General features: G+C 53.6%; 62 protein-coding genes and 1 pseudogene (1 of these 63 cut by a window edge). 22 read left to right on the plus strand and 41 right to left on the minus strand.

What is annotated here, in order from left to right; translation table 11 throughout:
- A pseudogene (locus tag MVO87_RS09420) lies at nt 1-131 on the plus strand (proteasome assembly chaperone family protein); the annotation flags it as partial.
- Between the two features lie 92 nt (nt 132-223).
- On the opposite strand, the gene MVO87_RS09425 reads toward MVO87_RS09420, so the two are convergent.
- From MVO87_RS09425 to MVO87_RS09490, 14 genes are all read right to left on the minus strand, one after another.
- A complete protein-coding gene (locus MVO87_RS09425; protein WP_297512855.1) occupies nt 224-901 on the minus strand; it encodes an ABC transporter ATP-binding protein in 678 nt (225 codons plus the stop codon).
- Nucleotides 898-1,341: a hypothetical protein gene (locus MVO87_RS09430; protein WP_297512853.1), complete on the minus strand. Its 444-nt coding sequence runs from the start codon at nt 1,339-1,341 to the stop codon at nt 898-900. The genes MVO87_RS09425 and MVO87_RS09430 overlap by 4 nt, the downstream gene beginning before the upstream one ends.
- Nucleotides 1,338-2,111 (minus strand): hypothetical protein, encoded by a 774-nt coding sequence (locus MVO87_RS09435; protein WP_297512851.1) that lies wholly within the window; start codon nt 2,109-2,111, stop codon nt 1,338-1,340. The genes MVO87_RS09430 and MVO87_RS09435 overlap by 4 nt, the downstream gene beginning before the upstream one ends.
- A gap of 5 nt (nt 2,112-2,116) precedes the next feature.
- A complete protein-coding gene (locus MVO87_RS09440; RefSeq protein WP_297512849.1) occupies nt 2,117-3,139 on the minus strand; it encodes a hypothetical protein in 1,023 nt (340 codons plus the stop codon).
- Nucleotides 3,140-3,154: 15 nt separating this feature from the next.
- Complete coding sequence (locus tag MVO87_RS09445; protein ID WP_297512847.1) at nt 3,155-3,556, minus strand: hypothetical protein; 402 nt, start codon at nt 3,554-3,556, stop codon at nt 3,155-3,157.
- 123 nt (nt 3,557-3,679) lie between these two features.
- Nucleotides 3,680-5,050, minus strand: coding sequence for a phosphoglucosamine mutase (gene glmM / locus MVO87_RS09450; protein ID WP_297552972.1), 1,371 nt, complete (start codon nt 5,048-5,050; stop codon nt 3,680-3,682).
- A gap of 11 nt (nt 5,051-5,061) precedes the next feature.
- Nucleotides 5,062-7,425: a hypothetical protein gene (locus MVO87_RS09455; RefSeq protein ID WP_297512845.1), complete on the minus strand. Its 2,364-nt coding sequence runs from the start codon at nt 7,423-7,425 to the stop codon at nt 5,062-5,064.
- A gap of 3 nt (nt 7,426-7,428) precedes the next feature.
- Nucleotides 7,429-8,313 (minus strand): EamA family transporter, encoded by an 885-nt coding sequence (locus MVO87_RS09460; RefSeq protein WP_297512843.1) that lies wholly within the window; start codon nt 8,311-8,313, stop codon nt 7,429-7,431.
- Nucleotides 8,314-8,315: 2 nt separating this feature from the next.
- On the minus strand, nt 8,316-9,731 hold the full coding sequence (locus tag MVO87_RS09465; RefSeq protein WP_297512871.1) for a mannose-1-phosphate guanylyltransferase/mannose-6-phosphate isomerase: 1,416 nt from the start codon (nt 9,729-9,731) through the stop codon (nt 8,316-8,318).
- Nucleotides 9,732-9,764: 33 nt separating this feature from the next.
- The gene (locus tag MVO87_RS09470; RefSeq protein WP_297552974.1) at nt 9,765-11,129 is read right to left on the minus strand and encodes an ADP-specific glucokinase; all 1,365 of its coding nucleotides are present in this window, start codon (nt 11,127-11,129) and stop codon (nt 9,765-9,767) included.
- A gap of 49 nt (nt 11,130-11,178) precedes the next feature.
- Nucleotides 11,179-11,742, minus strand: coding sequence for a glucose-6-phosphate isomerase (gene pgiA, locus MVO87_RS09475; RefSeq protein WP_167728977.1), 564 nt, complete (start codon nt 11,740-11,742; stop codon nt 11,179-11,181).
- Nucleotides 11,743-11,811: 69 nt separating this feature from the next.
- Nucleotides 11,812-11,994 (minus strand): KH domain-containing protein, encoded by a 183-nt coding sequence (locus MVO87_RS09480; RefSeq protein ID WP_042688913.1) that lies wholly within the window; start codon nt 11,992-11,994, stop codon nt 11,812-11,814.
- 22 nt (nt 11,995-12,016) lie between these two features.
- A complete protein-coding gene (locus tag MVO87_RS09485; protein WP_297512228.1) occupies nt 12,017-12,691 on the minus strand; it encodes a TraB domain-containing protein in 675 nt (224 codons plus the stop codon).
- Nucleotides 12,688-13,632: a ribonuclease Z gene (locus MVO87_RS09490; protein WP_297552995.1), complete on the minus strand. Its 945-nt coding sequence runs from the start codon at nt 13,630-13,632 to the stop codon at nt 12,688-12,690. Before MVO87_RS09490 ends, MVO87_RS09485 begins: the two co-directional genes overlap by 4 nt.
- A gap of 80 nt (nt 13,633-13,712) precedes the next feature.
- Between MVO87_RS09490 and MVO87_RS09495 the strand changes: the two genes are divergently transcribed.
- A complete protein-coding gene (locus MVO87_RS09495) occupies nt 13,713-14,672 on the plus strand; it encodes a tetratricopeptide repeat protein (protein WP_297516452.1) in 960 nt (319 codons plus the stop codon).
- Here the strand turns inward: MVO87_RS09495 and MVO87_RS09500 are convergent.
- From MVO87_RS09500 to MVO87_RS09515, 4 genes are all read right to left on the minus strand, one after another.
- Nucleotides 14,669-15,409, minus strand: coding sequence for an ABC transporter ATP-binding protein (locus MVO87_RS09500; RefSeq protein ID WP_297516450.1), 741 nt, complete (start codon nt 15,407-15,409; stop codon nt 14,669-14,671). The two genes, MVO87_RS09495 and MVO87_RS09500, sit on opposite strands and share 4 nt — an antisense overlap.
- Nucleotides 15,406-16,440: a FecCD family ABC transporter permease gene (locus tag MVO87_RS09505; protein WP_297552976.1), complete on the minus strand. Its 1,035-nt coding sequence runs from the start codon at nt 16,438-16,440 to the stop codon at nt 15,406-15,408. Before MVO87_RS09505 ends, MVO87_RS09500 begins: the two co-directional genes overlap by 4 nt.
- A 6-nt stretch (nt 16,441-16,446) precedes the next feature.
- Nucleotides 16,447-17,607 (minus strand): iron ABC transporter substrate-binding protein, encoded by a 1,161-nt coding sequence (locus MVO87_RS09510; protein ID WP_297516454.1) that lies wholly within the window; start codon nt 17,605-17,607, stop codon nt 16,447-16,449.
- 79 nt (nt 17,608-17,686) lie between these two features.
- On the minus strand, nt 17,687-18,592 hold the full coding sequence (locus tag MVO87_RS09515) for an ATP-binding protein (protein ID WP_297552997.1): 906 nt from the start codon (nt 18,590-18,592) through the stop codon (nt 17,687-17,689).
- A 327-nt stretch (nt 18,593-18,919) separates the two neighbouring features.
- Between MVO87_RS09515 and MVO87_RS09520 the strand changes: the two genes are divergently transcribed.
- From MVO87_RS09520 to MVO87_RS09545, 6 genes are all read left to right on the plus strand, one after another.
- Complete coding sequence (locus MVO87_RS09520; protein WP_297552978.1) at nt 18,920-19,534, plus strand: 4Fe-4S dicluster domain-containing protein; 615 nt, start codon at nt 18,920-18,922, stop codon at nt 19,532-19,534.
- Nucleotides 19,531-21,501, plus strand: coding sequence for an anaerobic carbon-monoxide dehydrogenase catalytic subunit (gene cooS / locus MVO87_RS09525; RefSeq protein ID WP_297512707.1), 1,971 nt, complete (start codon nt 19,531-19,533; stop codon nt 21,499-21,501). The genes MVO87_RS09520 and cooS overlap by 4 nt, the downstream gene beginning before the upstream one ends.
- Before the next feature lie 34 nt (nt 21,502-21,535).
- The gene (locus MVO87_RS09530; RefSeq protein ID WP_297552979.1) at nt 21,536-22,015 is read left to right on the plus strand and encodes a 4Fe-4S dicluster domain-containing protein; all 480 of its coding nucleotides are present in this window, start codon (nt 21,536-21,538) and stop codon (nt 22,013-22,015) included.
- On the plus strand, nt 22,012-23,064 hold the full coding sequence (locus tag MVO87_RS09535; RefSeq protein ID WP_297513480.1) for an FAD-dependent oxidoreductase: 1,053 nt from the start codon (nt 22,012-22,014) through the stop codon (nt 23,062-23,064). Before MVO87_RS09530 ends, MVO87_RS09535 begins: the two co-directional genes overlap by 4 nt.
- Nucleotides 23,064-23,588, plus strand: a complete 525-nt coding sequence (locus MVO87_RS09540; RefSeq protein ID WP_015858446.1) for a 4Fe-4S dicluster domain-containing protein — start codon at nt 23,064-23,066, stop codon at nt 23,586-23,588. Before MVO87_RS09535 ends, MVO87_RS09540 begins: the two co-directional genes overlap by 1 nt.
- 145 nt (nt 23,589-23,733) lie before the next feature.
- Nucleotides 23,734-24,087 carry a hydrogenase maturation protease gene (locus MVO87_RS09545; RefSeq protein ID WP_297513477.1) on the plus strand — a complete coding sequence of 118 codons (354 nt, stop codon included), beginning with the start codon at nt 23,734-23,736 and terminating at the stop codon, nt 24,085-24,087.
- A gap of 128 nt (nt 24,088-24,215) precedes the next feature.
- Here MVO87_RS09545 and MVO87_RS09550 read toward each other — a convergent pair whose 3' ends face one another.
- Together MVO87_RS09550 and MVO87_RS09555 are read right to left on the minus strand one after the other, a co-directional pair.
- A complete protein-coding gene (locus MVO87_RS09550) occupies nt 24,216-24,755 on the minus strand; it encodes a TATA-box-binding protein (protein ID WP_297513475.1) in 540 nt (179 codons plus the stop codon).
- 156 nt (nt 24,756-24,911) lie between these two features.
- Entirely contained in the window at nt 24,912-25,811 is a 900-nt protein-coding gene (locus tag MVO87_RS09555) for a cation diffusion facilitator family transporter (protein WP_297513473.1), read from the minus strand.
- Nucleotides 25,812-25,922: 111 nt separating this feature from the next.
- Here MVO87_RS09555 and MVO87_RS09560 point away from each other — a divergent pair, with 111 nt between their 5' ends.
- Nucleotides 25,923-26,336 (plus strand): OsmC family protein, encoded by a 414-nt coding sequence (locus MVO87_RS09560; RefSeq protein WP_297513471.1) that lies wholly within the window; start codon nt 25,923-25,925, stop codon nt 26,334-26,336.
- Here the strand turns inward: MVO87_RS09560 and MVO87_RS09565 are convergent.
- The 5 genes from MVO87_RS09565 to MVO87_RS09585 form a co-directional block, all read right to left on the minus strand.
- Complete coding sequence (locus tag MVO87_RS09565; protein WP_297513469.1) at nt 26,329-27,069, minus strand: ABC transporter permease; 741 nt, start codon at nt 27,067-27,069, stop codon at nt 26,329-26,331. The two genes, MVO87_RS09560 and MVO87_RS09565, sit on opposite strands and share 8 nt — an antisense overlap.
- Nucleotides 27,062-27,991: an efflux ABC transporter ATPase subunit, DrrA-related gene (locus MVO87_RS09570; protein WP_297513467.1), complete on the minus strand. Its 930-nt coding sequence runs from the start codon at nt 27,989-27,991 to the stop codon at nt 27,062-27,064. The genes MVO87_RS09565 and MVO87_RS09570 overlap by 8 nt, the downstream gene beginning before the upstream one ends.
- A gap of 178 nt (nt 27,992-28,169) precedes the next feature.
- Complete coding sequence (locus tag MVO87_RS09575) at nt 28,170-29,204, minus strand: arsenic resistance protein (protein WP_297513465.1); 1,035 nt, start codon at nt 29,202-29,204, stop codon at nt 28,170-28,172.
- A 145-nt stretch (nt 29,205-29,349) separates the two neighbouring features.
- Nucleotides 29,350-29,664, minus strand: a complete 315-nt coding sequence (locus tag MVO87_RS09580) for a hypothetical protein (RefSeq protein ID WP_297513463.1) — start codon at nt 29,662-29,664, stop codon at nt 29,350-29,352.
- 39 nt (nt 29,665-29,703) lie between these two features.
- Nucleotides 29,704-30,543, minus strand: coding sequence for a sulfite exporter TauE/SafE family protein (locus MVO87_RS09585; RefSeq protein WP_297513461.1), 840 nt, complete (start codon nt 30,541-30,543; stop codon nt 29,704-29,706).
- Between the two features lie 126 nt (nt 30,544-30,669).
- On the opposite strand from MVO87_RS09585, the gene MVO87_RS09590 reads away from it, so the two are divergent.
- The 3 genes from MVO87_RS09590 to MVO87_RS09600 all read left to right on the plus strand — a co-directional run bounded on the left by MVO87_RS09590 (nt 30,670) and on the right by MVO87_RS09600 (nt 32,566).
- Nucleotides 30,670-31,008, plus strand: coding sequence for a helix-turn-helix domain-containing protein (locus MVO87_RS09590; protein WP_015858460.1), 339 nt, complete (start codon nt 30,670-30,672; stop codon nt 31,006-31,008).
- Between the two features lie 87 nt (nt 31,009-31,095).
- A complete protein-coding gene (locus tag MVO87_RS09595) occupies nt 31,096-31,491 on the plus strand; it encodes a NifB/NifX family molybdenum-iron cluster-binding protein (RefSeq protein WP_297513456.1) in 396 nt (131 codons plus the stop codon).
- Between the two features lie 70 nt (nt 31,492-31,561).
- Nucleotides 31,562-32,566 (plus strand): TDT family transporter, encoded by a 1,005-nt coding sequence (locus MVO87_RS09600; protein ID WP_297513484.1) that lies wholly within the window; start codon nt 31,562-31,564, stop codon nt 32,564-32,566.
- Between the two features lie 15 nt (nt 32,567-32,581).
- Here the strand turns inward: MVO87_RS09600 and MVO87_RS09605 are convergent, their stop codons facing one another.
- Together MVO87_RS09605 and MVO87_RS09610 are read right to left on the minus strand one after the other, a co-directional pair.
- On the minus strand, nt 32,582-33,535 hold the full coding sequence (locus MVO87_RS09605; RefSeq protein ID WP_297552980.1) for a SufB/SufD family protein: 954 nt from the start codon (nt 33,533-33,535) through the stop codon (nt 32,582-32,584).
- Nucleotides 33,536-33,538: 3 nt separating this feature from the next.
- Nucleotides 33,539-34,243, minus strand: a complete 705-nt coding sequence (locus tag MVO87_RS09610) for an ATP-binding cassette domain-containing protein (RefSeq protein WP_297514994.1) — start codon at nt 34,241-34,243, stop codon at nt 33,539-33,541.
- Nucleotides 34,244-34,377: 134 nt separating this feature from the next.
- Between MVO87_RS09610 and MVO87_RS09615 the strand changes: the two genes are divergently transcribed.
- Entirely contained in the window at nt 34,378-34,794 is a 417-nt protein-coding gene (locus tag MVO87_RS09615) for a 4Fe-4S dicluster domain-containing protein (RefSeq protein WP_297514991.1), read from the plus strand.
- Here the strand turns inward: MVO87_RS09615 and MVO87_RS09620 are convergent.
- A complete protein-coding gene (locus MVO87_RS09620) occupies nt 34,784-35,521 on the minus strand; it encodes a sulfite exporter TauE/SafE family protein (protein ID WP_297514988.1) in 738 nt (245 codons plus the stop codon). The two genes, MVO87_RS09615 and MVO87_RS09620, sit on opposite strands and share 11 nt — an antisense overlap.
- A 183-nt stretch (nt 35,522-35,704) precedes the next feature.
- Between MVO87_RS09620 and hypA the strand changes: the two genes are divergently transcribed.
- The 6 genes from hypA (at nt 35,705) to MVO87_RS09650 (ending at nt 39,189) form a co-directional block, all read left to right on the plus strand.
- Nucleotides 35,705-36,124, plus strand: coding sequence for a hydrogenase nickel incorporation protein HypA (gene hypA / locus MVO87_RS09625; RefSeq protein WP_297514985.1), 420 nt, complete (start codon nt 35,705-35,707; stop codon nt 36,122-36,124).
- Nucleotides 36,121-36,846: an Mrp/NBP35 family ATP-binding protein gene (locus tag MVO87_RS09630; protein WP_297514981.1), complete on the plus strand. Its 726-nt coding sequence runs from the start codon at nt 36,121-36,123 to the stop codon at nt 36,844-36,846. The genes hypA and MVO87_RS09630 overlap by 4 nt, the downstream gene beginning before the upstream one ends.
- Before the next feature lie 93 nt (nt 36,847-36,939).
- The gene (locus tag MVO87_RS09635; protein WP_297514978.1) at nt 36,940-37,860 is read left to right on the plus strand and encodes an AF_0692 family protein; all 921 of its coding nucleotides are present in this window, start codon (nt 36,940-36,942) and stop codon (nt 37,858-37,860) included.
- 210 nt (nt 37,861-38,070) lie between these two features.
- Nucleotides 38,071-38,556 carry a hydrogenase maturation protease gene (locus MVO87_RS09640; protein WP_297514975.1) on the plus strand — a complete coding sequence of 162 codons (486 nt, stop codon included), beginning with the start codon at nt 38,071-38,073 and terminating at the stop codon, nt 38,554-38,556.
- Nucleotides 38,557-38,576: 20 nt separating this feature from the next.
- Nucleotides 38,577-38,786: a hypothetical protein gene (locus tag MVO87_RS09645; protein ID WP_297552982.1), complete on the plus strand. Its 210-nt coding sequence runs from the start codon at nt 38,577-38,579 to the stop codon at nt 38,784-38,786.
- On the plus strand, nt 38,764-39,189 hold the full coding sequence (locus MVO87_RS09650; RefSeq protein WP_297514968.1) for a PIN domain-containing protein: 426 nt from the start codon (nt 38,764-38,766) through the stop codon (nt 39,187-39,189). The genes MVO87_RS09645 and MVO87_RS09650 overlap by 23 nt, the downstream gene beginning before the upstream one ends.
- On the opposite strand, the gene mobA is transcribed toward MVO87_RS09650, so the two are convergent.
- The 13 genes from mobA to MVO87_RS09715 all read right to left on the minus strand — a co-directional run bounded on the left by mobA (nt 39,161) and on the right by MVO87_RS09715 (nt 51,941).
- Nucleotides 39,161-39,751: a molybdenum cofactor guanylyltransferase MobA gene (gene mobA / locus MVO87_RS09655; protein ID WP_297552983.1), complete on the minus strand. Its 591-nt coding sequence runs from the start codon at nt 39,749-39,751 to the stop codon at nt 39,161-39,163. The two genes, MVO87_RS09650 and mobA, sit on opposite strands and share 29 nt — an antisense overlap.
- Complete coding sequence (locus MVO87_RS09660; RefSeq protein ID WP_297552985.1) at nt 39,748-40,194, minus strand: nucleotidyltransferase; 447 nt, start codon at nt 40,192-40,194, stop codon at nt 39,748-39,750. The genes mobA and MVO87_RS09660 overlap by 4 nt, the downstream gene beginning before the upstream one ends.
- Before the next feature lie 39 nt (nt 40,195-40,233).
- A complete protein-coding gene (locus MVO87_RS09665; RefSeq protein ID WP_297552987.1) occupies nt 40,234-40,551 on the minus strand; it encodes a hypothetical protein in 318 nt (105 codons plus the stop codon).
- 1 nt (nt 40,552) lies between these two features.
- Entirely contained in the window at nt 40,553-41,389 is an 837-nt protein-coding gene (locus tag MVO87_RS09670; protein ID WP_297512112.1) for an NADH-quinone oxidoreductase subunit B family protein, read from the minus strand.
- Complete coding sequence (locus tag MVO87_RS09675) at nt 41,389-41,994, minus strand: 4Fe-4S dicluster domain-containing protein (protein WP_297512110.1); 606 nt, start codon at nt 41,992-41,994, stop codon at nt 41,389-41,391. The genes MVO87_RS09670 and MVO87_RS09675 overlap by 1 nt, the downstream gene beginning before the upstream one ends.
- On the minus strand, nt 41,994-43,793 hold the full coding sequence (locus MVO87_RS09680; protein WP_297512117.1) for a hydrogenase large subunit: 1,800 nt from the start codon (nt 43,791-43,793) through the stop codon (nt 41,994-41,996). Before MVO87_RS09680 ends, MVO87_RS09675 begins: the two co-directional genes overlap by 1 nt.
- Nucleotides 43,794-43,795: 2 nt before the next feature.
- On the minus strand, nt 43,796-44,719 hold the full coding sequence (locus tag MVO87_RS09685) for a respiratory chain complex I subunit 1 family protein (protein WP_297516247.1): 924 nt from the start codon (nt 44,717-44,719) through the stop codon (nt 43,796-43,798).
- Between the two features lie 4 nt (nt 44,720-44,723).
- Nucleotides 44,724-46,718, minus strand: coding sequence for a proton-conducting transporter transmembrane domain-containing protein (locus MVO87_RS09690; protein ID WP_297516250.1), 1,995 nt, complete (start codon nt 46,716-46,718; stop codon nt 44,724-44,726).
- Nucleotides 46,719-46,724: 6 nt separating this feature from the next.
- Nucleotides 46,725-48,110, minus strand: coding sequence for a proton-conducting transporter transmembrane domain-containing protein (locus MVO87_RS09695; protein WP_297516253.1), 1,386 nt, complete (start codon nt 48,108-48,110; stop codon nt 46,725-46,727).
- A 46-nt stretch (nt 48,111-48,156) separates the two neighbouring features.
- Nucleotides 48,157-48,654, minus strand: coding sequence for a 4Fe-4S dicluster domain-containing protein (locus MVO87_RS09700; protein WP_297516256.1), 498 nt, complete (start codon nt 48,652-48,654; stop codon nt 48,157-48,159).
- 10 nt (nt 48,655-48,664) lie between these two features.
- Nucleotides 48,665-50,722 carry a molybdopterin oxidoreductase family protein gene (locus MVO87_RS09705; RefSeq protein WP_297516762.1) on the minus strand — a complete coding sequence of 686 codons (2,058 nt, stop codon included), beginning with the start codon at nt 50,720-50,722 and terminating at the stop codon, nt 48,665-48,667.
- Between the two features lie 127 nt (nt 50,723-50,849).
- Nucleotides 50,850-51,443, minus strand: a complete 594-nt coding sequence (locus tag MVO87_RS09710; protein ID WP_297516770.1) for a TetR/AcrR family transcriptional regulator — start codon at nt 51,441-51,443, stop codon at nt 50,850-50,852.
- A 114-nt stretch (nt 51,444-51,557) separates the two neighbouring features.
- A complete protein-coding gene (locus MVO87_RS09715) occupies nt 51,558-51,941 on the minus strand; it encodes a DUF302 domain-containing protein (protein WP_297516768.1) in 384 nt (127 codons plus the stop codon).
- A gap of 69 nt (nt 51,942-52,010) precedes the next feature.
- On the opposite strand from MVO87_RS09715, the gene MVO87_RS09720 reads away from it, so the two are divergent.
- The 3 genes in view from MVO87_RS09720 to hypD are tightly spaced (at most 45 nt apart) and all read left to right on the plus strand, a layout consistent with a single transcriptional unit that may run on beyond the window.
- Entirely contained in the window at nt 52,011-52,265 is a 255-nt protein-coding gene (locus MVO87_RS09720; protein WP_297516766.1) for a HypC/HybG/HupF family hydrogenase formation chaperone, read from the plus strand.
- Nucleotides 52,266-52,310: 45 nt separating this feature from the next.
- Nucleotides 52,311-52,571 carry a HypC/HybG/HupF family hydrogenase formation chaperone gene (locus MVO87_RS09725; protein WP_297516764.1) on the plus strand — a complete coding sequence of 87 codons (261 nt, stop codon included), beginning with the start codon at nt 52,311-52,313 and terminating at the stop codon, nt 52,569-52,571.
- A gap of 1 nt (nt 52,572) precedes the next feature.
- Nucleotides 52,573-53,608: the 5' portion of a hydrogenase formation protein HypD gene (gene hypD / locus MVO87_RS09730; protein ID WP_297552999.1), read on the plus strand. Its footprint extends 89 nt past the window's final position; the window shows 1,036 of its 1,125 coding nt (coding positions 1-1,036); its start codon is at nt 52,573-52,575; the stop codon falls past the right edge of the window.

Below are 53,608 nucleotides of genomic sequence, written 5' to 3' on the forward strand. Positions count from 1 at the left end.
ACATGACCGCCCTCGAGGAGCGCGCCAAAGAAACCGAAGAGATACTGCAGAAGGTTCAGGAGATGCAGAGGGCGATGCTCGAGCAGACAATGCCCCCAGCTCCGGAGGAAGAGGACAGAGGTTATCTTTGATTCTCCCTTTGGAAAGGGCGCTCTTTTAACCCTTTAATTTTGAATGATTCTCAGTGGCTTTGAGGATATAGCTGAGGTTAAAAAGAAAGTGACTAGACGTCCAGCCTTAACTTAAAGAGCCTCTCCACCTCATCGCGCACGTCGTTCTTTTCACCGCTCAGGATCAGCCTCCCGCTGGCTATCACATACACCCTGTCAACGAGTGGCATCAGAGGCTCCCAGATGTGACTTATTATTAAAAAACTCTTCTCGTCCTTTTCCCGTTTCAGGAGCTTTACAAAGTTCTGCATGCTCTCAAAGTCAAGGTTAGCTAGGGGTTCATCAATCATGATGAGTTCAGGGCTTCCGATAAATGCCTGTGCCACCGCGAGCTTCTTCAGCATTCCGGAGGAGTAGTTCCTCGTTTGTTCATCGAGGAAGTCTAGGCCAAAGAGCTTTCCGACCCTCTCTACTTCCTCCTCGCCATAACCCTTTGACCTCGCTATGAACTCGAGCCACTCTCTACCAGAAATTAGTGGGGGAAACGAAACTGGGTCGTAGGCAACACCTATTCTCACCTTGACCCTAGTATCCTTCCAGGGATCCTTTCCAAAGAGCCTGATCCGGCCGGAGGTCGGTCTGTAAACCCCAGCAGAAAGCTTGAAAAAAGTGCTCTTTCCGCCGCCGTTGGGGCCGAGGATCAGGTTTACGCCCTCCGGGATTTCTAAGGTGACGTTGTCAAGGGCCACTATTTTGCCGAACCTCTTGGTAAGGTTTTTGGCCGTTATCATGCCCTCCACCTCCAGAGGACCAGCAGAAGCGCCAAAACTGTTATAGATCCATAGAGAACCTTTTGAACTCTAGGCGTTGGATAAACGCCGGTATAATGTCCAGAAAACGTCAGGGAGCCGTTTATGGCGTAGATCCTATAGCTCCCCTCTCTGGGCAGAACCAAGGGATAGTTCAGGTGCTCGCTGACGTTGTAGGAGAAAACCCTCTCGCCGGAGAACTCATCAAGGACAACGAGTTCTCCTGCGCCGTTGAAGCTTGAGTTCAGAACCATCCACCCGGGGGAATGGATGGAAACGTAGCTGAGGGTTTCGCCTGAGCTGGCCATAACGGCGGGCCCAACGAAGCCCCGGCTTTTCTCCGCTGTTATATAAGCTCCCCAGACGGCCAGCAGGGAGAGCAGGAATGAGAGCGCGAGTACGAACGGGAGCCTCCCTTTCACAGGACATCCCTCCTAACGAAGATAAGGCCAGACACAAGCAGGAGGGCTGCTGGGATTACAAGACCCCAGAGAACCCAATTAGTTTCGAACGGTGAAGCCCCGGAGAGCGACCTCGCAAGCATTGAGAGGAAGAAAAACGGCGGCCAGTGAAGGCCGGCAAAGAACGGGAGGACGAGGAGGAAAAAGGACGCTATAAACGCTAGGAACATGTTCTTCAGCAGGACGGAAAATAGCACCGATATTGAGAGGGAAAAGAGCACGAAGTATGTGGCAAATATCAGCAGGTGGAAGTACCGGTCCGTGAAGGTTATCTCCCTTATAACGCCGGTTATATCAGCGTTCGGCACTATGCCCACAATCAGAAGCGGAATGTACAGGAGAAGAAGGGATATCAAAAGCACGGAAAGGGTCTTTGCCGCGAACAGCTCACCCTTCGTGAAGGGCAAGGAGTAAACGGAGAAGGCGTAGCCCTGTTCCCTGTCGTAGCGGAATGCCAGAATCGAGAAAACCGAGATGAGGAGTGCCAGCAGAATCCAGAAGCCCGCTGAAAGCGAGAGGTACTCAAAGAGGTGGGCGGCTGTTATACTGTTAAGGGGAGAGCCGTGGGAGTAGAGGGGAGGCTGGGATAAAGAAATGGAAGCAATCTCCCACTGGGGTTTTAGATAATCAACGCCGAGAAGGTATGTAAGCGAAGGAACACCGAAGAGAAATATGGCAAGCCTTAACGGGTCCCCCATCTCCCAAGACAGGAGAGTTTCCCATCTTCCCATATCCCTCACCTCTTCTTCACCAGGAATACCCCCGCGAGGAGCAGTAAGCTCACCACAGCTCCGGTGATCCAAAGATTAGAGACCCTCGGAGGTACCACCTGTGGCTGGTGGGAATTTTTACCTAAAACGTCTTGAGTTTTTGGAACGCTGACGTCGTAAAGGAGAACCCCAGGGGGAATAGCACGGTTAACTTCTTCCCCAGAAACCTGGAAATCCAGACTTTTAAGTGTATTATCTCCGATTGCAATCACATTAATCCCGACTGATGCCCCAAGGTCAGGAGCCACACCCATGAATCCAACGGTTAAATCATCCCCTGGATTGAACACGACCACAGCCCTTATGAAAGCAACACTTCCCCCAGGGTCGGTAAAATTCGCGGGTTCGCTTCTTAAAAAAATGTTGGGCCCAGTAAAGTTGCGGTAATAGGCTGCATAAGTCGTAGAATTCAAAATTTTAACCTTATCAAATGTTAAGCGTTTCCCATCCAGAACTACATAGCTTGTTTTGGAAATCGGATAGAGCCCAAAGAGGAGCGTATGTCCGTAAGGACGCCCACTCATTGAATAGACGACTCCACTGGCCAGGTGTACCTTATAAACACCGTGCAAGATAAGTTTCGTTCCGTAATCAGCCCATACAAGTGAGATGTTTTCCCGTGGGGAGTAGATAGTCGTGTTGATTGGTTTTGGAAGCCCTGGGGTGCAGTTCGCTGGGTAATACGCATCAACATCCGAGTAGGGCCACCTGAGGGACTTATCCCCATAAAGTGTGACCGTCACATTGATTGTCGCCCAGTCGTTGGAAACATCAACCACCTTAAACACGACGCGTACACTCTGGAAACCGAGATTAACAGTGCAATTACCATTCTGGTAGTAAGCTATTCCACCATGGGCATTGGATGTTGTACCGTTGGCAAAGTACACCAGTTGAGAACCCGGTTTGAGCCAGTAGGGCGTTCCTGAAATGAATTCAACAGAGGAAAAAAGCAAAAGGAACAAGAGCAAAGCAGCCTTTGTTTTCATGTCTCTACCTCCATTTCAGACGCTACCTTGAGGAAAGCCCACTGAGGCAGTCACTCTCATCACAGCCCCAAATACGCTGAAGTACGTCTCCGTTTGGACGGTATACAGGTCATTCCTTGGAATAACCATAATTAGATCGGCCTGTCCAAAGACCCAGCCTCTGTTCTGAGCGTCGTGCCAGTACGTAGGATAACATGTGTGAAAATACGCTGAAGCGAAGGCCCCTCCCCCGCCAAGAAGCGAAAGCGACTTGGTCTCAATGTCCTCCCCGTACCACTCGCATGCGGAGATTTGCTTCCAGTGAACGCCCATCGGTTGAGGAGTCGGGGACACAGTCGCCGCATTCACGAGGCCACTTAAGAGTCCTGTTGTTGCAAACAGCCCCAGCAGAGCTAACAACAACCTCCCGTACTTCATTGTCCCCCCCCAGATGCTATCTGGAAGGGCATAACACACTAAGAACTGAAAGTATTTAAAATTTTCCATTCGGCCATGTCGATTTGTTGACATTGAAAGAAAATTAATAATGCAAAAGAGAAATCAGCTTCTAAGAACCCCCTCCAGCAACTTCAACCCGAGCTCGAGGTACTCTTTAGCCTTCTCCTCGCTCTTGGCCTCGCTGAAGACCCTTATTATCGGCTCGGTTCCGCTCGCCCTCACGAGAACCCAGCCGTCTGGGAAGAGTATCTTCGTCCCGTCGGTGGTGTCTATCTCGTAGCCCTTAGCCTTGGCGAGCTCGGCAACCTTGGCAACTATCGCCTTCCTGTCGCCCTCGACGTGCCTCTTCGTCTTGAACTGGTAGTACTTCGGGAGCTCGTCTATCAGCTCGCTGAACTTCTTTCCGCTCTTCGCGAAAATCTCGACTATCTTTGCCACGGTCATTGCTCCGTCCCTTCCGAGGACGAAGTCCGGGAAGATGACGCCACCGTTCTCCTCGCCACCGATGGTTCCGTTGTGCTCGAGGAGCGCGCGGGCAACGATTAAATCTCCAACCTTCGTGCGCATAACCTTCGCGTTGTTCCTCTTCGCAATGTCATCGAGCAGGTTCGAGGTCGCTATCGTGGTCACGAGCAGTCCACCGCCGTTTTCCCTGAGAACCGCGTCGGCAACGAGGGCAAAGGTCTTGTCGCCCTGAATGAAGCGTCCGTTCTCGTCTATGAAAACTGCCCTGTCAGCGTCGCCGTCCTGGGCAACGCCGAAGTCGGCACCGAGGGCCTTAACAATCTTCATGAAGTCCTTGAGGTTTTCCTCGTTCGGCTCTGGGTTTCTGGCCGGGAAGTGGCCGTCCGGATGGGCGTTGACGCTGACGACTTTACAGCCGAGCTCCCTGAGCAAGTAGGGCAGAGTCAGACTACCAGCGCCGTTTGATGTGTCAACGACGACGAACGGTTTTCTCTTCTTAATGGCTTTAATATCCACCCTGCTCTTTATCGCCTCGATGTAGGGCTTGATGATGTCCTCTTCGCGAACCTCACCGATTTCGTCCCACTTCGCCCTATCGAAGTTCTCCTTAAAGAAGACCTCCTCAACGACCGCTTCGCGCTCCTTCTTGAGGCCCATTCCGTTCGGTTCGAGGAGCTTTATGCCGTTGTACTCGGGCGGGTTGTGGGAAGCAGTTATAACCGCCCCGCCGTCGGCTTTGAAGTGGTTGGTGGCCCACTGTATTGCAGGGGTCGGCGCGATTCCAACGTCGATGACGTCACAGCCGACGCTGAGGAGTCCGCTGATGAGGGCGTTCTTCAGCATCTCACCGCTCACCCTCGTGTCCCTGCCGACGACAACCACTGGTTTTTCCCTTCCCTCGCGCTTGAGCATCGTTCCAAAGGCCATTCCCATCTTGAGCGCGAACTCGGGCGTTATCTTCTCGTTGGCTATCCCGCGGACGCCGAAGGTTCCGAACAGCTTTCCCATTACAACCACCTCTAGTCTATTCTCATGCCCACTACTTTAAGGGATTTTATTTCGTTCCGTTCCATAGATTCCACCAGACCTTTAAACATTGAATAGCAGACGTTAATAGCGCCGAGGTTTGGACAGGATAAATCCGATTTGCTCTCAAGGAGTTCTAGTGTCCGTTCAATCGGAAACGAAACTATGTAAAATGTTGGATCATCGTCTAGTAATTCTGTACTCATGGATCCACCCTCGACAGTTGAGAGAAGTTTGGGAAGCACAAGTGCCCCTATGATGGTCGAGATAGCTCCAGGATGGCCCGCACCACTAAGGGTCCAGAAATCAAGTGTAACGTCTTCCACTGGCAGGCCCCTTTTTCTGAGTACATCCTTTATTTTCATGACGAGTCTGTGTAAGGGACTGTACGGGAAATACATAAAGGAAAAAGGTACCATTCCAACAAGGAAGCAGTTATTTTCAGTTTCCCTGCCACATGCAAATCCCAAAACGATTCTTCCAGTGGCTGTATCGTAGCCGTTTGTTGAAAACTGGAGGGGTCCAACACTTTTCAGTGTTAAACCCTGTTTGTGACCTCCCGAGGAAAAATCAAGGGCATCGAAAGGATTTGAAAGATCATAGAGCCCCCTGGCTTTTCCCGACCACCTGTTGTGGGCTATCGCGTAGTGGATTATTGGGTTTGACTGAATAGACCCAAGGGCAACAACGGCAATCTTAAAGTTCCTCCGTTTTCTATTTTTCGAACTGTCTTTAACCTTAAAGTAGACATCGAGAACTTTTTCAAAGGCCCTGATTGAGATTAGTGGAACAAGAAGGGGCAAAGGATATTCCACTGATCCTTTGGGAAGCACTTCATTGTAGCCCCTTATATGAAGAACGACGTCCGGGTTGCTCTCAGATTTCTCGCAAAAATCTGGATGACATACAGTATAAAACAAAGCCTCTTTCAGTCCGGACTCCTGGAGGTCCATAAGAAACTCTTTAACGGTTCTGAATGGGCTCTCCCTGCAACTAAACTCCTGCATTACTGAATCATCATTTACATCAAACGTTACATCAACCAAAAGCTTTTCTTTTCCCAGCTTTTTTCGGATTTCGTCCAGTATAGATGCCAGAATTGCAGGGGAATACCCAACCATTCCCGAACCAAAGACCTTCTTAAAAACATCTTTAACATTCACATTTCCTCCCCTGACTTCAATTCCAAGTTTGAGAGCATAGGGAAACGTTCCAAGAGCGCCATAGGAACTTCCAGTCTTCGTTGTGATTGAAGCACTGGAGGACTTTTCCGGCAGTAAAATCGGAGGTACGAGGTTCATAATACCGCCGAGAGAATCATAGCTCTCAATTATCGAGACACATCTACTGGAGTGTCCTTTGAAGTTGTATATATTGCTGTCCGGATAGGGAACGTTTCCGGTTAGTCCAAGGCTGGCTATCATCGCCGCAACTCTATCAGTCGAGAGGCTCCTAAAATAGGCGTTCTTCGGAACTGCTCTGGGTTTATAACCAGAGACAACCCGTTCAATAGAGTCAACAATGGCAAAACTTCTGGGTATATCCCCATATTCAAAACCTGTAAGAAATATAACAATGTCGTATTCCTCCAAAGGATACTGTCCAAATCTCTCAATTCCCAGCTCATAGGATTTCACTAAGAAGCTTATAGAACTTCCTAGAACTCCAGCGGCACCAAGTATGAGGGCAGAATACAGCCATGATGAATTCACATTTCCCAAGGCCGGACTGGAATACAAAACGTCAATTAAGAAAATAACCAGTATAAGAAGTGCGGATATTAGAAATACCCCGTTGCTTATTCTCCTTATCCGTCTAAAACTTTGAGAAAGGTTAACTACGTGTTCGATCTCCTCCGGCAATTCACGGGGAAGAACTAAATGTGTATGTGAAACCTCCACAAAAAGCTCGTACATTAGGTACAGGAACATTAAGAACAGATACAGCTCGAAGACTAAAAGAAAGAATAAGAGGTAATCCCTTGGATAATCAGAATAACCCACAACAAAGGAGCTTCCCAATAGAATCACACTCAAAATAAGGACAAGCTTCAGAAGGTCTTCGAAATTCATGATTGAAGAAACAATCCTATTAAAGCTTCTTCTCCCCAGCAGGAGGGAATAGAAAACGCCGTAAAGTCTAGAAGACATGAGAAGTACAGGAACAACAGAGGATAAAACGGCAAAGAGAGACAGAGAAGATGACATCTCACCTAGCATCTCAAGAGTTAGCTTAACGGGGGAGGGCTCAAGTGCAAAAACCGCCATGATAATTCCTAATACTCCAATAAGAACGTTTCTAAAGGTATCGTCTATCAAGGTAAAGAGCTCAAAGCTTTTCTCGAATTCAATCTCCATTCCTCATCCCCCCATAACCACCAGCATATTTGCAATCACAACCCCAAATACGGCTATTGACTTCCGGATTGTTATAGTTTCTTGTGATGATCTGACTATAAAACCTATGAGCAGTATTAAAACGGGATACGATAAAATGACTACGGTAACTTGAGTTGCCCCTCCAAAGTCGAGGGCGATAAACCTCATAATGTGGGCCATAGAAAGGAATGAACCTCCCCAGAGTACTGGATCCAGGAGGGAAGAAGGAAACTTTGGTAGGGCAATATCAAAACCCTTGCTCATTCGATACAGATGAAGCGACACAACGGCAACTGCCTGACCTATAAACACCCCGAGAAGGGGAAAAGCCCTGACGCTGGTAAGTGACACGTATCTTAGAATAATTGCCGTCAAAGCGGCAATGGCGCCAGCCAGCATTCCGAGGATCAATGCTTTTCCGGAATGAAGGGAATATTTTCCTTCACCGTGCAATAGAATCATAGAAACGGCCGCTATTAAAGCACCTGCAATAATCGGTGCTGTCAGTTTTTCTCGAATGATTAAACCCGCCAAAAAAGCTGTCAATATTGGTTCTGAAGCCGATGATGCAGTAGAAGCAAGTGAAGCTCCTCCAAGTTCAACCGCCCGGAAGTAGAGTACACGGGCCAGAAAGAACTGGAGGAATCCTGAGATCGAGTACAAAAACACTTGACGAGGGGTTGGAGTGATATCACTCACGAGCAGTTCCCATAGTGCAGGGGGAACCATAACTAGGAGTCCCCAAAACATCATCCCGGCCATGACATCCCAGAAATCCCTTCCCCTCACGAATTGAAGACGGATAATAATGTTTCCAAGGGCAAGAAAAAGTGCTGAAAAAGCCGAAAAGACAAACCAGGGATCCACCTTTAGCCTCCCCCTTCCTCAGACGATCTTCCAAAATCGTCTTCAAACCTAACTATGTCATCTTCTCCCAGGTATTCACCAATCTGGGTTTCTATAACTTCTAAAACAACTTTTCCAGGATTCTCAAGGCGGTGTTTAACTCCCGCTGGAATAAAGGTACTCTCCCCCGGTCTGAGGAGTAGTTCCTTATCGCCAACGATGACCTTTGCCGTTCCCCTTACAACAACCCAGTGCTCGCTTCTATGATAGTGCATCTGAAGAGAAAGTTTCTTGCCGGGTAAAACTGTGAGACGCTTTATCTTGTATCTCTCTCCCTCCTCCAGTACTGTATAGCTCCCCCACGGTCTGTAGGCAGTCCTGTGAACGATTACACGTTCATCTCCAAGTTCCTTTAGAGCTCTATAGACTTCTTTAACCTTTTGACTTTCACCTTTTTTTGCCACAAGAAGCGCGTCACCTGTGTCTATGATTATGAGATCCTCAACGCCAACGGTTGCAGTTAAACGCTCCGTCATTATGAGATTGTTTCTGGAGTTAACGCCTACGTGATAACCTCTTTTTCCACGGATTCTGATGGCATTTCCATCGGAATCTTGCTCAAGAACCTCATATATTGCATCAAAGCTTCCGAGATCGCTCCACTTCGTGTTGAGAGGAACAACAACCGCTTTGTTCGTTTTTTCCATAACGCCATAGTCTATACTTACCTCGGGAACACGATTATAGGCTTCCTCCATGTCTTCGCTCTCTTCAAAAGCTTTCCAGACACCAGGAACATGCCTCCGAACTTCCTCAATAAAGAGAGAACTTGAAAAAGCAAACATTCCGCTATTCCAGTAATAACCACTTTCAACGTATCGTTTAGCCGTTTCAAGGTCTGGTTTTTCTTTAAATTCAGCGACGGTATAGCCGATTATTCTTCCGTTTTCCTCAATTTTCTCACCCGGTTTTATGTAACCATAGCCTGTGTGGGGCTTTGTTGGCTTAATTCCAAAGGTAACGAGGCAAGTTTTGGCAAGTTTTTCGGCATCCTCAAAGGCTCTCTCGTATGCCTTATTAACCTCTATTAGGTGATCACTAGGAAGGACCGCAACAACGGAGTTACCAAATTCCCCTTCTATTTTCAGCGTTGCCCAGAGTATAGCGGGAAGTGTGTTTTTTGCACTCGGCTCGAGGAGTATGTTCTCCTCAGGTATCTCAATGCTAAGCTCTCTCAGATCGTCTAAAACCCGAAATCTGTAGTTCCTGTTTGTGACTACAAAGATTTCATTAGGCTTCGAGAACATTAAAGCCCGCTCAACAGTTCTCTGGAAAAGACTTCTATCATCAAGAAAACGAACGAACTGCTTTGGCATCAGTTCCCTGCTCAATGGCCAGAGCCTGGTCCCCTTTCCTCCAGCCAGGATTACAGTCTTCACCATCACCACCGAAGAAGAATTAGAATGGGGAGTTTATATCCTTTTCAGGACAAACTCCCCGACGAAGGCCGAGCTCGATATTGTGTCGCCGATTCCAACGGTTGACTTCGGCCTGGCCACTATCTTTGTCGGAACGAAGGAGAGCTGGTAACCGTTGACCTCAGCTATTCCTTCCTTCATCCCGTACTCTTTGGCAAGGGCTTCCTCGACGGGTTTTGCCCTCTCGTTCACTGGCACGTCCATGGCCCTGACTATCTCGTCTATAGAGGGAACGTCGCCGAGCTTGGCCTTCGCTGCAGCCGCTAAAGCCGCGAAGAGGAGAGCATCCCTGACGAACTCGCCCCTGTAATCGGTCAGCGCGAGGTAGTAGCCGTAAGTGTGGAAGTGAATCCTCTTAACGCCGGTCTTTTCTGCGAGCTTGAGCATCGCCTCGGTGACGGCTATCGGGTCAACGGGGTCGCTCGCGAGGAGCTTTTCGGCAAGCCTCTTCTCGCCCATCACTTCCATTATCGAAGCCAGCTCGACCTCGTTGAGGCCGACGCTCCAGAAATCCGGCAGAAGGTCGAGTATCGCCTTCCTCACCGTCTCGTCAGGAGTAAAGGCGAACTCGAGGTGGGCGGGAATGTTCTTCTCGTTGAGAACCTTCAGGTGCTCCCTTACTATCTCAAAGGGCTCGCGGTAGTTGTCCTTGGTCAGGGCCTGGAGTCCGCTGATTATCGCAAGCTCGGCCTTTTCGGAAATCTCGTCAAAGCGCTCCCTGAACTCGTCGCGGATGAAGAGGGTCGTGTTGTAGTCGTCGGCGGCACCTATGAAGCGGTTTTCGCGCGGGGCCTCGAAGTCAAGAACCCTGAAGCCCCTAGGAAACTCGTAGATGTAGTGGAGACAGCTCTCCTCGTCGCCGCCGAAGTCTCTCGGGTGGACGAGCCTGAGCTCATCGTTTTCGACCTTGGGCACGTAAATCGGGCCGTCCTTGAAGAGGCCCGCCTGGAGCTTCGAGAGCTGGGGGACGTGCGCCACAACGGGAATCCCGTAAACTCCCCCGAGGAGGTTGGCCATTATGCCGACCTGACCGCCCATCCTGAGCTCGTCCCAGCCCCAGCGCCTCATGTAGAAGCGGACGGGACAGCTCTCGACGAACAGCTCAGCCGCCTTGCCCCTTCTGATGCTCCAGAGTATTGAGCCGAGCAATTGAGGAACGCTTTTTATGCTCTCAGGCAGTTCCTCGGAGTAGCGGAGGACTTCTTCCTTTCCAGCCTTTTCAACCCTCTCCTCGAGGTCGCTCTTTTCGAGGTATTTGATGGCGTCGATGTTGGTGTTGTAGGCCAGGAGAACGCCCTTAACGTTGCCTACCTTAGCCCTAACCCTCTCGAAGGCAGAAGCGTAAAGCCCGTCCCACATTATGTATCACCGAGAGTGAAAAAGAGGGGAAACCTAATAAGGGTTTCGCTCACTTCCAGCGCGGGTTGTCTATCAGCTTAACTTCGCCGTTCTCCTCGACGACGAGCTTGGCGAAGCCCTTCTCCTTTATCGAGCCATAGTCGTGGCCCGCATCTGCTGGATAAATTGCGAGGAATATGAACGGCTCGTCTCCTGTGTTCACCGTCCTGTGCGCCCAGTAGGGCGGGACGTAGACGACCGTTCCCGGCTCCATCGGAACCCACTCGACCTCTCCTTCCGGCGTCTGGAGGAGCATTCCACCCTTCCCCTTGAGGGCGTAGTAGATTTCGGCCCTGTCGGCTTTCGCATGGAAGTGGCCCTTGGTGAAGAAGAACTCCTTGCCTACCTTGCCAGGGTAGAGGATTGTCGTCGCGAAGTTGAGGTCGCCGTCCTTTTCCTCCTGCTCAATTGCATAGACCTCGTAGACAACGGGGTCCTCCTTGAGGAGCTCCTCGTAGGCCTTCTCGTCGTAGAAGTAGCCTCTCATGTCGCTGAGCCTTCTAACGAGCTTCTTCGCCCCGGGAATGACTCCATTCTCATCAATCCTGACGCCGAAGGGTCTCTTGTACTCCATAAGCACCACCGAAGAAACTCCGCTTTAACTTATTTAACCTTTCCCCAAGGTATCACCTGAGGTGGTAGTTCATTCCTTGGCGCGGACTTCAATCTTCTTGCCGATTACAAGTTCAGCCGCCTTGACGGCCGCGCCACCACTCCCGACAGCGATTCTAACCTTATCCGCGGGAACGTAGACGATAATCTTATCGTCGGTCTCCTCAATGTCGAGTATTTCCACGTTCAGCATCTTCTCAAGCCTGTCCCTCATGGCCAATCCCCGAAAATTTTCCTCACTTCTCCATATAAAAGTAACGTCCGTTGAGGAGCCTCTCGATGCCGGGCTTGTGCCCGAGGCCGACGACGGCTATAACCTTAGGCCTTTTAATCCCCCGCGCGAGGAGTGAATCCACTATCGCCATCAAGTTCCTCGCCATCACCTCATTTCTTTCCTCGACGAGGACGCGGTAGAGGTAAGGGTAGCGACGCCTGAACTCGACCATCATCTTCCTGTACTCCTCCATGGGGTCGCCTATCTCGGCCTTTCCAAGGGGCAGGAAAACGCTCAGGCCCTCGAGCGCCATAAGGAGCTTCTCCCTGAAGGGCGCCGAGGCAATCTTGGAGAGGATTACGTTGATGTCCTCGTCAATCAGGTACAGCGGGATACCCAACAGCCTCGCCGACTCTATCGCGGCCCGCATTTCTTCACCGGGCGACATTCCGAAGGTCTCGCCGAGCTTTTCTTCGACCTTGGCTAAAGCGTAGTTTATCAAACCAGCCCTACCCATTCTGAGTGAATCTTCAAGCGTCAGCTCGACGTTCCGCTCCATCCCCAAGAAACGCGCCCTGTCGAGCTCTATCGCGACGGCGTGTGGCCTCTCCTCTAAGATTGTCCTGATGACCTCTTCCCTGCTCCTCGGCGAGACGTGCATCGTGCCTATGAGCTTGACGTAGCGGAGGTAGTTCATTTTCCTCCCTCCAGAAGGTTCCAGAGTTGCCACTCGCCAGATTTATACGTTAAAACGTCAAAGTCCCTCGGAACGACGAAGTTCACGCCGAATTCCCGGCATATCCCCGATGCCTCGCTTAGATATTCGTCGTAGGTGTAGCGAAAGGCCCTGTGGAAGGGGGCAAGGAGCTTAACCTTTGCCCTCCTCGCGGTCTCGCAGGCCTCTCCAACGGTGGAGTGGTAGCTCTCCCCCCTGTCATCATCGGTAAGGTAGGTGGCATCGTGAATCAGCAAATCGGCCCTCTCGGAGAAGAGCCTCACCCTCTCGGCCGGCTCGGTATCGCCGGTGTAGACTATCTTAACTCCCCGCCTCCTCGGTCCGGTAACGTCTTCGAGGCGGATTATCTGACCATTCCACTCGATTTTGCCTTCCCTCTCAAGCTTTCCGAGCATTGGCCCTGGCTTAAGGCCGTATTCCCTAAGCTTCTCGGGCAGGAACTTTCCCCGCTTATCTTTCTCCTTGAAGACGTAGCCCAGAGCAGGAATCCCGTGCTCGACCTTGAAGCTCCAGATTTCGTAGTCCCCGAACTTAAGCCTCGTTTCGCCGAGCTCGTGGACGTGTATATCAAAAACAGGCCTGAAGAAACCGCTGTTAATGAAGTTCTGCACGAACTCGAAGGTGTACTTTGGGCCATAGATGTGGAGGGGCTTTTCACGATTCCAGAGGTTCATGGTCTGAATTAAACCGCCGAGCCCGAGGTAGTGGTCGCCGTGGAAGTGGGTGATGAAAATCTTCTCCACCTTCATCGGGCTGAGCTTCGCGGTGTTCATCTGCCTTATCGTGCCCTCGCCGACGTCGAAGAGTATAACCTCGCCCTTGTAGCGGAGCGCTACCGCCGGAACGTTCCTCTCGCGCGTCGGCATTATCCCGCCAGTGCCGAGAAAAATCACCTGGAGCATGTCCATAGCTCTCGCGGAGGGGTTAAAAAGATAGCCAAAGGGTTAAATACATCGGCGCGTTAGAAAACCGGGGTGAAAGCATGGAGGAGATTATGAAGGCCATCGAAGAAAAGAACTGCGAAAAGCTCAGGAGGATTCTCTACTACAAGGTGGACGACCTGAGCGACGAAGAGCTTAAGGAGGTCCTCGAGAAGGCCGAAAAACTTGCGAAGGAGTGCAAGGACTGGGAGCTCTACAAGCTCGTGCTCTACTACTACCACGAGATACTCAACGAGGACAGGATTTCAGAGTTCGAGAAGCTCGCGAAGGAGAGCGACGACTTCGAGCTGAAGTTCCACCTGGCTGACCTCTACTACCTCATCGGAGAACTTGAAAAGAGCCTCGAGCTGTTCAGGGCGCTCCTTGAAGAGGAGGTCGCCAAGGGCAACGTCGAGCACGCCGCGAGGATATACTACAGCATGGCCATGATTCACGAGGAGCTCCAGGAGTACGAGAAGGCCCTCGAGCTAATCGAGAAGGCGGAAGAGCTCTACAGGGAGCTCGGCGACGAGAGGGAACTCCTCAGGATTGAGATTCACAGGGGTTACATAACCTTCGAGGCAGGGGACACATACAAGGGCAAGGCAATAATAGCGGGCGTCCTGCCGAAGGTCCTCAACGACAACGAGCTCCTCGTCGAGGCCCACCTCAGCTTCGAGGAAATCTTTGAGGAGGAGGAAAACTACGATGCGGCCTTACAGGAGTGCCTCTACGCCCTCATAAGGGCGAAGGGAACGGACTACGAGGACATAGCCTTCGGCTCGCTGATGGACGTCCTCTGGCAGCTCTTCCTCGACGACGACTTCGAGACGGTTTACCTCAACATCGAAATGTTCATCAACGCCTTCCCGGACATGAAGGACTTCTTTGAGGCCGTGAAGGCTCTCGCACTCTTCAAGGACGGCAAGATTGAGGAGGAAGATGCCAAGAAGGCCATCGAGAAGGTCAAGGACCCGAGGTTGCTCGAGATGCTCGAGTTCCTCGGAGAGGCGGAGCTTTAGAGGGGAACCACCACGGGAACTCCTCTTACCTCCCCTATCTCCACCCTAACGCCGTAAACTTCCTCAAAAAGCTTCTCACTCAGAACCTCAAGGCTCCCGTCCGCTATTTTTCTCCCGCCCTTCATGAAGACGAACCTCTTCGCGAAGCGCAGGGCAAGGTTCACGTCGTGCATGACCATTATAACGGTCTTCCCCCCCTTCGCCAGTTCCCTCGCGAGCCTCATGACCTCAAGCTGGCTTTTGAGGTCGAGGTTGTTGGTAGGCTCGTCCATCAGCAGGATTTCGGGTTCCTGAGCCAAAGCCCTCGCTATGCTGACCTTCTGGAGCTCACCACCGCTTATCTCGTTCGTCCTCTTGAGGGCCAACTTCTCGATGCCGAGCCTCTTCAGGGCTTCTTCGACGACCTCTAAATCCTTCTCCGACGGCGTCAGCCCCATGTAGGGCCTCCTGCCGAGGAGAACTGTGTCGAAGACCGTCAAAAAGCCCGGTTCAACTCTCTGCGGGACGTAAGCTAAAATCCTCGAAAGCTCCCTCGGCGAATAGTCCCGAACGGGCCTATCCTTGAGGAAGACCCCCTCGCAACGCAGGATTCCTGCGAGACATCTAAGAAAGGTGCTCTTTCCTGCCCCATTGGGTCCGAGGATTGCCACGAACTCACCCTTACCGACTTCCAGGCTTATTCCCCTCAGGACTTCGCGCTCGCCGTAGGAGAATCTTAAGTTTCTCGCCTCAATCATCTCCGCCCCTCCATCCTCACGAGGAGGTATATGAACGCAGGCGCGCCGAGGAAGGAAGTTATGACGCCAACGGGGAGTGTCATGGGTGAAACGATTAGCCTCGCAACTGTATCGGCTGAAACGAGGAGTAAAGCCCCTGCCAGGGCAGAGAGAGGGATGAGCGAGCGGTAATCACCGCCAGCGATAAGGCGCATCGAGTGGGGGGCGATTAGGCCGACGAAGCCTATTACCCCCACGAAGGCCACCGTTACGGAGGTTATGAAGGCTGAGAGCAGGGTTCCGATTAGTCTTTCCCTCTCGATGTTGACCCCAACGCTCTTGGCTATCTCGTCGCCGAGCGTTGAGGCGTTCAAATCCCACCGCTTGATGAGGAAGTATGCGAAAACGAAGGCGAACGCGACCGCCATTATAGCGTTCTCCCGCCACGTTGCCCTCGCGAGGTTTCCGAAGCTCCAGTAGACCATCGCCGAGAGCTGAAGCTCGTTGGCGAAGTACTGAACGAGGGTGGTTAAAGCTGAGTAGAGGGAGCTCATCGCGACTCCCGCTAAAACTATCGCCTCAGGGCTCAGACCGCGGAGCCTCGCGAGAGCGAGAATGACGAGGGTTGCGCTTATCGCCCCGAGGAATGCGAAGAGGACTACCGCGTAAGGGTTGTTGAGAAAAATTTGTCCCGAGTTGAGCGAGTAGCCAGCGCCGAGGATTATGGCGAGGGAGGCCCCGAACATCGCCCCGTGCGAGACGCCCATCGTGAAGGGCGTTGCCAGCGGGTTCCTGAGGTAGCCCTGCAAAACTGCCCCAGCGACTCCCATTGAAGCCCCTACGAGGATTCCAGCGACTATTCTTGGAAGCCTTATCCCGAGGAGCACGAGGCGGTCGTCTTTGCTTCCACCGCCGAGGAGAACGGCGAGGACTTCCCTGAGGGGGACGTGGTAGGGTCCGCTTGAGAGCGAGAATAAAGAAACAGCTAACAGGGAAAGGAAGAGGGCAATGCACAGGATGAGTTTCCTTCTCCTGTACGCCTTGTAGTCCATAGGGCATCACGGGTTCGTCGGTAGACCGTAGGTAACGTTCCCGCTGGCGAGATTTATCTTTCCGAACCCGCCGAACTCCTTGGCGAGCTCCTTGTAAACGGGCTTCCCGACGAGGAATGTGAATATTTCATCCGCCTTCTCAGCGGGGTCGATGTCCCTGAAGCGCTCGGGGTAGATAACCTTTCCGATGTAGTAGGTGTCCGCAATCGCTGTCCCGATGTTGGTGTTGTAGAAGTTGTATGGTAAGACGCCGTAGAGGTTGCCCTCCCTGACGGCCTTGAGAGAGTTATAGAAGTCGGGGTTGCTCCTGTAGTCGTCGAGGATTATCTTGAGGCCACCTTCGTCGATGAATATGTAGTCTGGATTTTCCTTTAGCAGAAACTCCTTGTCGACCTGAATCCAACCGTGCCTGTTCGTGCTCGTCAGTTTCGAGGCGATGTTGTCGAGGTGCAGGACTGTGAAGGGGGTGTAGTAAACGGAGGTGCTCGTTATCCCGTGGGCGCCCTTGTAGCCTATTCCCCCGAGGTAGACCTTGGGGCTCTTCAAACCTCTCGTGAGGTTCTCAAGGTAGGCCTGCTGTCCCCTGATGAACTCTATTATCTCCCTGGCCCTCTCCTCCCTCCCGAGGATTTTTCCAGCTAAGAGGAGCGACTTGAAGAAGGTCTCGTCCGTGAAGTTCTCCAGCGTGCCGTAGCTGAGGACCACGACTGGTATTCCCGTCTTCTCCTGAACTTCATCGGCCGTTTCCTTGCTCGCAAAGACCCAGAATATCACCTGCGGGTGAACCTTAACGAGTGCCTCCATATCGGGGAGCTTTCCCGGACCACCCGGGCCGATTACCGGCAGTTTGAGAAGCTCGGGGTGAGCTAAGACGTAGGGCCTCCCGTAGGGGTAGCGCTTCTCTATTTCCTCGATTCCAACCACCTTATCGGTCGCGTTGAGGTAGACGAGTATCCTCAAGGCTCCAGGCCCAACGGCTACGACACGGCTCACGTTTGCAGGAACCTTTACTGTCCTTCCGAGGGTGTCTGTAATCGTGATGTACCCCGCGCTTGAGCTCGTTGGAGAAGATGCGCTGGCTTTTGAGGAGCTTGAGGTTGATGGGCCAATGCACCCTGCGGTTGAAAGAACCAGCAGGGTTACGAGGAGCGCGAGGGCCTTCCTCATTTGTATCACCAATTCCAAAATTAGTGTTATCCTTTTAAACATTTTCGGGATTTTGGTAATACAGAAAAGTGGGGAAAAGTCACTCGGCGTACCTCAGGAGAATCTCCTTCAGCTCTAGGGCCTTTCTGTAAGTGGGGGACTCGGGGTTTCCAAGTATGGCCTCGACTTCGGGGTCGTATTCCTCCACGAGCTCATCGTAGGGGATTATCGTCTTGGTCGTGAAGTCGTTAAAGCCAAGCTCGTTTAGTATTCTCTCGACTTTCTCAATCTGGCTCTCCTTCTTCACCTTGTTTATCACGAGGTGGACGTACTTGATGCCGAGCTCCCTCGCGAGCCTTGCAGCGTCAACCGCCACCTGGACCGAATTGTAAGTCGGCTCGGTAAGCACGACGGCCTGTTTGAAGCCCTTCGCCAGGGCCCTTCCGAAGTGCTCAAGGCCCGCCTGAGTGTCCATGAGGATTATCTCTCCCTTCCTGAGGTTTATATACTTGACAACGGCATCGAGGAGTGCATTTTCCGGACAGAGACAGCCGGCGGCTGCCTGAACCACGCTTCCCATGACGAGGAGCATAACGCCATCGGGACCCACGACACCGAACCTGTCAACGACGTCCCTTACATCTGGGGTCAGCGAGAAGTACAGCCCCCAGTTAGTTCCGGGTCTTGCCCCGGTTTTTTCCTCGATGTAGTCAAGGTTCTTGTTGAGGGGCACGATTTTATCCCTAACTTCCTTAGGGACGCCGAGGGCATGTGCGAGGTTCATCTGGGGGTCCTCATCAACAGCTAAAACGCGGTAGCCGTCGCGCGCAAGCAACCTCGCAAGGAGTGCTGTCATCGTGGTCTTGCCGACGCCGCCCTTGCCCGTTATTACGACCCTGAACCCCTCTTCGGGGGCCTGCTTTTTGGTTCGTTCTCGTAACTCCTCGGCTATTTGAAATAGCTTCTTCCGTCTTTCGTCTTCTTCCCCTTTGAGAGGCCTTCCCATAAGCAACACCGAAAAAATTTTGAAAAACTTTCGTATAAATGCTTTTAGGTTTGAATTTGAAACCAAGGCTGTATACACTTTTGTGAACTTGTATGGACAAAATTATCCTATAATGTATACATAACAACATATGACCTTTCTCATCCATTGGTGTATAACCTTAGGTTCCACACTTTTGGATAATTTGGCCTCTGACTGTTCAGTCAGTGGGTTGGATAAGACCATTGGGGCAAAATTTAAGAAAAATGTAACATTTTATTTCACAATTTCTCGGTTTTTATTTAAAACGGAAACCCATTTATATACAAATTTGTTACATAAACCTCGGTGATTCCCATGCCCCCAGATTCAAAGCCTACCATTTTCATAAACCCAGCGAAGTGCATAGGCTGTCGGCACTGTGAGATAGCGTGTGCAGTGGAGCACTCAAAGAGCAAGAACCTGTTCTCGGCGATATTCGAGGACCCACTGCCCCAGCCCAGGATACACGTCCTCCCGATGGGCGCCTACAACGTCCCCATGAACTGCCGCCACTGTGAAAACGCACCCTGTATGGAAGTCTGTCCGACGGGAGCCATCTTTAAGGACGAAGATGGCGCCGTTCTCGTTGATGTGGACAAGTGCATCGGTTGCAAGATGTGTGCAATAGTCTGTCCCTTCGGTATCCCCGAGTTCGACGCCCTCAACGGCGTGATGTTCAAGTGCGACATGTGCCCAGACAGGAGGGCCGAAGGAAGACCGCCCGCCTGTGTCGAGGCCTGTAAGACGGGCGCACTGATGTTCGGAACGATTGACGAGGTGGTCTCGCAGGTAAGGAAGGAGACCGCCGAGAAGATAATCAAGCTGAAGGAAGGCGAATACAAGGAGGAATACAACGGTTGGGAGCTGTTTAGGTCTTTTCAGGCTGAGGTTATTCGGATTAATGAGGGTGAGTCAAAATGAAGAAGTATAAGGAGGTATCTATAGACCCGACAACCCAGAAGATGTATGAACGTGCCCAAGAGCTGGGCATTGAGACAGTTTGGGAGAGGCTCGAAAAGCAGCAGCCCCAGTGCGGTTACGGCCTCCTTGGAATCTGCTGTAGGAACTGTATGATGGGACCGTGCAGGATTAATCCCTTCGGCGGGGAGCCGAAGAGGGGCGTCTGCGGTGCCGACGCTGACACCATAGTTGCCAGGAACCTCCTCAGGATGATAGCCGCCGGAGCCGCCGCACACAGCGACCACGGAAGGCACGTTGCTCTAACACTCCTCGTCGCGGCCGAGATGGCTGAAAAGTTCAAGAAGGAAGGAAAGCCAGTCCTCGAGCTCGACAACATGGCCTCAAATACACTGCCCTATCAGGTCAGGGACCCGGAGAAGCTCAAGGCCGTTGCTAAGAGGCTCGGCATAGAAACCGAGGGGAAGAGCATCCGCGAGCTCGCCAAGGAGGTTGCTGAAGTTGCCCTCAACGACTTTGGAAAGCAGGATGAGGAGCCCTTGGCCTTCCTCAAAGCCTACCTCAACCCGAAGACCTACGAGATATTTGAAAAGGCCGCCGAAAAGGCCGGCATGCCCTGGTTTGAGAACGGAATACTCCCGAGGAGCATAGACAGGGAGATAGTTGAGAGCCTCCACAGAACCCACATAGGAACCGACCACGACCCAGTGAGCATACTCCTCCACGGCCTCAAGACTGCCCTTGGCGACGCCTGGGGTGGCTCGCTCATAGCCACTGAGCTCCAGGATGTGCTCTTTGGAACTCCAAAGGTCATAAAGGCCGAGGCCAACCTCGGCGTCCTCAAGGAGGACTACGTCAACATAGTCGTTCATGGTCACGAGCCGGTTCTCTCGGAGAAAATCGTCGAGGCGGCCCAGGACCCCGAGCTGCTCGAGCTCGCCGAGAAGCTCGGTGCCAAGGGCATAAACGTCGTCGGAATGTGCTGTACTGGCCTTGAAGTCCTCATGAGGCACGGAATACCGATAGCGGGCAACTTCCTCCAGCAGGAGATGGCAATCGTTACAGGCGCAGTTGAGGCCATGGTCGTTGACGTCCAGTGTATAATGCCCGCAACTGTCGACGTTGCCAGGTGCTTCCACACCAAGATAATAGACACCAGCCCGATAGCCACATTCCCAGGTGCAATTCACATCAAGTTCGACGAGAGGAGAGCTGACGAGATAGCGAAGGAAATCGTCAGGACTGCAGTCGAGAACTTCCCGAACAGGTCGAAGCAGAGGGTGGAGATACCCAAGGAGAAGATGTCCGGCTACGTCGGCTTCAGCGTCGAGGCAATACTCGAGCACTTCGGTGGTACACTCAAGCCCATTGAAGAGGCCATCGTCGAGGGCAAGATAAAGGGTGTAGCCGGATTGGTCGGCTGTAACAACCCAAAGGTGAAGCAGGACCACAACCACATCAAGATAGCGAACGAGCTTATGAAGAGGGACGTGCTCCTCATCGGAACAGGTTGCTGGGCGACCGCGGCTATGAAGTACGGCATATTCCTGCCCGAGTATGCGGACACCGAGAACGTTGGTCCCGGCCTGAGGGAGTTCGCCAAGGAGTGGGGCATTCCACCAGCGCTCAACATGGGCTCGTGCGTTGACTGTACGAGGATGCTTGTATTGGCCGACCTCATAGCGAGGGACCTCAACGTGCCAATCTCGGCTTTGCCCGTTGTCGGCTCCGCCCCGGAGGCAATGACCGAGAAGGCAGTCTCAATAGGAACCTATTTCGTCGCCAGCGGAATAACAACGCACCTCGGTGTCGTTCCGCCCGTTCTCGGCGGGCCGAAGGTCGTGAAGATTCTTACCCAGGACCTCTACGACATCGTTGGAGCGGCCTTCATAGTGGAGCCAGACCCGTATAAGGCGGCAAAGCTGATGTACGAGCACATCATGAAGAAGAGGAAGGAGCTCGGCATTTGAGCTCCCTTTTTTATCCCTCTTTTGAGGTGGGAGAATGTTCAAGCACATCAGAGAGGTATTGGGTAGGAAAAAGGAGGCTCCAGCTTCCTCGACTGAGACTCCAGAGGCATCGGGAAAGGGGGGAACCCTCAAAGCCGAGGCCTGTATCGGCTGTGGACTCTGTGCCCAGGTGTGTCCCCACAATGCGATATTCGTCATGGACAATGATAAAAGGGTCATCTCGTTCCATCCCGAGCTCTGTGGAGAGTGCAACTACGAGTGCAACAGCATATGCCCCACCAATGCCATTGAAGGAAGGCCAGAAAGGCTCGACCTGGAGTTTGAGTACGCCCACTGTCAGGTCTGCGGTAAGAAGCTCGACTACACGGTCAAGACCGCTGAGTTTCTTTACCGCAAGCTGGAGCGCTTCTACGACCACCCGGAGATAGTGTTCATGTGCGACAGGTGCAAGCACGACCGCGTCAAGGAGTTCCCGAGCGAGTACCTGAAGTTCTTCGGGGGGGTGCTCAAATGAGGGGCATGAAGTTTTCGTTTCTCTGCAGGAGCAAACCAGAAAGAACAGGTAAAAGGGTCGCGATTATCGGTGCTGGGCCGGCGGGACTTACAGCGGCTGGCTACCTCGTCTGCAAGGGGCATGACGTCGATATCTACGATAAAATGCCGGAACCCGGCGGGTTGATGCTCTTCGTCATCCCCGAGTTTAGAATCCCGGTTGAGAGGGTCCGCCTCGGCGCGAAGGAGCTGGAGGAGGAGTTCGAGGTAACCTACTACCCGAGGACGAAGGTCATGGAAGGGGAGAGGGAAGACGAGGGCGACGAGTTCTACGAGAGAATTGTAAAGCTCAGCGAGCTGAAGGAAAAGTACGACGCCGTGCTGATAGCAACGGGAATATGGAACGTGAGGAGGATTGGGATTCCTGGAGACGACCTCGAGGGCATACTCTCACCTCTCGAGCTCCTCTTCTGGATAAAGGGCCACGAGCTCGGCTACGTGCCCAAGGAGAAGGTTCCCGACTTAGAGGGCAAGAGGGTCGGCATAATCGGGGCGGGGCTAACCGCGGTTGACGTTGCCTTCGAGTGCAACCGCCTCGGTGCAGAGGTCGAGATGTTCTACCGCAGGACGATAAGGGAAGCCCCAGCTGGAGCCTACGAGATAAACATCCTCAGGAACAGGGGGGTCAAGTGGTTCGAGCTCGTAACGCCGAAGCGCGTTATAGGCGAGAACGGGCGCGTCAAGGCCATCGAGCTTCTCAGAACTCGCCTCGGCGAGCCCGATGAAACCGGAAGGCGGAGGCCAATCCCGATTCCCGGCTCAGAGTTCCAGGTCGAGCTCGACTACCTCGTCTTCGCAATAGGCATGGCTCCAACACCGCCCGTTAACGGCTCTTACATCGCGACGGACAGGAGGGCAAGGATAGTCGTCGATTCCAGGCACATGACGAGCGTTGAGGGAATCTTCGCGGCTGGCGATGTCGTCAACGGCCCAACCAAAGTGGGCAGGGCCATAAAGGACGGCCTCTACGCGGCGGTCTCAATCGACAGGTGGCTCAGGGGTGAGCTATGATGGAGAGGAAGTACCTTTACCTCGACTACCTCACCTGCATCGGCTGTGAGACCTGCGAAACTGTCTGCGCCTTCATACACGACGGGAGCCCGAACATCAGGATTTACGTCACCGAGAACAAGCAGTACGTCCCAATAAACTGCAAGCACTGCGACGACGCGCCCTGCTTGAGGGTGTGCCCCACCCACGCGATATACCGTGACGAGGACGGTGCAGTTAGAATCCACGAGGACAAGTGCATCGGCTGTCTCGCCTGCCTCCAGGTGTGCCCCTACGGCGTTCCCTTCTACAGCCTCAAGGTGAAGGCGATAACGAAGTGCGACATGTGCGCCGAGAGGCGCGAGGAAGGGCTCGAACCGGCCTGTGCTCTCATGTGCCCGGCGGAAGCTATTCAGTACGGTCCGCTCGAGATGGTTCTCGAACTCGTCAAGGAGAGGCGCGCCAAGAACATCCCCGAGCACCAGAGAGAGCTCAGCGACGAGGAACTGAAGAAGAGCATCGTTTCGGGCTACTCGGTTCTCTAATCCTTTTTTGTTTCGGCGGGTGTCGGAGATGGAAGCCGTTAGCCTTAGGGACGTGATCGGGAAGGCGAGGAGAGTCGTCCTGTGAGGGATAGGGAACGAGAAGAAGGGGGACTACGGCTTCGGTGCCTACCTCGCTGAGGCCCTGATGATAGCGGTCAGGAACCCGAACTTCCTGCCCCTCAACTGCAGGGAGGTTCCCGAGAGCCAGGCGGGGGTCACCGTTCGCTTCGCCCCGGAGCTTTTGATAGTGGCGGTGCCTCTTGAGATTGGAGCGGAGCCTGGAAAGCTCGTCGTCGCCGAACTGGAGGATGCCCTCAAAGACATTCCAGAAGAGTTCAGGCCCCAGCTTGAGGTCACGCTCAGGCACGTGAGCGAGCTCCTTCCGAGGATGAGAATAGTCGTTCTCGGCTGTCAGCCTGGAAACGAGAAAGAGGTAACGGAGGCCGTGAAGCGGTGTGTTAGAACCCTTTCAATCGCATTTCACGACATCTTCGACTGAGTTTGAGTTCTTAGACATCTTTATCTTTCAGGAGTTCCCCATGTCCTTTCTCATCCCCACACTTTCACGGTTCTGGACTGCTCGCGTGAATTTAACGAAGAGAAAGCCATGACCTCATTCCTCTCATATTAGATCAGGCCGTATTTTTCAAAATCCCTGGTGAGCTCCTCAACGGCCCTCCTGATGTCTTCCTCCGTCCTGGCCCCAGAGACCACCACCTTCCCGCTGTTGAATATAAGGATGGTCATTCTGGAGTTTCTGACCCTGTAGACCACACCGGGAAAGATTTCGGGCTCATACTCAACGTTCGGGAGTGTTAGTGCGACGATGTCGAGGTCGAGCGTCCCAAAGCCCAGGTCGCCCGCGGCCACGATGTTCTGAACCTGTATCTCGGGCTCTCCTCTAAATTTCATGCCCATGGCTTCAAGCGTTCGTTTGAGCTTCTCGGTGGCTTTCCTAATCGTTTCAACGCTCTTTGCTCCCGTGCAGACGAGCTTCCCTGAGTAGAATATCAAAAACGTCACCCCGAAGGACTCCATCTTGTAAACGGCTCCGGGGAATACGGAAGGGTTGTACTGCACTGAGTCCAGTTCATTAGCAACTTTCTCAACGTCTATCTCCCCGTGCAGGTCAATGGAGGCCACAACGTTCTCGACCTTTAGGGACATTTTGCCCACCGCGTTGAAGTTCGCGATGGAACCTTAACTTTAACGGAAGCTCCTTGAAGTGCTCTTCTTTTTTCTTCCGGCAATCATCAGAGCTAAATGGCATTGATTTTTCGCGTTCATAACAGCTTGGTGTGCCTCACGCACAAAATCGAGACCTTAATCATTTTTCCCGGTGCAGATGATGTTCTTGCCCCTACACCTGTCCACTTCGAGCTGGACGGTTATATGGGTTATTCCAAACTTCCTCAGCCTCTTTTCGGCCTCGTCAAGAATCTTCTGCGCCTCGCTCAGAGGCATGTCCTCAACATCAAGGTGGCACTCGAGGTGAACCTCATCCTCCCCAACGCGCCAGGCGTGGAAGTGGTGGGCGTTCTTAACGCGGGGGATTGATTCGAGCTCCGCCTTTATCGTCCTGAGGTCGAGCTCGGGGGATGCCTCCATGAGCACCTCGATGCTTTCCCTGAGGATTTCGTACGCCTCGCGGAGGATGTAGAGCGCTATGAGAACCGTGATGAGCGGGTCAACCCAGAGGACGTTCCATCTTATTATCGCGATTCCACCCGCGACGACGGCCACCGAGGAGAGGGTATCGCTCAACAGATGCAGGTACGCGGAGCGGACGTTGAGGCCGTGCGCGTGGCTGTGCAGGAGGAGAACCGAGAAAAGGTTGGCGAAGAGGCCGATTAAAGCCACAACCAACATAAGCGGGCCGTCTATTGGTTCGGGGTTCTTATAGCGCCTGTAGGCTTCGACGAGAAGGAAGAGCGAGACGCCCACGAGGACGGCTGAGTTGACGAACGCCACGAGGATTTCGGCTCTCCTGTAGCCGAAGGTGTACTTTTCGTTGGCCTTCCGCTCGCCGATTTTTACCGCGAAGTAGCTCGCGAGCAGACTCATGCTGTCGCCCAAGTTGTGGACTGAGTCGCTGAGAAGGGCCAGACTGCCCGAGAGGATGCCCCCGACTACCTCGGCGAGGGTTATGACGATGTTGAGGGCGAAGGAGAAGAGCAACCTTCCCTTTACTTCATGAGCGTGGTGGTGATGGTAGTGGCCCATTTTAATCCCCGTAAGGTGGCTTTGCCCGGCATATAATAAGGCTTTCGAACGCTAAGATTTTGGTGGAAAAAATTTATCTGAAACAGAGTTCATAAAAGGGCGGGGATAACCATGGAACGCCTTGAGTATCGGGCCGAACTCAAATGGGATGGCAACGTTGGGAGTGAGGCGAAGGTTAGGGAGTTCTCATTCAGGATTGACACGAACACGGACGGCAACAACACAGGGCCCAACCCGACCGAATATCTGCTGGCGGCCATAGGCGGTTGTCTGACAGTGAACTGGGGCAGACTAATCAAGAAGATGCGCCTGAAGGTTGATGGCATGGAGATAACCGTCTCGGGATGGAGGGACAGAAAAGAGCCCCAGCTGAGGGAGATTGCCTACAAAATCAGAATTGTGACAGATGAGCCTGAGAAGAAGATACTCCGCGTCAAGGAGCTCGCCGAGAAGTACGGAACTGTTTTCAACACGGTAGGGGCGGAGAAGATAAAGGGAGAAGTGGAGATGGTTAGGCCTAAGTGAACCTCCTCTCCAGGACTTTTCTGTGGATTGCCGTGCCCGTGAAGAAGAACGCAAAGCCAAACAGGGCCAGCATTAAAAGGTCAAGCCACACGGGTAAATATCCCTTTCCAAGTGAATGCCTCAGAGCGTCAACGTAGTATGTCAGCGGCGAGACGAGGGAAATCCACCTGCCGTAGGCCGGCAGGTTCTCAATGGGAACGAAGATGCCGCTGATGAAGAGGAGCGAGAACTTAACGAGCGACGACAGCATCATGACGTCGGCGGGAACGTCCGTGGGAGGATAGGAGGACATTAAGACTGTCATCGCAGAGAAGCACCCGACGGCCAGGAGCGTGGACAGGACGAAGAGCCAGATAGCAGGGCGGACTGAGAGGTAGAGCATCGCGGGAACCGCTATCGCGAACGTTATCGCAAGCCCGAAGTAGAGGGAAGCCTGGAAGTCGCCGAGGAGCACCGTCGTCAGCGAAACTGGGGCAGTTATGAGCCTCTCGAAGGTTCTTCCCCTGCACTCCCACGGGATTATCGTGGGGCCAACGGCGGTGGATGTGAAGAATGCCGTCATGGCCGTTAGGCCAACGAGGAGATGACCACCTGAGAGGTTGCGCCCTATCATAAAAGCTAGGAAGAGGAAGAAGGGGAAGAGGAGGCCCATTATTACAACCGGTCCCTTGAGGTAGAAGATGCGCATGTCCTTCTTCGCTATGGCGAAGGAGCGTTTGAGCGTTTCAATCATTCCCCTCACCCACCAGCTTGATGAAGACGTCCTCCAGAGACGGGGACAGAGTTCTCAGGCTCACTATCCGCAGGTTATTTCTCTCGGCGTAGTGGACGAGCTCTTTAACCGTTGCATCTGGGTCGTTCGTGAAAACCCTCGCCTTGTCCCCCATCAGCTCAACCCTCGTTGCCGAGGCTATCTCCGAGGGGTCGAGTTTCATCGGCTCAAAGCTGACCTCGACCGAGACACTTCCTTTGACCAGCTGCTTGAGCTTCTCGGGCGTGTCAATCGCTATTAGCTTTCCCCGCCTTATTATTCCAATCCTCTCGCACAGCTCGTTTGCGTCAACCATGTTGTGGGTCGTCATGAATATCGTCTTTCCCTTCCTCTTCTCCTCGCGGATGACGTCCTTTATCAGGCGTGCGCTTAGGACGTCAAGCCCGCTCGTCGGTTCGTCGAGGATTAAAAGCTCTGGGTCGCTTATCATCGCCATCGCGAGGATGAGGCGCTGTTTCATGCCCTTGGAAAAAGCTTTTACCTTCACGTTCCTCTTCTCGTAGAGGTCGAAGAGCTTGAGGAGCTCAACCGAGCGCCTCTCTATCTCCCTCCTTCCCATCCCGTAGAGCTCGCCCATGAGCCTGAGGTTCTGCATCGCCGTCAGGTCAACATAAGGGTTGGCCATCTCGGGGACGATGCCCGTCCTCTCCCTCGCCTTTATCTTTTCCCTCTCGTCGAGCATGTCATAGCCGAGAACCCTTATCTCTCCTGAATTCGGCCTCAGAACGCCTGTAATCGTTCTGACGGTAGTCGTCTTTCCCGCCCCGTTCGGACCGAGGAAGCCGAAAATCTCGCCCTTCTTAACCTCAAAGCTCACGTTATCAACGGCGAGAAAGGAACCGTAGTACTTGGTGAGCCCGACGACTTCTATGGCGTTATCCATGATTATCCCCTCGGTTATAGGAGAAGTTTAGAAAGTTAAAAGAGTTCAGGCTTTTGTTCAATAGATAACCCCAGCGCCCCGTTAAGGAAGAATTGTGGAGAGTGAAGCTTGGAGTTGGCCGTTCCAGTTTTGTTTCAGGGCAGACGGAGTTGTTCGGAAGCGTTGCCCTTAGGGGCATTCAACTCACCTCGGGTTCCCCACTTTTTCCTTTTGAGCAGGCGCCAACTTCGTAAAGGCACCTTACCCTCTCCGCGAGCCTCAGGTAGAGGATTAGGAAGATTATCTGGAATATCGGTAGAGTCGCCGCAGGAATCGCTACGAGTGGCTGGAACGCGAGCGTGGCTATAGCTATCGCCGTTCCGTTGTTCTTCCCAACGCTAAGGAAGACTATTCCCATATGCTCCTCATAGCTGAGGCCAAGGGCTCTGTCCAGCCACGTTATTAGAGCGAGCATTAGGAGCATGTAAACCGTGTTCACAACGGCCAGCTCGACGAGGATGAACCACTTGCTCAGTAACAGCTGTGCCTTCATGAAGAATATCAAGCCAACGAGCAGGAGCATTGTTGTCATGGTAATTGAGCCAAAGAGGGGTTTTAGTTTTGAGAACCCTTTCTCGCCAAGTCTCCTTATGAGGAGCCTTCTCGTAAGGTCGCCGAGGAACATCGGCAGTATGAGAACTACAAAGACAGTCTTAAGGAGCAGGGGGAGCGGAACCGGGACGTTATAGGCACTTCCGAGTAGCTTTACCCAGAGTGGAAGCATTAGGGGTATTAACAGGAAGTTAACGCCCAATGCAACTGTGGCAACTTCGAGGTCTCCCCCAGCTAACCCCGTGTAGCCTATGCTCATCGAAGACCCCGGAACCAGCATGACGAGGAGGAAGCCGAGTGCAAGGTTTGGGTCGTGGATGAAGCCCTTAACGAGCAGGAAAGCTATGAGGGGAGTCAGCACGAAGTTGTAGACGAGGCTTAAGAGGACTGGCTTCGGTTCCTTCAGAACCTTTGGTATCCTCTCCAGGTTGAGGTTCACCATCATCGGGTATATCATGAGGAACACAAGAACCGTCGTCAGGTTGCTGAGTAGGGTTTTGTGAACCATTGCAAAGTCATGAAAAGCAAGCCCGAGGGCCCAACCTAAGCCTATGGCAATGAGTGAGTACCAGAGGAGGTTTTTCTTAAGGTTTTTAGCAAGTTTTTCAAACATGGGCATCATCCCTTTCATATTTTGTTTATTTCATATGAACATATTTTCGCATGAAATTTGCCATGACATTTAAAAACATTACTGGACAGGAATGGGTACAGGTATGGTGCGGAGCCAGAGGCAATCCCTTCTGGGATAACAGAAAGACAAAGGTTCAGGCGAGCCATAGGAGGCCCGCCACCCTTCCGTCCTTCACGAGCTGGACTTTCGTCCCCCACTTCCCGTGCCAGTAGGCGCCGACTTCGAGTTCTCTTGGCTCGACGTCCTCCCAGAGCTCCCCGACTATCTCCCCGTCAACGAGCAGGGGGACGTGGAAGGTTCCGCAGCGGCAGTGCCACGCGGGCCCCTTCGTGGCCTTCCCGAGCAGTGCCAGCGCCCTTGCCCTGATCTCCTCGTAGCTCGGCTCGTTTCCCATCACGTAGCCAAACCTTCCAACCTTCCATTTCCATCCGGGAACACCGAACGGCATCTCAACCACCTCCTTCTTTTTGCTCAAACAACGAAAGGGTCACGGGGCGGGGGAGGGCCTTCTCGCCATGCGCCTTCCCATTCCGTACAGGAAGGCCAGGAAGGCACCCACCACGGCCCCCACGCTGAGCACGTGGAGCGTCTCTGGCACGTTCGCCGTGAGTATCTTCGCGATTATCTCAACGGTCGCGAGCGAGAGCAACCCCATCGTTGCGTAGCGGACGTGGAGTGGTTTCACCCTGTGCATCAGGAGCGTGCCTGTTATCCCGCCGAGGAAGCCAGCGGTTGCTATCGCCGCAAGGGTTCCAGTCGCTATGGGTATCCTCGGGAGCAGGAGGGCGTAGGTCAGCAGGGTAACGCCCGAAACTCCGAGCGCAGTCGCTGCCGTGTTCGCCGAGACCTTCTTCGGGTTTCTGAAGAGGTACGAGAAGGCTATGATTGCTATGGGCGATGCATCAACGCCTATGAGCCCCGCGGTGAAGCCCTGAACCGCTCCAAGCAGGTACGTCTTCCGTCCATCTCCACCCTCCGCCGCTCCACCGGTAACCATGCGGTAGATGGCGAAGAGGAAGAACAATGCAAGGGCCACGAGTACGAAGATCCTCGGGATGTGAACGTTCACGTACGCTCCCAGAGGTACGAAGAGCGCCGCGGGGACAAAGACCCTCGCAACCTTCCTCCACGCTATGAGGCCCTTCTTCCAGTTCATGGCGGTTGCCACGGTCAGCTCCGCCGTGTTCTGGGTCAGCCCGAGCAGCATGGCCGCGTGAACGCCCAGCCCCATGGCTATGTAGTTGGGTATGAGCACTCCCGCCGCTCCCATTCCAGCTATCGCGAACACGCTCGCGAGGATGTAGGTGAGTATCACCATCCCAAACATCCTCCATCACCTCCTTCTTTTCTGTTTTGTAATATCACAAAAGTTTTTATAAAGTTTTCTATAACATTCGAGTTAAAATCACCCAAAAGCGGTAATTTTATAAAGATAGGGGAGCAATAATCAACGGTGGTGAAGGTGCCGAAGTGGATGATGGGTGACATGGCAGTTTTGAAGAACCTCATGATGACCCTCAAGCCCTTAATGGCCGAACCGAGGCGGAGCATCATAAGAATCCTGAGCGATGGCATAAAGGGAACGAACGAGATATACCAAGCCCTTCAGGAGAGGGGCCTCAACATGCCCCGCTCAACGCTCTACTACCACCTCTCTGCCCTCGAGGACATGGGGATAATCGAGATGGCGGGTTACAGGGAAGTTGGAGGCGGAGCGCCCGAGAAGCTCTGGAAGCTCAAGGTCAGGAAGGTAGGAATAGACCTTGTCACGGGAGAGATTTTCAGGGAGTGAGTTAGCCTTGAAGCTGAGTTTCATTATTTTGTGCCTATGCACAAAGCTTATATGAGAAAAAAATTTCAATTAAGCGGGTGATGTGGCATGAGGATAGCGGTTCCGGCTGTGGATGACAGAGGCTTAGAAAGCGAAGTTAGCGGGCACTTTGGCAGGGCAAGGTATTTTGTCTTCGTGGACGTTGAAGACGGCAAAATAAAGGATTTCGAGGTCGTTGAGGTTCCCTTCGAGGAGCACGGCCCTGGAGACCTCCCGAGGTTCGTCAAGGAGCACGGCGGGGAGGTCGTCCTCGCCTACGGGATGGGTCAGAGAGCTATCTCATTCTTCAACGAGCTCGGCATAGAGGTCGTTACTGGTGCCTATGGAAAAATAAGGGACGTCGTCGAGGCGTTCATTCACCAGGTCCTCGAGGTTGACCCCTACTGGAAGGAGAAGATAGAGCGCGAAAAGGAAAGGGAAGGAGGGAAAAAGCACAGCCATTGAGACGGTTTTCAACGATGGGTTCAGGAAACGTTTAAATTTTTTCATATGATTTTTCCGTTCGGTGAAGCAGATGAAGGTGAGCGTAAAGGACTTCGCGCCGAGCTGGTTCGCGAGCGTCATGGGGACTGGGGCCTTGGCTCTGGCCAGCAAAGCTTATTCATCGAGGATTTCGGCCCTGGGTGGACTGGCGGAGTTCCTCGTTTACTTCAACACACTCCTGTTCTTCGTCCTCCTAATCCCCTGGCTCCTCAGGTGGGTGAAGTACACGGAAAACGCCCTGAAAGACCTCAAGCACCCAATGGTGAGCCACTTCTACGGGACGATAGCCGTGGCCATGCTCGTACTCTCGGCGGACTACCTCTTCATACTCAGGAAAACCGCAATAGCGAAGGCGTTCTGGATTCCAGGGGCAGTCCTAACGATATTCTTTGCCCTGCTCATCCCCTACCTGATGTTCGTGGAGAGGGAGATAGACCTCAAGTCAGTTACCCCAGCCTGGTTCATTCCCCCGGTCGGACTGATTGTGATTCCAATGAGCGGTGCGGCTTTGATATCGAGCTTCTCGGGAACTGCCAGGGAGGTTGCCTACGCGGTTAACTACTTCGCATGGGGAGCGGGCTTCTTCCTCTACCTCGGCCTCTTCGCGATAGTGTTTTTCCGCTTCATAAGGCACGAGCCGATGCCCTGCGGTATGGCCCCAGCGGTGTGGATAAACCTCGGTCCGATAGGTGCAGGAACCTCAACGCTCTACGCGCTCGTCAAGGCCAGCGACTTCCTTACTGTCAAAGAACCGTTCTTCGCCTTCGGTCTAATCCTCTGGGGCTTCGGTGTCTGGTGGCTGGCGATGGCCATCATAATGACCATCTACTACATCAGGAAGCTCAACCTGCCCTACAGCCTCGCCTGGTGGGCCTTCATCTTCCCGCTCGGGGCCTACGTGGGGGCAACGCACAACGTTGGCACGGCCTTTGGGATAGGGGTTATCGATAGCTTTGGCTTCGCCCTCTACTGGCTTCTCCTCACTATATGGCTGGTAACGGGTTTGAAAACAGCGAAGCACGTGCTCCTCGAATGATTTTCTTTTTACAATTCACCATTCTCCGAGGAGGCCCTTTATTATGAGCTCCGCCGCCTCGTCCTCTGTTAGACCCTTGGCCATGAGCTGGATGAGCTGGGCCTCGTTTATCCTGCCTATCGAGGCCTCGTGCGTGAGCTCGGCCTTATCGTTCTTCACCCTCAGCAGGGGGACGGTCTGGACGTCGGCGTCGCCCTTAACTATTTCGTGGCACTCGACGTGGCCCTTCGCGTAGTCTCCAAAACCATAGGCCTCGTTTATGACGTTTACCTTCGCTCTGTCAAAGGCTATTGCCGTGCTCCTCAGGTTCGCCCTCGAGTGGGCCCCTTCCAGGTAGGCGACTTCCTTCATCTCAACACAATCATCTTTAACGGCCTTGACCTTCGTCTCAATCTCAAGGACGGCCCTCTCACCGAGCCTCGCGACCATCTCAAGCTTCAGCTCCTTCGCTCTGTGCTTCGTCAGGGTGAACTTCCCCGTGTAGCGGGCGTTTCTGCCGACCTCAACCTCTGTTTTACCAACCATCCTCACTCCCTCGCCGTGAACGTGCTCGTCGTCGTAGAGCACGCTCGAACCTTCCCCGATTTTTATCCTCGCTATTGCCTCGTGGGTAAAGTCCTTGGCGTAGGGAAAGATGCAGTGGGAGGTGAACCTGACCTTCGAGTTTTTGCCAACGTTTATGTCAAAGATAACCCTCTGGTAGCCCTCGCTCTTCAAATAGCCCGTGCAGAGGTGTATTGGGAATGGGAGCTCAACGCCCTCAGCTATTTTAACTTCAGCCCTAACGCCCTTCTCAATCTCCTCGCCCCTTATCTCAACCCCCGGAACGTTGTTGAGGCCGATGATTTTGTCCCCGCTGATGATTATCGCCGCTATCCTGTCCCCGAAGAGGGATGTATCGAGGCCCTCCCGCTGGTAGGCCTCAACCAGCGCCTCGTATTCTCTCGTGAGGTCAACCTTTATCGTCATGCCTCAGCCCTCCGCAAAGGAGCATCTCCTGCAGGTTTTCCGATAGTAGTCGACAACCTCCTGCGAGAAGCCCTTTCTGACGATTCTCCCGCCACAGACGAAATAGGCGAAGTCCGTCTTGAGCGCAATTCCCTCGTGGTGGGTGATTAGGATTACCGTGGTTCCGCACTTCCGGAAGCGGTCGAGGATTACTTCTATCAGCTTCCCCGCCGTTATATCAAGGCCAGAGTCGGGTTCATCGAGAATTGCATACCTCGGTTTCAGTAGGAGGAGCGACGCAAGCTCCACCCTCTTCCTCTCGCCACCGCTCAGACTTTTGTCCACAAAACGATGGGCGTAGAGTTCGTAGGGAAGGCCAACGAGCTCAAGGACTTCCCTTATCCCGTCCTCGCCAATTTTGAGCTTCCCGCCGAGCGTTAGGTAGTTCCTCACGGTTATCCCCTCGTATCGGGCCGGCTCCTGCCAGGCCATGCTTATTCCCCGCTTTGCCCTCTCCGTAACGCTCAGCCCTGTTACGTCCTCGCCATCGAGGAGAACCTGGCCCGAGGTTGGTCTAAGCTCCCCCATCAAAATACGGGCTATCGTTGATTTTCCCGCGCCGTTCGGCCCGAGTATCGAGTAGCTCATTCCATCCCTGAAGGTCATGTTTATCGAGCGGAGTATTCTCCTGCCGTTTTGAGAGTATTCAACGTTCCTCAGGCAGAGCATTTCTATCAAGAAGCTTTCATGTGAAAATAATTTAAATTTTTCTGGACAACTTCGTCCAGAACTTTTAGTTGAAAACAATAACATATGAAAATTATTTTAAATCAATTTGAACAACTCCCTATGGCGGTGATAAAATGGCCGGAGGAGAAGCTCCTGTCATAGGGAAAGACGCCCTTGGAAGGCCCGTCAAAGACCTGAGCGTCATCCCTTGGTGGGGCGTTGACAGGAAGAAGATAGAATGGTACCCGAGGATAAACTACGACAGATGCGCGGGGTGTGGAATCTGCTTCATAACCTGTGGAAGGCGTGTCTTCGACTGGGACAGGGAGAAGGGGAAGCCCGTCGTTGCGAGGCCCTACAACTGTATGGTCGGCTGTTCAACGTGCGCAACGCTCTGCCCCTGCGACGCGATAGAGTTCCCGCCGAAGGAGTATGTCAAAAAGCTCATCATCGAGAACAACATAATAAGAAAGGCCTTCGATATAACGAAGCCACTGAGAGAGAAAAAGGAGGAAAAGGTGGAGGGAACCGAGAGCGAGTTCAACCCATAGCCACGAGGAGCGTTTTCAGGGCTATAAGGTACATCATGACCCCTATCACCTTTTTTACCTGCTCCGAGCTCATCTTGAAGTGCATGAGATGAGTTCCCAGCCAGCCTCCCGCTATAGCTGGAATCGAAACCCAGAGAAGCAGTTCCCAGTCCAGCGTTCCCATCCCCCAGTAGGTCAGGAATCCGCTCAGCGATGAGAAGAACACGACCAGCGCGGTCGTTGCGGCGACTTTTTTCGGCTCGTAGCCGAGCATTATGAGGGCGGGGCTGATTATCCCGCCCCCGCCGACGCCGAGGAGACCGCCGAGGAAGCCCGCTATTCCACCGATGAGAGAGCCCTCGACGATGTGATTACCTTTCCTCTCCTTTCTCCTGGGTTTGAAGAAAATCATCATAGTGCCCGAATACAGTAGGAAAGCCACGAAAACCCAGAGGACGTAGACCTTGGGGATGAACTTGCCCGCGTAGGCTCCAACAGGGGCCATCGCCGTTGCGACGATTAAAATCGGGAGCCCGAAGCGGTGGTCGAGCTTCCCGTGCTTTATGTTCTTGAGAGTTGCCGAAAGCATCGAGAGCGTGTTTATGAAGAGACCAGTGGGCTTGGCCGTCATGAGAGGTACTCCCAGCCAGCCCATGACCGGGACTATCGCTATCGCCGAGCCGACACCTCCAATGGAGAATATGATGCTCAGGATGAAGGCTATAAGTGCCAGTTCTGGGTAGTTCATTAGACTCACCTCATTTTCTTTTGCCACTCAAATGGATGAAGAAGTATTTAAATGATTTATAAGCTTTTGTCTCGATTTTGATAGGCCTAACATCACAGTACTAAAATTATACCCCACCCGTTAACCGCCGGTGTTAAACCCAACCATTTTTAAGGTGGCACGGTAATTTTCATCGGTGATACCATGCACGAGTGGGCGCTCGCTGATGCGATAGTTAGGACCGTCCTCGACTACGCCCAGAGAGAGGGGGCAAAGAAGGTAAAGGCTGTCAAAGTAGTTCTCGGCGAACTTCAGGACGTTGCGGAGGACATAGTGAAGTTCGCGATGGAGCAGATGTTCGCGGGGACGATTGCCGAGGGCGCGGAGATAATCTTCGAGGAGGAAGAGGCGGTCTTCAAGTGCCGTAACTGCGGGCACACCTGGAAGCTCAAGGAGGTCAAGGACCGCTTTGACGAGCGCATAAAGGAGGACATCCACTTCATTCCTGAGGTCGTTCACGCGTTTCTGGCATGCCCGAAGTGCGGGAGCCACGACTTTGAGGTCGTCCAGGGAAGAGGCGTTTACGTCGCGGGGATTATGATTGAGAAGGAGGGAGAGGCATGATCGACCCGCGCGAGATAGCCATAAACGCGAGGCTTGAGAAGGTCAGGAGGATAATCCCCGTCGTCAGCGGAAAGGGCGGAGTTGGAAAATCGCTCGTCTCGACGACCCTCGCACTGGCCCTGGCCGAGAAGGGCCACAGGGTCGGCCTGCTCGACCTCGACTTCCACGGGGCCAGCGACCACGTGATTCTCGGCTTCGAGCCGAAGGAGTTCCCGGAGGAGGACAGGGGAGTAGTTCCACCTACCGTTCACGGAATAAAGTTCATGACGATAGCCTACTACACCGAGGACAGGCCGACACCGCTCCGCGGTAAGGAAATCAGCGACGCCCTCATCGAGCTCCTGACGATAACGCGCTGGGACGAGCTCGACTACCTCGTCATCGATATGCCACCCGGACTTGGTGACCAGCTGTTGGATGTCCTCCGCTTCCTCAAGAGGGGTGAGTTCCTGGTCGTTGCAACTCCGTCAAAGCTCGCCCTCAACGTCGTGGAAAAGCTCATACAGTTGCTCCTCGAGGAGAAGCACAAAGTCCTCGGCGTCGTTGAGAACATGAAGCTTGATGAGGAGGAAGACGTCAGGAAGCTCGCCGAGCGCTACAACGTCCCGTACCTCATCGGCATACCCTTCTATCCAGAGCTTGACGCAAAGGTCGGCAACGTCGAGGAGCTCATGAAGACGGAGTTCGCGGAGAAGATAAGGGAGCTTGCGGGGAAGCTGTGATTTCTCTTCTTTTGTTCCAATGTTTTATTTTTGCCAGTTAAATCCAGAAAGTTCACGCATAAAGTTTTAACCTAGACAGGGAAAGTTTAGCCTATGAGACAAGAGACCCGAACACTATTACTCCTTACCTTCCTCTCACCTTTCTTGGCCGAAGTTCTCGGTGGTTCAACACATCCGCTCCAGCTGGTGGTTCAACCACTCTCTTTTCCTTTCCTCTGGCTCTTCTACGGTTCTGGCGTTCTCCTGATTCGCGAAGCGTGGGTGAGGTTCGGTGGTGGACAGGCTGGACTCATGCTCCTAGGCGCCCTCTACGGCGTCGTCGAGGAAGGAGTTGTAATCCGTTCATGGTTCGACCCAGACTGGCCTGACCTCGGAGCTCTCAGAGACTACGGCAGGGTCTTCGGCGTGAACACGAGCTGGGCCGTTCTCCTGACAATCTACCACACCACGATGAGCATAGCTATTCCAATTTTGGTAGTGGAACTGCTCCACCCCGAACTTCGCGGAAAGTCTCTCATTGGAAAACGAGGAGTCCTACTGGCCACACTCGCTTTCTGCGCCTCGGCCTTTGCCTTCGCACACCTCACCAGCTATGTCCCTTCCCCTGCGCAGTATTCAGTAGCCCTCTTCTCTGCTCTCGCGCTCTTACTTCTCGCCAGAAAGTTTGGGAGCATGGATGTTCCCTTCACACCAGCGCATCCATTTATCCTTGGCTTTCTCTCGGGAGCAATGATTTTCACGAGCCTTGCATTCCTCCCCAAGGCCCTTCCACCGCTCGCAACCAGCACAGTTGGAACGCTCGCCCTCGTCCTGTTCTTCGCTTCCCTTAACGGGGACGAGAAAAGGGCCGTACTCGGCTTTTTGGCGTTCTGGTTGATAATCTATGATATTCTGCTCGAGCTTGTTTGTATCATAGGTGAGGCGATACTCGGCCCGCTGAGCTACGTTCCCCTCTTCAGAGGTCTGGGCGCGGTAGATCGGGCCAGCACAGACCAATCCCACGCCGAGCGGTGATAAAGGTCATCTTCTAAATCCTACCTCCAATCAAAAACTAGAGACCAAAGAGCCTTCTCATTGAGTGCTAAATTCTTTTTGATGTGATCTACAATGAGAAACGCTGATTTTGTTATCTCAAAAGCATGAAGTACTTCTTCATTTCAACAACAAAGCGGTTAAAATTTTAAGGCCGAAGAATGAATTCATGGAGAACTCTGGGGTGAAAACATGAACCTCGAAGAACTCTTCCAGAATGCAAAAAGAGTTGTCATATGTGGAATCGGGAACGACATCAGGGGAGATGACGCCTTCGGCGTGCTCGTGGCGGAGAGGCTGAAGGAATTGCTGGACAACCCCAACGTCCTCGTGCTGAACTGCGGGGAGGTTCCTGAGAACTACACGGGCAAGATAGCTAACTTCAACCCTGACCTCGTCGTCCTAGTTGACGCCGTTGATTTCGGCGGTGAAGTAGGCGAGTACATCATAGCCGACCCGGAGGGAACGCTCGGGGAGGCAATATCGACGCACGGCCTTCCGCTGAAGTTCGTTACACAGTTCATGAAAACGATGGTTAACGCTGAGTTCGTGCTCATAGGCTGTCAGCCAGGCTCGACGGGCCTCTTCCAGGAGCCGAGCGAGCTGATAAAGAAGCGCGCCGAGAGACTGGCGGAGCTGTTAGCGGGGATTTTGGGAAAAGGATTTAATGGAAAATGAGTAAGTGGTTCTGTGAGACCATGCCGACGGTAGCGATTAAGATTCCCGAGGGAGTTGATATTGAGTTTGCAAAGGGCCTTGCAAAGCTCGTGGAAAAACGCTTAGAGGAACTCAGAGAGCTCAATGAACTCCTCAAAAACTCGGAGCTAACTGATGACGATATCGAGGTTATAGTTGAAGAAATAGGCAGGAAAAGGAGGGCCTTCTTTGAAAAGGCCGATAGTGATTGACACAAACGTGCTCTTCTCGTTTTTTAAGAGGGATAGCACGACCAGAAGACTCATCCTATGCATTTCACTTGATACTCCCATTTATGCTCCCGAATACCTGCTTGATGAGCTAAGGAGTTACTCCACCCTCATAAGGAGAAAGGCTCACCTCACGCATGAAGACTTCGAGAGAGTTTTGACACTGCTCAGAAAATATGTGACTTTCATCGACTATGAAAGCTACGCTGATTTTCTTGATATTGCCATCAGAATTACTCCAGACCCAAAAGACGTTGACTTTGTGGCACTTGCATTAAAGCTAAACGCGATTCTGTGGAGTAACAATAAAGAGCTTAAGAGTGTTCCGGTTTTAGAAGTTCTAAACACAAGGGAAATCATAAAAATGTTCCCTGAATGCCTTTAATCCTCCCCAAATCTTCTCTGGTGTTCACGTTGAAGAAACTCTCGCGCCACTCCTCGGGGAGGGACTCTATCGGGAGGTAGCAGGGATTGACCTCACGGATTGCCCTGTTGAGGGCGTAGTTTCCGGCTTTTATCTTCTCCTCAAGGACTTCGCGGAAGGCCCTGGAATAAGCGGCGTGAAGGGGTTCGAGGTAGCCGTTCCCCCACCTCGGCACGCAGGCAGTTTTTCCGCTCTTCTTGAATTCGGATATGATGAAATCAACGAACTCGGGGACGATAAGGGGCATGTCGCCGGCAACGACGAAGGCATCTCCAAGACCCAGCGCCGTGTAAACTCCTCCCATCGGGCCTATCAGCAGGTTATCAACGACCACGCGGTAGCCAAGCTTTTCCAGTTTCTCCGCGTTGTCCTTTGAGGCAACGAGGATGACCTCGTCGATTCTTCTGGCGGTTTCAAGCCTCTCGATGGTGTAAAGAATCAAAGGCTTGCCGTTGATTCTGTAGAGTAGCTTGTCGCCCCCGAACCGCTTTCCCCTTCCGCCGGCCAAGACAGCTCCGATCATTCCTTCCTCTCCTCGTCGACTTGGATGTACTCGATGGTGCTGATGTACTTCACGTAGTCCATCGCCTTCTTAGGGTTCAGCATGTCGTTCATGAGATTCTGGAAGTAGTTATCCTTATCGTAGGCGACTTCGTAGTTAACCACAACGTCAAGGTAGCCGGAGTGGAAGTTCTCAGCTTCCTCGCGCGTGTAGAGCTCGAAGGAGACGTGGTAGCCGTACTTCTCCTCTATAGGGTCGCGAATGTTCTCCACGAAGTCAGCCATGCGGTTCATCTTCACAGGGTCGTAGGGTTTGTCTATGACGACGACAACGTCTATCTCTGGAAAGTCCGGATCGCGGAGGTGCCTCCCGTAGAAGACTATCGAGAGAAGGTTGTCTCCGTAGAAGTCTTTTACCCTTTGAATCAACTCCTCCTTGGCCATCTTCAGCTTTGCCTCGTTCATCTCACCACCACCTGAGAAAAGTTCTGGAAAAATAAAAGTTTAATCGAAGGTCGGCTGGTAGCGGTACTCGATGTGGAGCTTGCTCTCGGAGTCGAGCTTTTCAGCCGCTTCAAGCAAGACCTTCCTGTCCTTCTCGGGCAACTCTTTAATCGGGAGCCTCAGCACGTCCCTGACCTCAATGTCGAAGGCCCTCGCGTTCTCGTCTATTCCGAGAGCAGACTTTATGAGCTTCACGGCCTCTTCGCTCAGCTCCCCCTCCTCCTCGATGATTAGCAGGTCGCCTGCGTAGTGGCCCGTAATCCTGGCCGAATACTCGGGGTAGTCCTCGTACTTGAAGCGGTAGAGCTTCCAGGGCACCTCAGACACCCGCCGTCACGGGGTACTTCTTCCTGAGGGCCTCTCCAAGGGAGTGATACTCGTCGTACAGCCTCCAGAACTCGTTTTCGAGGAAGCGCATGGCGACCTTTACCCTGGAGTCCTTCTCCTTGAGGAAGTATCCCGTGACGAGGTCGTGGAGCTTCTCCCTCGGGTTCTCAGGGCTCTCTTTGAAGGCCCTATCAACGAGCTCGATGAAGTCGTTGAGGACAGCTTCCCTGTCGTAGTAGCCTATGACGCGCCTGAGCTCCTCGCGAAGGGTGAGCCAGTAGCGGAGCGGTATCGGCCTGTCGGGGATTCTGAACTCGACCTCGTTCTCTTTGCTCGGTGTCTCCTTCGGCGGGAGTGCAATCCAGTATTCGCCCTTCATCTTCTTCTCCTTGATGCCGAGGAGCTGGGCCACGCCGTAGAGTATCTCCTCCGGGCTCGGCGGACAGCCGGGGATGTACATGTCTATCGGCACTATCATCTCCGGCCCACCGCTCCTGAGCCTGTCCCTTCCGCGCTGGGGGGAGGTGTTGTAGAGGGCGTAGCTGTTGTAGAAGATTCCACCGCTCGAGGCGCACGTACCCACGGCAACCACTATCCTCGGCTTGGGGGGCATAGCCTCATAGGCCTTCTTGAGCGCTATCCTCGTCTGCCTTGTAAGCGGGCCGGTGATGAAGAGCGCATCCGCGTGCCTCGGGTTGGGGACGACCTTGACACCGAGCCTCTCGAGGTCGTAGTAGGGGCTGAGTACGTCGAGCACCTCAATGTCACAGCCGTTACATGAACCCGCATCAACGTGATAGACCCAGACGGACTTGAGCCTTCTTCCCATCACTCCTCACCCCCCTTCTTTACGAGTATGAACGCTGGATATGCGTTGCCCTCGGTTTCCCTGAGCTTCTCGACGGTCTTGCGCATCTTTGCCTCCTGCGTCAGGCCAATCCTATCTTCAAGCGCGTACATATCGATGATTTCCTTGGGCAGAATCGCCTTAACGTACTCAATCTGCCTCTCGGTGAAGTCGAGGTACTCACCGCACTCCTCGCAGTAGGCCAGCTTGTGCTCCACTACTTCAACGAGGTCCTCCTTGTTGTCGGTAGCTATCTCGAAGATGTTAGTCGGTTCCATAGCTCCAGTCGGGCAGACCTCAACACAGCGGTGGCACCTTATACATCTCGCCGCGTTGAAGGTGAGCCTCTTGACGCCCCTCTTTTTGTCCCATTCGAGGATTAAGGCATCGGGCGGGCAGGCGTTGACGCAGGCTCCACAGCCTATGCACTTCTCGGGGTTGATGTGCGGGATTCCTCTGTACTCGGGTGGCTTCTCGATGTCAATAAAAGGATAGGGGGTGGTGACAGGGGCTTTCTTGCTGAACTTCTCGACCTCGAAGCGGTTCCACTTCTTGAGCTTCTCGGTGTAGGAGAGGCTCTCGGCCATCAGAACACCCCCCTGTACTTGATTGAGAGCTCGTTGAACTCGGCCTCGGTTAGGACCTTCACCTTGCCCGTCTCGACGTCGACGAACTGAACCCTCTCTGTACAGGAGTAGCACGGGTCAATGCTCGCTATGATGAGCGGTGCGTCTGCGACGTGATAGCCCTTGAGCATCTCCGGCACAGCAGGCAGGTTGTTGTAGGTCGGAGCCCTAACCTTCCAGCGGTAGACCTTGTTCTTCTCGCCGGTCATGACGTAGTGGACCACCTCACCGCGGTGGGCCTCGGTGAATCCTAACGCCTCTTCATACTCGGGTAAATCACCAATCGGAACCATTATGTCTCCGCCGGGCATCTGGTCAATGAGCTGTTCCACTATCCAGAGGCTCTCGAAGAGCTCGTCCATCCTGACGAGAACCCTGGCCAGAACGTCGCCCTCCTTGTAGACCGGAACCTTGAAGTCGACCTCGTTGTAGGCCATCGCTGTCTTTGTCGCCTGGTCGAGCCTCGTGTCAATCCTCCTTCCGCTGGCACGAGCGGTCGGTCCGAGGACGGAGTAGGCCTTGGCGATCTTGTAAGGCAGGATTCCGACTCCCTCGGCGCGCTTGATGAATGTGTTGGTGTTCAGGGCGATGTCGATGAACTTCTTGGTCTCCTCGCGTATCTGCTTGACGACCTTCAGGATTTCCTCCTTGCGGTAGTCGAGGATGTCCCTTCTAACTCCACCGACGATGTTCATTCCGTACTGCTTCCTGTTTCCGGTTAAGCGCTCGACAAGCCACATGACGGGCTCACGGATTCTCCACGCGTGCATAAAGCCCGTGTCGTAGCCGACGAGGTGAGCGGCTATTCCGACCCAGAGCAGGTGGTTGTGAATCCTCTCCAGCTCGAGCATCAGCGTTCTTATGTAGCGCGCCCTGTCAGGGATTTCCACGTCGGCGAGCCTCTCAACGGCCATCGCGTAGGAAACAGAGTGCTGGTAGCCACAGATTCCGCAGATTCTCTCGGCGAGGAAGAGCACCTGGTTGTAGGTAAGCCTGCCCTCCCCTGTCTTCTCGATTCCCCTGTGGGAGTAGAAGCCGCGGTAGTCAACGTCAACTATCTCCTCGCCTTTGACGAAGAGCCTGAAGTGAGCCGGCTCCTCGATACCCATGTGAACCGGGCCCATCGGGACGAGCGTCGTTCCCTCGGGCTTCTCCTTGAACTCGGTCTTAACCTCTGCCATCGGTGAGTGCCTGTAGTCCATGTCCTTCCTGAGCGGGTAGACACCTTCGGGCCAGTCCTCAGGAAGGATGAGCCTCCTCGGGTCTGGGTGGCCAACTGGGTTGAAGCCGAGCAGGTCCTTAACCTCCCTCTCTATCCACAGCGCTGCGGGGAGCTTGGCCGCGACGCTCGGGAAACTCGGGTCGTCGGCGGGCATGTAGGCCTTGAGGAAGACCCAGTAGTTCTCGTCCATGTTCTGCGGTTCAACCTGGACGTTGAGGAAAGGCATGTAGACGAACTTGCCGTTGAGTGGCCTCTCGTCGGTTCCGACGGCGGTCGAGAGGTGGGTCTCCTTGAACTCAGGGTGGTTGTGCCACCAGAGGACCGCCTCAGGAAGGACTTCCCTGTCAATCACGAACATGTACTGCCCGTAGGTCATCCTCTTGCACTCTTTAATGTGCTCTTTGAAGGCCTCGTAAAACTCCTTCAGGCCCTTTCTCTCAGAGAGGATTGTCTCGACGTCAGCCTTCCTGCAGTGGCCGTTTTCGCAGGCCCTGCACTCAAACTCGAAGTGAGCCTCCAAATCCCTCGTCGTTACCATATTCACCACCCCATGAACGCTATGGCAAGGATAACTATCCCGGCAAAGAAAGCCCTCGTGTTCATCTTAACAACGTGGTCAATCCTGAGCCTCGCGTTCGTTGCTTCGAGTGAGGCTATGACCGGATACAGCGCCACCGTCAGGAGGAACTGAACCGCGAGCACCTCTGCCGCCTTGAGAGTCGTGTTTATCGGCCCGACCCACGGGAGGACGAGCAGGCTGACGAAGAACCACAGCAGGGCGAAGCGCTTGATGTAGATGGCGTAGTAGAAGACTCCGAGGAGCCTTCCGCTGTACTCGCTGAGCGGACCGCCTATAACCTCCTGCTCCGCCTCCGCTATGTCAAAGGGCATGAAGCCGCTCTCGACGTAGAGCGCGTAGGCGAGCAGGACGTAGGTCATGACGAGCGAGGGGGTGAGGTGCAGGTTGGCTATGATGTCAGAGATGTTGAGCGAGCCCGCGTTGTAAGCGAGGACTCCGTAGAGGATTGCAATGAGGGGCTCGACGGTGAGGATTATCTGCATCTCCCTGGCCGAACCGAGGTGGCTGAAGGCGTTCTGGACTGTCAGGCCAGCGAGCATGAGGAACACGCTGACCATCAGTATCACGTAGAAGAACACCACTAAGTTGAAGCCTATGTCAATCGGCACCACGTTTCCGTAGGGAAGGAGGAGCGCGCCGATTACTGCCGAGGCGAGTGCCAGATAAGGCGCCCAGGTGAAGAGCGCGCTCTTGGTCGGCTTAACCGACGGAAGGCTGAAGAGCTTGTTGAGGTCGTACCAGGTCTGCATGAGCGGTGGCCCGCGCCTGTACTGGAGCCTTGCCTTAACCCTTCTCGCTATTCCGTCGAGGTAAGGGGGCAGGAGGAAGGTCAGGAGCACACCGATAAAGCTGAAGGCGAGCTTGGCCGTCGTCTCCATTTTCATCACCTCACATGACTATCAGCAGTCCCACGATAGCCCCAACGACGACGAGGGCTATGACGACGAATGTGCCGAGCCTTATTCCTGGGATGACGTTCTTTGCTATGTTGAGGAACCTGATGAGAGGCTTGAAGACCTCCTCGTCTATGTGCATGACTTCCCTTTCGCGGAGGTCGTCAAGGGTCTCTATCCTGGTGTACGGTGTGTCGACTATCTTGGTGAAGTAGCTCGCCATCCAGAGGTAAGCCCTGGTTATGTAGTGAATCGCTCCAGCTCCGACGCGGTAGAACCAGTCGCCTAACCTATAGAACGAGCCTATCTTCTCCTCGTACTTGAGGTAGTAGCCCTCGGCGTTTATCCTGTACTCGTCCTCGTCTATCTGGGTTGAACCGCAGTCCCAGGGCTTGGCCTCCTTTCCGAACTCAGGCTTGAAGACGAGGTAGAGTCCAAAGGTCAGTACTCCGAGGACTATCACGAAGAGCACTGGAGAGAACATCACCGACTGGAAGCCAATCTTGTAGAGGTTCTCGTTTATCGGGGCGTTGAAGACGTTGAGGATTCCCGTTACAGTTCCAGGGAAGACGCCTATGAGGAGCGTTAAGCCTGCGAGAACCCACTGACCAACGAGCATCCCAGCTGGAACCTCCTGAACGCTCTCGTAGCGCTTCATCTCACCGCCGAACTGGGCACCATAGAGCTTTATTGAATACGCCAGAGTTCCCGCACTGAGGAATGCCGCGAGGACGGCGCCGAGGGCCAGGATGTAACTGTCGGAATAGTAGCCCGAGACGTAGATGAGCCACTTGCTTATGAAGCCGTTGAAGGGTGGAACGCCACTTATGGCGAGCGAGGCAAAGAGCGCCGCCAAAGCTGTTACCTTCATAGTCTTTCCGAGGCCACCGAGCTCGTTGAGCTCAACGGTTCCCGTCCTGTACTCAACTGCCCCCGCCGATAGGAAGAGCGAGGCCTTGAATATCGCGTGGTTGAGGGCGTGGAAGAGTCCCGCGAAGGCCCCAAGTGCTCCAACGGCACCGAGGAAGCCACCCTTCGGGATGAGGGCCATTCCTACTCCAAGGCCGAACCAGACGTAGCCCATCTGGCCGATGGATGAGTAAGCCAAGAGCCTCTTGGCGTTGGTCTCCCTGAGGGCATAGAGGGTTCCGACGGTGAGGGTTATCGCGCCTATCACCGCGACGAAGAGGCCGAGGTTGTAGCTCGTTCCGACGGTTCTCCAGATGAGGGCTATGAGGCCATAGATGGCCACTTTCTCCATTGCACCGGCCATTACAGCCGAAACGCTGGTTGGAGCGGCCCTGTAGGTCTCGGCAACCCAGAAGTGGAATGGCACCATACCCGACTTTGCCATGAATGCCACCATAAGGAGCGCCGTGAAGACGGCCTTGGTGCTGGCAGGGGCGGTTGCCATCGCGTTCGCTATGTTCTCAAAGGTGAGTTCTTCAAAGTTTCCAATCAGAGAATAAGCGGTTCCCAGGGCGAGGAAGAGCGGAATCGTGTCGAGGAAGTGCATGGTGATGTAGTACTTGACGCTCGCGTTGACGTCCCTCGCTTTTTCGCTGAAGAACACCAGCACGAACGAGCTGAGGGTCATAAGCTCCCAGCCCATGACGAAGTACTCCATGCTGTCCGCAGTAACTATGAGGGTCATGCTCGCAAGGAAGGTGTTGTACGCTATGGCGTAGACCCAGCCCTTTCCGACCTTTTCGAAGAGCTCCATGTAGTTTATCGCGTAGAGCGAAGCCGCCGCTCCGACGAGGCCAATTATGAGGAGGAACACTATCGAAAGGTCATCTATCCTGATGGGGATTCCGAAGAGGTCGCCCGAGACAGGGCCGCTGGTGTAAACTTCGTAAACCTGCCAGAGGAGGGCGAGTGAACCGAGGAATGCCATGAAGCTTGACGCCTTAACCGTGGCCTTGTAGTCCCTAAGCAGGCCGACGAGACCACCGAGGATGAAAGCCCCAATCGCGTATTCGAGTATCATCTCACATCACCCCGCAAAGCCTATCTTCATCACAACGTCGAGGCTGACCCAGGGCATCACTATGCCGACGATTATGAGGACGATGAGCACCGCAACGATGACCTTTGGCTCCTTCTTGGGCTCACCCTCGCCGAAGAAGCTCTCCCTGAACCAGAGGAGCACCACGACCAGGAATATTGCCGCGTCTATGAGAATCACCGTAGGGAAGAGCCATGAGGCGATTCCCTTGGCGTGCCTGGTGCTCATAATTGTGAAAGCCTTGCTGAAGAACAGTCCGAGGGGTAAGACACCCGAGAGACCAAGGAAGCTGAGGAACCAGGCTATGCTCGCCCAGGGGACGGTTCTTCTCATGCCCTTAATGAGCTTGAGGTCGGTGGTGCCGTATGCTAAGGCGAGTCCGCCGACGGAAGCGAAGGCGAGGGCCTTAACGACCGCGTGGTTGACGACCTGGTAGAGGGCAATCTGGATTCCCGCAACGTGGCCGAGGAGGGCGTAGGCGAGGGTTATGTAGGCAACTCCCGCGTGTGCCATGGTTGAGTAAGTTATGAGCCTCTTGGCGTCGCGCTGGAGTGGATAGTAAATCATCATCAGGATTACAAGGGCAACGCTCAAACTACCGAGAACCCAGAAGTAGTCGTCGTTGGGCTTCATATACTGGATAACCCTGAAGAGCATGTACGCACCGAGAGGGACAATCGAGGCGGCGTGGACGTAAGCACTTGCTGGAATCGGTGAGGCGGTTGAATCTGGGAGCCAGGAGTAGAACGGGAACTGGGAGCTCATCATGAAGGCCGCGAAGATTAGCAGGAGGAATGCCGTACCGTCATAAGTGGCCGTGGTGAGGTCCTGTCCTGTGCCGAGAACGGCAACCGCTCCGAGGATGAGGAGCACGCCAACGTTGAGGACGAGGAAGGCCTTGAGGGCGTCGGTCTTGGCACCGCCGAGCTCAATTAAGCCGAGTATGGCTATCGCCATGAGCTCAAGCGCAACGGCAAACTGGACGAGGTTTGTGGAGTATATGAAGACCATGCTGGCCCCTGTGAGCAGGCCGAAGAGCGCGTAGAACTTCCCTTTCCCTGAGTCAAGGAACCTGCTCGCGTAGACTGCCATGAGAAACGCAATCAGTATCGAGACGAAGCCCATGAGGATTGAAGCGACGTCCACGTTTATCCCAAAGACCTCGCCGAGGTTGCCGGTGGTAACGTAGCTCGTATGATAGACCTTCTCGGAGCCCTTTGAGAAGAAGTCGTAGACCGCTACACCATTGAGGAGCAGGGAAACGCCGAGGACCAAGCTCGCTATCAGGTCGGCGGTCTTTCCCTCGAGCTTCCAGATGAGCAGAAGCGCGAAGGGGATGAGCGCTGAGATTAGCACCAGTTCAATCATCACCATCACCCCTTGGTTTTTAACCCTTGGTTTTCGTTGTAAAAAAATAATGTCAGAGGACGAGGTAGGCCTTCTCGCCCTCTCCCTTCTCGGCCGAGCCCTTCAGGTTGGCAACTACCTTTCCTTCCCTGTTCCAGAGTATCTCGTTTATCTCACCGAACTTGAGGGCCTCAGTTGGGCATGCCGAGACACAGGCCGGAAGCAGACCCTCCGCCCTTCTGTCGGCACAGAGGTCGCACTTGTCCATAATCTTGTTCTCCTCGTCGAGCTTGGGGACGCCGAACGGACAGGCAACGGCACACATGAGACAGCCGATACACTTGAGGGGGTCAAAGGCAACAGCGCCGTCCTCGTCCCTGAAGAGGGCTCCGGTCGGACAGACGTTCATACAGGGTGCCTTCTCACAGTGGCGGCAGTTGAAGGGGACGGTGAAGAGGTCGGGGAACTCGAAGACCCTGATGCGGGCTTCGCCGTGGGTCATCTCACAGGCCACTTCACAGGCCTTACAGCCGATACAGCGCTTATAGTCAAGGAAAATCTTCTTGCTCATTCCAACCACCTCACTCCTCTACCTTCCTAACCCTGGCCGCGACGGCCTTGAGCTCGGCCATCTTGGTCTTCTCGTGGGTAACCTCAAGGGTCAGGACGTTGATGTTCCAGTGGTTCGGCATCGCTATGACTCCCTCCCTGACGTGCTCGGTAACCTCTGCCCTGACGAGAACGCTTCCGCGTCTGGTCTCGACCTTGACGAGGTCTCCGCTCTTTATGCCGTACTTCTCGGCGTCCTTCGGGTTAATCATGACGTACTCCTCTGGCCAACGCTTCTTCAGGCTGGGGCTCTCGAAGGACATCGTTCCAGTGTGCCAGTGGCCGACCTGCCTGAAGTTGGTGAGCCAGAGCGGGTACTCCTCGTCGGGCATCTCCGGTGGCTCGCGCCACTTGACGGGCTGGAGGTGTGCCTTTCCATCGGCGGTCTTGAAGCCCTTCTTGAAGAGGACCTTCGTTCCCTCACCGGGCTCTGTGCACGGGAAGAAGCATCCCTCGGGGTGCTCGGTGAGGTATTCTGGAGTCGCGCCCTTGAACATCGGAATGACGCTGTTTATCTCCCTGAGAATCTCGTCCGGGTGCTCGTACTTGAAGTACTCGCCGAGGCCGAGCTCCTTGGCGAGCTCAACCAGGATAAGCCAGTCGGGCTTGGCCTCCCCAGGCGGATTGGCGGCCTTGTAAGTCCTCTGAACCCTTCTCTCGGCGCTTATAGCTGTTCCCGTCTTCTCGAACCAGGCCGCGGCCGGGAGGACTATGTCGGCGTATTTAGCCGTCTCGGTGAGGAATATGTCCTGCACAACGAGGAAGTCAAGCTTCTTGAGCTGCTCCTGAACCCACCTGCTGTTCGGGGCAGACTTGGCGATGTTACCGCCGACGATGTACATCATCTTAATCTTGTTGCCCATCTCACGTATCATGCTGGTGAGGTCAAGGCCAACCCAGTCGGGTATCTTGAAGCCCCAGAGCCTCTCAAGCTCGGCCCTCGCGGCCTCGTCGGTAACGAGCTTTCCTGTCGGGAGCTTGTTGGGGGCAATGCCGCTCATTGCCGCACAGAATCCACACTGCGCTCCTGGGAAGACACCGCTCCAGACGCCCTCCTTGCCGATGTTGCCAGTGATTGCTATGAGGTTCGCGAGGGCGAGAGCGAACTCGAAACCGTTGACGTGCTGGTTGAGACCCTCGTTGACGAGAAGGGCCATTCTCTTTGTCGCTATTAGCCTCGCAACCTTCCTTATGTCCTCGGCAGGGACACCGCTTATCTTCTCCGCCCACTCGGGGGTGTACTCCTTAACGGCCTCTTTGAGCTCCTCGAATCCGGTCGTCCTCTCGTTGACAAACTCCTTGTCGTAGAGCTCCTCGCTTATGACGACGTTGAGCATAGCCAGGGCTATCGCGAGGTCGGTTCCCGGGTAGGGCTTGAGGTGTATGCTCGCGTACTTGTGGCCCCTCGTCTCGCGCGGGTCTATGACGACCATCTCGGCGCCGTTGTCGAGGACGGCCTTCTCGATGTACTGACCGAAGAAAACGGGAGCGGTCTCCGCCGGATTGTGGCCCCAGATGACTATCAGCTCTGCCTTGGCGACGTCCTCGAAGGGGTTTGTAGCCGGAGCGCTTCCGAAGACTGCCGTTCTCGCAGGGGCGTTGGAGTACTGGCAGTACCTCCCCGGGAAGTCAAGGTGGTTAGTTCCTATCGCCTTAGACAGCTTGTGGACGAGGTAGTTCTCCTCGAAGGTTATCTTCTCGCTTCCGAGGAAGGCTATCGCCTCTGGGCCGTAGGTCTCCTTGATTTCCTTAATCTTCTCGGCGATTATTCTGTAAGCTTCGCTCCAGCTTATCTCCTCAAACTTTCCTTCTCCCTTCTCACCAACACGCTTGAGGGGTTTCTTGAGTCTCTTGGAGCTGTTGATGAACTGGTAGGAAGCAACGCCCTTGGGACAGAGCTTTCCGCGGTTGACGGTGGGGTGGTCGTAGTCGAATTCAATCCTCCTGATGTATCCGTTAACGCTGACCGCGTAGAAGCGACAGCCGACTGAACACCAGGGGCATACAACCGGCACGAGTTTCTCTGCCATGGCTATCACCTTTTGATGACTGACCAGTCATTTAGGGTGGACGTCAAAACCTTAAATAGTTTTCTGCAATAAACGAAACAAAAAGGCTTTACAGGTGGTCATAAGTTAAACAGAACTGTACACTATGTTAAACGCTTGCCGAGAGACGGAGGTGATTCAAGACGACTTCAACGGCCTTCCTGAGGTAGTGCTCTCTCGAAAAGCCCAGACAGTCCCCTGCATGAAGGTAATGCATCAAAGATGCTAAAAACACCTGAAAAGCTATGAGCGCGTCCTCAAAGCCCACTTTAACGTAGGCAGTAATTCTCCTCGCTCCTTCCCTTAAAAGCTCCGAACAGGACTGACGGTAGATTTCATCTATGCTCTTCATTCTTTCCCGAACCGAGAGCATATGGAAAAAGATTTCTGCTCGGTAGTTCTCCGAATAAAAGTTAAGGAACTCTTTCCCAAGCTGGAGGAGGTAGCTTTCCAAGGTTGGGAACGAGACCGTTATGTATGGGTCGTTTAAGGACGGCATGGCCATTATGGGCATTACCTCAAAGGCGAGCTCCTTTATGAGGTCGTCCTTGCTCTTGAAGTAGAGGTAAAACGTCCCCTTAGCAACACCCGCTCTGGCGACTATCTCATCTACCGTGGTCTTGTCGAAGCCTTTCTTCGCGAAGAGCTCCATTGCAGAGGACACGAGTTTCTCGCGGGTTTTACCAGGGGACTTTGTAGCCATGACCACCACTTCTGACTACACGGTCATTTTCTTATGGACAGTTATGTGCAGAAGGATAATTTAAACTTTCCGCTCGGGGGACATCACATAGAGAACAAAAAAGAGTCTGTAAAATCACAGAATCGAATTAATCAGCTCCTCATCTACCTTTGCGACCTCTGAGAGGAGCTCCCCAAGCTCTCCAGGAACCATCTTTGCGAAAAGCCCCATGTTCATACCGAAGACGTACACACCGTCAGGCATCTCTATTATGGAGAACTTGCACGGCATCATGGCTGAAATCCAGCGGTTCTCGGGCTTTTCGAGGGCCTTCTTTGCGAACTCCTTGTTGCAGATTTCAACGATTGCAAACCGTATTCCGAGCTTTTCGGTGAAGTCATGCTCCCCGATAACGCTCCAGCCCAGCTCGTCAACCTTTTTCTTAATCCTCTCGAGAGTTTCCTCAAATCCGTGTTTGCTTTTCACGCCTTTGACCATCTGCTTCATCATGTCTTCCATGTCAATCACCTGACTGACTGGTCAGGAAAAGGTCTATAAATCGTTTTCCTTCACCTTTGGTTGATAACCATGGCCCTGATGTTAGCTGGAAGGGTCGTTGAAGTCAGGGATGGAAAGGCGATAGTGGACGTTGAGGGCCAGCTCAGAGAAGCAAAGCTGGACTTCGTGAGGAACGTGAAACCTGGGGACTACGTGAAGATTTACTACGGCATAGTCCTTGAGAAGGTCACGAGAGAAGAGGCCGAGGAGACCCTTGCGAGGTGCTCCTACCACCGCTCGAGCAAACTCGAACTGACCTTCACGGTTTCAAACCTGAAGTTTTAGATAGGCCTAAATAACCCGCTCGAGAACTCTGGGTAGGTGAAGCTCATGTGCTTGGCAACTGTTGCTAAGGTTTTGGAAGTTAACAGGGAGAAGGGAACCGCGTGGGTTGACTTCGGGGGCGTCAAGAGGGAGGCGAGGATTGATTTGATGCCCGACGTTGAGCCCGGCGAGTACGTGCTGATTCACACGGGTTTCATAATCGAGCGCGTTGATGAAGAGACCGCGAAGGAAATCCTCTCGGCCTGGGACGAGGTCTTCAAGCTCGAAAAGGATGCGATAGGCGGCTACTACTACCCGGGTGATTGAGATGAGCCTGCAGTCGGTTCTTGCCCCCTACAGGGACAGGGGAATAGCCCAAAAGCTCGTGGAGAAAATCAAGGAAGAAGCCAAAACTCTTGACGGTGAGATAAGGATAATGCACGTCTGCGGGACCCACGAGGACACGATTACCCGCTCTGGAATTCGCTCGCTCCTTCCAGAGAACGTTAAAGTCGTCAGCGGACCCGGCTGTCCGGTCTGCATAACACCGGTTGAAGACATCGTGGCGATGCAGCTGATTATGAAAAAGGCCCGCGAGGAGGGGGAAGAAATAATTCTCACGACCTTCGGTGACATGTACAAAATCCCCACTCCAATGGGAAGCTTTGCCGACTTGAAGAGCGAGGGCTACGACGTGAGGGTGGTTTACTCAATCTACGACGCCTACAAGATGGCCAAGGAGAACCCCGACAAAATCGTCGTCCACTTCAGCCCTGGCTTTGAGACCACGACCGCCCCTACTGCAGGAATGCTCAACGCCGTCGTCAACGAGGGCATCGAGAACTTCAAGATTTATTCCGTGCACAGGCTCACGCCCCAGGGAATAGAGGTTCTCATAAAGCAGAAGAGCAGGATTGATGCCCTTATCGATGCTGGTCACGTCTCGACGATAATAGGCGTCAGGGGCTGGGAGTTCCTGAGCGAGAAGTATGGAATCCCACAGGTCATAGCGGGCTTCGAGCCAAACGACGTCCTCCTCGCGATTCTACTCCTCATACGGATGTACAAAGAGGGGGACGCGAGGGTAGTGAACGAGTACAAGCGTGCCGTCAAATATGAGGGCAACGTGGTGGCCCAGCGGTTAATCGACAAGTTCTTCGAAGTTAAGGACGCGAAGTGGCGCGCCCTCGGAGTCCTCCCGGGAACGGGGCTGGAAGTAAGAAAGGAGTGGAAGGAGCTCGAAATCAGGAACTTCTACCACGTCGAGGTGCCGAAAAACCTGCCAGACCTTGAGAAAGGCTGTCTCTGCGGTGCCGTGCTAAGGGGTCTGGCGATGCCAACCGACTGCCCGCACTTCGGCAAGA

This window comes from Thermococcus sp. (assembly GCF_027063845.1).
Taxonomy (GTDB): Archaea; Methanobacteriota_B; Thermococci; order Thermococcales; family Thermococcaceae; genus Thermococcus.

What these genes read in the sequence shown, in the direction of transcription:
- MVO87_RS09425 (WP_297512855.1), bottom strand. Translation starts at nt 901, where the DNA reads ATGATAACGGCCAAAAACCTTACCAAGAGGTTCGGCAAAATAGTGGCC.
- MVO87_RS09435 (WP_297512851.1), bottom strand. Translation starts at nt 2,111, where the DNA reads ATGGGAAGATGGGAAACTCTCCTGTCTTGGGAGATGGGGGACCCGTTA.
- MVO87_RS09440 (WP_297512849.1), bottom strand. Translation starts at nt 3,139, where the DNA reads ATGAAAACAAAGGCTGCTTTGCTCTTGTTCCTTTTGCTTTTTTCCTCT.
- MVO87_RS09445 (WP_297512847.1), bottom strand. Translation starts at nt 3,556, where the DNA reads ATGAAGTACGGGAGGTTGTTGTTAGCTCTGCTGGGGCTGTTTGCAACA.
- glmM (WP_297552972.1), bottom strand. Translation starts at nt 5,050, where the DNA reads ATGGGAAAGCTGTTCGGAACCTTCGGCGTCCGCGGGATAGCCAACGAG.
- MVO87_RS09455 (WP_297512845.1), bottom strand. Translation starts at nt 7,425, where the DNA reads ATGGAGATTGAATTCGAGAAAAGCTTTGAGCTCTTTACCTTGATAGAC.
- MVO87_RS09470 (WP_297552974.1), bottom strand. Translation starts at nt 11,129, where the DNA reads ATGTGGGACGGGCTTTACGCTTCTGCCTTCGAGAGGGTTAGGGCTAAG.
- pgiA (WP_167728977.1), bottom strand. Translation starts at nt 11,742, where the DNA reads ATGGAGTACAAGAGACCCTTCGGCGTCAGGATTGATGAGAATGGAGTC.
- MVO87_RS09480 (WP_042688913.1), bottom strand. Translation starts at nt 11,994, where the DNA reads ATGAGGGACAGGCTTGAGAAGATGCTGAACGTGGAAATACTCGACATT.
- MVO87_RS09485 (WP_297512228.1), bottom strand. Translation starts at nt 12,691, where the DNA reads ATGAACTACCTCCGCTACGTCAAGCTCATAGGCACGATGCACGTCTCG.
- MVO87_RS09490 (WP_297552995.1), bottom strand. Translation starts at nt 13,632, where the DNA reads ATGCTCCAGGTGATTTTTCTCGGCACTGGCGGGATAATGCCGACGCGC.
- MVO87_RS09495 (WP_297516452.1), top strand. Translation starts at nt 13,713, where the DNA reads ATGGAGGAGATTATGAAGGCCATCGAAGAAAAGAACTGCGAAAAGCTC.
- MVO87_RS09500 (WP_297516450.1), bottom strand. Translation starts at nt 15,409, where the DNA reads ATGATTGAGGCGAGAAACTTAAGATTCTCCTACGGCGAGCGCGAAGTC.
- MVO87_RS09505 (WP_297552976.1), bottom strand. Translation starts at nt 16,440, where the DNA reads ATGGACTACAAGGCGTACAGGAGAAGGAAACTCATCCTGTGCATTGCC.
- MVO87_RS09510 (WP_297516454.1), bottom strand. Translation starts at nt 17,607, where the DNA reads ATGAGGAAGGCCCTCGCGCTCCTCGTAACCCTGCTGGTTCTTTCAACC.
- MVO87_RS09515 (WP_297552997.1), bottom strand. Translation starts at nt 18,592, where the DNA reads ATGGGAAGGCCTCTCAAAGGGGAAGAAGACGAAAGACGGAAGAAGCTA.
- cooS (WP_297512707.1), top strand. Translation starts at nt 19,531, where the DNA reads ATGAAGAAGTATAAGGAGGTATCTATAGACCCGACAACCCAGAAGATG.
- MVO87_RS09530 (WP_297552979.1), top strand. Translation starts at nt 21,536, where the DNA reads ATGTTCAAGCACATCAGAGAGGTATTGGGTAGGAAAAAGGAGGCTCCA.
- MVO87_RS09535 (WP_297513480.1), top strand. Translation starts at nt 22,012, where the DNA reads ATGAGGGGCATGAAGTTTTCGTTTCTCTGCAGGAGCAAACCAGAAAGA.
- MVO87_RS09540 (WP_015858446.1), top strand. Translation starts at nt 23,064, where the DNA reads ATGGAGAGGAAGTACCTTTACCTCGACTACCTCACCTGCATCGGCTGT.
- MVO87_RS09545 (WP_297513477.1), top strand. Translation starts at nt 23,734, where the DNA reads ATGATAGCGGTCAGGAACCCGAACTTCCTGCCCCTCAACTGCAGGGAG.
- MVO87_RS09550 (WP_297513475.1), bottom strand. Translation starts at nt 24,755, where the DNA reads ATGTCCCTAAAGGTCGAGAACGTTGTGGCCTCCATTGACCTGCACGGG.
- MVO87_RS09555 (WP_297513473.1), bottom strand. Translation starts at nt 25,811, where the DNA reads ATGGGCCACTACCATCACCACCACGCTCATGAAGTAAAGGGAAGGTTG.
- MVO87_RS09560 (WP_297513471.1), top strand. Translation starts at nt 25,923, where the DNA reads ATGGAACGCCTTGAGTATCGGGCCGAACTCAAATGGGATGGCAACGTT.
- MVO87_RS09565 (WP_297513469.1), bottom strand. Translation starts at nt 27,069, where the DNA reads ATGATTGAAACGCTCAAACGCTCCTTCGCCATAGCGAAGAAGGACATG.
- MVO87_RS09570 (WP_297513467.1), bottom strand. Translation starts at nt 27,991, where the DNA reads ATGGATAACGCCATAGAAGTCGTCGGGCTCACCAAGTACTACGGTTCC.
- MVO87_RS09575 (WP_297513465.1), bottom strand. Translation starts at nt 29,204, where the DNA reads ATGATGCCCATGTTTGAAAAACTTGCTAAAAACCTTAAGAAAAACCTC.
- MVO87_RS09580 (WP_297513463.1), bottom strand. Translation starts at nt 29,664, where the DNA reads ATGCCGTTCGGTGTTCCCGGATGGAAATGGAAGGTTGGAAGGTTTGGC.
- MVO87_RS09585 (WP_297513461.1), bottom strand. Translation starts at nt 30,543, where the DNA reads ATGTTTGGGATGGTGATACTCACCTACATCCTCGCGAGCGTGTTCGCG.
- MVO87_RS09595 (WP_297513456.1), top strand. Translation starts at nt 31,096, where the DNA reads ATGAGGATAGCGGTTCCGGCTGTGGATGACAGAGGCTTAGAAAGCGAA.
- MVO87_RS09600 (WP_297513484.1), top strand. Translation starts at nt 31,562, where the DNA reads ATGAAGGTGAGCGTAAAGGACTTCGCGCCGAGCTGGTTCGCGAGCGTC.
- MVO87_RS09605 (WP_297552980.1), bottom strand. Translation starts at nt 33,535, where the DNA reads ATGACGATAAAGGTTGACCTCACGAGAGAATACGAGGCGCTGGTTGAG.
- MVO87_RS09610 (WP_297514994.1), bottom strand. Translation starts at nt 34,243, where the DNA reads ATGCTCTGCCTGAGGAACGTTGAATACTCTCAAAACGGCAGGAGAATA.
- MVO87_RS09615 (WP_297514991.1), top strand. Translation starts at nt 34,378, where the DNA reads ATGGCCGGAGGAGAAGCTCCTGTCATAGGGAAAGACGCCCTTGGAAGG.
- MVO87_RS09620 (WP_297514988.1), bottom strand. Translation starts at nt 35,521, where the DNA reads ATGAACTACCCAGAACTGGCACTTATAGCCTTCATCCTGAGCATCATA.
- hypA (WP_297514985.1), top strand. Translation starts at nt 35,705, where the DNA reads ATGCACGAGTGGGCGCTCGCTGATGCGATAGTTAGGACCGTCCTCGAC.
- MVO87_RS09630 (WP_297514981.1), top strand. Translation starts at nt 36,121, where the DNA reads ATGATCGACCCGCGCGAGATAGCCATAAACGCGAGGCTTGAGAAGGTC.
- MVO87_RS09635 (WP_297514978.1), top strand. Translation starts at nt 36,940, where the DNA reads ATGAGACAAGAGACCCGAACACTATTACTCCTTACCTTCCTCTCACCT.
- MVO87_RS09640 (WP_297514975.1), top strand. Translation starts at nt 38,071, where the DNA reads ATGAACCTCGAAGAACTCTTCCAGAATGCAAAAAGAGTTGTCATATGT.
- MVO87_RS09645 (WP_297552982.1), top strand. Translation starts at nt 38,577, where the DNA reads ATGCCGACGGTAGCGATTAAGATTCCCGAGGGAGTTGATATTGAGTTT.
- mobA (WP_297552983.1), bottom strand. Translation starts at nt 39,751, where the DNA reads ATGATCGGAGCTGTCTTGGCCGGCGGAAGGGGAAAGCGGTTCGGGGGC.
- MVO87_RS09660 (WP_297552985.1), bottom strand. Translation starts at nt 40,194, where the DNA reads ATGAACGAGGCAAAGCTGAAGATGGCCAAGGAGGAGTTGATTCAAAGG.
- MVO87_RS09670 (WP_297512112.1), bottom strand. Translation starts at nt 41,389, where the DNA reads ATGGGAAGAAGGCTCAAGTCCGTCTGGGTCTATCACGTTGATGCGGGT.
- MVO87_RS09675 (WP_297512110.1), bottom strand. Translation starts at nt 41,994, where the DNA reads ATGGCCGAGAGCCTCTCCTACACCGAGAAGCTCAAGAAGTGGAACCGC.
- MVO87_RS09680 (WP_297512117.1), bottom strand. Translation starts at nt 43,793, where the DNA reads ATGGTAACGACGAGGGATTTGGAGGCTCACTTCGAGTTTGAGTGCAGG.
- MVO87_RS09685 (WP_297516247.1), bottom strand. Translation starts at nt 44,719, where the DNA reads ATGAAAATGGAGACGACGGCCAAGCTCGCCTTCAGCTTTATCGGTGTG.
- MVO87_RS09690 (WP_297516250.1), bottom strand. Translation starts at nt 46,718, where the DNA reads ATGATACTCGAATACGCGATTGGGGCTTTCATCCTCGGTGGTCTCGTC.
- MVO87_RS09695 (WP_297516253.1), bottom strand. Translation starts at nt 48,110, where the DNA reads ATGGTGATGATTGAACTGGTGCTAATCTCAGCGCTCATCCCCTTCGCG.
- MVO87_RS09700 (WP_297516256.1), bottom strand. Translation starts at nt 48,654, where the DNA reads ATGAGCAAGAAGATTTTCCTTGACTATAAGCGCTGTATCGGCTGTAAG.
- MVO87_RS09705 (WP_297516762.1), bottom strand. Translation starts at nt 50,722, where the DNA reads ATGGCAGAGAAACTCGTGCCGGTTGTATGCCCCTGGTGTTCAGTCGGC.
- MVO87_RS09710 (WP_297516770.1), bottom strand. Translation starts at nt 51,443, where the DNA reads ATGGCTACAAAGTCCCCTGGTAAAACCCGCGAGAAACTCGTGTCCTCT.
- MVO87_RS09715 (WP_297516768.1), bottom strand. Translation starts at nt 51,941, where the DNA reads ATGGAAGACATGATGAAGCAGATGGTCAAAGGCGTGAAAAGCAAACAC.
- MVO87_RS09720 (WP_297516766.1), top strand. Translation starts at nt 52,011, where the DNA reads ATGGCCCTGATGTTAGCTGGAAGGGTCGTTGAAGTCAGGGATGGAAAG.
- MVO87_RS09725 (WP_297516764.1), top strand. Translation starts at nt 52,311, where the DNA reads ATGTGCTTGGCAACTGTTGCTAAGGTTTTGGAAGTTAACAGGGAGAAG.